General features: G+C 71.8%; 34 protein-coding genes and 1 pseudogene (1 of these 35 running past the window's edge). 18 read left to right on the forward strand and 17 right to left on the reverse strand.

Annotation, left to right across the window (positions count from 1 at the left end; translation table 11 throughout):
- Positions 1 to 12: 12 nt before the first annotated feature.
- Positions 13 to 5787, reverse strand: a pseudogene (locus AB0C36_RS16235) (type I polyketide synthase); the annotation flags it as partial.
- A gap of 318 nt (positions 5788 to 6105) precedes the next feature.
- On the opposite strand from AB0C36_RS16235, the gene AB0C36_RS16240 reads away from it, so the two are divergent.
- The 6 genes from AB0C36_RS16240 to AB0C36_RS16265 all read left to right on the forward strand — a co-directional run bounded on the left by AB0C36_RS16240 (position 6106) and on the right by AB0C36_RS16265 (position 15420).
- The gene (locus AB0C36_RS16240; protein WP_358354294.1) at positions 6106 to 7764 is read left to right on the forward strand and encodes a long-chain-fatty-acid--CoA ligase; all 1659 of its coding nucleotides are present in this window, start codon (positions 6106 to 6108) and stop codon (positions 7762 to 7764) included.
- A gap of 14 nt (positions 7765 to 7778) precedes the next feature.
- A complete protein-coding gene (locus AB0C36_RS16245) occupies positions 7779 to 8918 on the forward strand; it encodes an acyl-CoA dehydrogenase family protein (protein WP_358354297.1) in 1140 nt (379 codons plus the stop codon).
- 67 nt (positions 8919 to 8985) lie between these two features.
- On the forward strand, positions 8986 to 9972 hold the full coding sequence (locus AB0C36_RS16250) for a ferritin family protein (protein WP_358354300.1): 987 nt from the start codon (positions 8986 to 8988) through the stop codon (positions 9970 to 9972).
- Positions 9973 to 10006: 34 nt separating this feature from the next.
- Positions 10007 to 11743 (forward strand): class I adenylate-forming enzyme family protein, encoded by a 1737-nt coding sequence (locus AB0C36_RS16255; protein ID WP_358354302.1) that lies wholly within the window; start codon positions 10007 to 10009, stop codon positions 11741 to 11743.
- A gap of 4 nt (positions 11744 to 11747) precedes the next feature.
- Positions 11748 to 13922 (forward strand): MMPL family transporter, encoded by a 2175-nt coding sequence (locus AB0C36_RS16260; RefSeq protein WP_358354304.1) that lies wholly within the window; start codon positions 11748 to 11750, stop codon positions 13920 to 13922.
- A gap of 70 nt (positions 13923 to 13992) precedes the next feature.
- Entirely contained in the window at positions 13993 to 15420 is a 1428-nt protein-coding gene (locus AB0C36_RS16265) for a nitrosuccinate lyase (protein WP_358354307.1), read from the forward strand.
- Here AB0C36_RS16265 and AB0C36_RS16270 read toward each other — a convergent pair.
- Positions 15354 to 16337: an AfsR/SARP family transcriptional regulator gene (locus AB0C36_RS16270; protein WP_358354310.1), complete on the reverse strand. Its 984-nt coding sequence runs from the start codon at positions 16335 to 16337 to the stop codon at positions 15354 to 15356. The genes AB0C36_RS16265 and AB0C36_RS16270 overlap by 67 nt on opposite strands.
- A 306-nt stretch (positions 16338 to 16643) precedes the next feature.
- Between AB0C36_RS16270 and AB0C36_RS16275 the strand changes: the two genes are divergently transcribed.
- From AB0C36_RS16275 to AB0C36_RS16285, 3 genes are all read left to right on the forward strand, one after another.
- Positions 16644 to 17009, forward strand: coding sequence for a DUF427 domain-containing protein (locus AB0C36_RS16275; protein WP_358354313.1), 366 nt, complete (start codon positions 16644 to 16646; stop codon positions 17007 to 17009).
- A 119-nt stretch (positions 17010 to 17128) separates the two neighbouring features.
- A complete protein-coding gene (locus AB0C36_RS16280) occupies positions 17129 to 18271 on the forward strand; it encodes a hypothetical protein (RefSeq protein WP_358354314.1) in 1143 nt (380 codons plus the stop codon).
- A 93-nt stretch (positions 18272 to 18364) separates the two neighbouring features.
- The gene (locus AB0C36_RS16285) at positions 18365 to 18826 is read left to right on the forward strand and encodes a pyridoxamine 5'-phosphate oxidase family protein (RefSeq protein ID WP_358354317.1); all 462 of its coding nucleotides are present in this window, start codon (positions 18365 to 18367) and stop codon (positions 18824 to 18826) included.
- 113 nt (positions 18827 to 18939) lie between these two features.
- Here AB0C36_RS16285 and AB0C36_RS16290 read toward each other — a convergent pair whose 3' ends face one another.
- From AB0C36_RS16290 to AB0C36_RS16325, 8 genes are all read right to left on the reverse strand, one after another.
- Positions 18940 to 20538: an alkaline phosphatase D family protein gene (locus AB0C36_RS16290; RefSeq protein ID WP_358354320.1), complete on the reverse strand. Its 1599-nt coding sequence runs from the start codon at positions 20536 to 20538 to the stop codon at positions 18940 to 18942.
- A 152-nt stretch (positions 20539 to 20690) separates the two neighbouring features.
- Complete coding sequence (locus AB0C36_RS16295) at positions 20691 to 21758, reverse strand: N-acetylglucosamine kinase (protein ID WP_358354322.1); 1068 nt, start codon at positions 21756 to 21758, stop codon at positions 20691 to 20693.
- Complete coding sequence (locus AB0C36_RS16300; RefSeq protein WP_358354419.1) at positions 21746 to 23056, reverse strand: family 4 glycosyl hydrolase; 1311 nt, start codon at positions 23054 to 23056, stop codon at positions 21746 to 21748. The genes AB0C36_RS16295 and AB0C36_RS16300 overlap by 13 nt, the downstream gene beginning before the upstream one ends.
- Positions 23057 to 23067: 11 nt before the next feature.
- On the reverse strand, positions 23068 to 23910 hold the full coding sequence (locus AB0C36_RS16305; RefSeq protein WP_358354325.1) for a carbohydrate ABC transporter permease: 843 nt from the start codon (positions 23908 to 23910) through the stop codon (positions 23068 to 23070).
- 97 nt (positions 23911 to 24007) lie between these two features.
- Positions 24008 to 24955 carry a carbohydrate ABC transporter permease gene (locus AB0C36_RS16310; RefSeq protein ID WP_358354328.1) on the reverse strand — a complete coding sequence of 316 codons (948 nt, stop codon included), beginning with the start codon at positions 24953 to 24955 and terminating at the stop codon, positions 24008 to 24010.
- Positions 24952 to 26298: an ABC transporter substrate-binding protein gene (locus AB0C36_RS16315; protein WP_358354331.1), complete on the reverse strand. Its 1347-nt coding sequence runs from the start codon at positions 26296 to 26298 to the stop codon at positions 24952 to 24954. Before AB0C36_RS16315 ends, AB0C36_RS16310 begins: the two co-directional genes overlap by 4 nt.
- Before the next feature lie 57 nt (positions 26299 to 26355).
- On the reverse strand, positions 26356 to 27612 hold the full coding sequence (locus AB0C36_RS16320; protein WP_358354334.1) for an ROK family transcriptional regulator: 1257 nt from the start codon (positions 27610 to 27612) through the stop codon (positions 26356 to 26358).
- A gap of 154 nt (positions 27613 to 27766) precedes the next feature.
- Positions 27767 to 28291, reverse strand: coding sequence for a sigma-70 family RNA polymerase sigma factor (locus AB0C36_RS16325; protein ID WP_358354337.1), 525 nt, complete (start codon positions 28289 to 28291; stop codon positions 27767 to 27769).
- A 381-nt stretch (positions 28292 to 28672) separates the two neighbouring features.
- Between AB0C36_RS16325 and AB0C36_RS16330 the strand changes: the two genes are divergently transcribed.
- The 3 genes from AB0C36_RS16330 (at position 28673) to AB0C36_RS16340 (ending at position 35859) form a co-directional block, all read left to right on the forward strand.
- Positions 28673 to 29206, forward strand: a complete 534-nt coding sequence (locus AB0C36_RS16330; protein ID WP_358354340.1) for a sigma-70 family RNA polymerase sigma factor — start codon at positions 28673 to 28675, stop codon at positions 29204 to 29206.
- Positions 29207 to 29435: 229 nt separating this feature from the next.
- Complete coding sequence (locus AB0C36_RS16335) at positions 29436 to 31103, forward strand: hypothetical protein (RefSeq protein WP_358354343.1); 1668 nt, start codon at positions 29436 to 29438, stop codon at positions 31101 to 31103.
- Between the two features lie 112 nt (positions 31104 to 31215).
- Positions 31216 to 35859: an FtsK/SpoIIIE domain-containing protein gene (locus AB0C36_RS16340; protein WP_358354346.1), complete on the forward strand. Its 4644-nt coding sequence runs from the start codon at positions 31216 to 31218 to the stop codon at positions 35857 to 35859.
- Positions 35860 to 36088: 229 nt separating this feature from the next.
- Here the strand turns inward: AB0C36_RS16340 and AB0C36_RS16345 are convergent, their stop codons facing one another.
- The 3 genes from AB0C36_RS16345 to AB0C36_RS16355 all read right to left on the reverse strand — a co-directional run bounded on the left by AB0C36_RS16345 (position 36089) and on the right by AB0C36_RS16355 (position 37824).
- The gene (locus AB0C36_RS16345) at positions 36089 to 36427 is read right to left on the reverse strand and encodes a WXG100 family type VII secretion target (RefSeq protein WP_358354349.1); all 339 of its coding nucleotides are present in this window, start codon (positions 36425 to 36427) and stop codon (positions 36089 to 36091) included.
- Between the two features lie 78 nt (positions 36428 to 36505).
- On the reverse strand, positions 36506 to 36814 hold the full coding sequence (locus tag AB0C36_RS16350) for a hypothetical protein (protein ID WP_358354351.1): 309 nt from the start codon (positions 36812 to 36814) through the stop codon (positions 36506 to 36508).
- A gap of 32 nt (positions 36815 to 36846) precedes the next feature.
- Complete coding sequence (locus AB0C36_RS16355) at positions 36847 to 37824, reverse strand: serine/arginine repetitive matrix protein 2 (protein WP_358354353.1); 978 nt, start codon at positions 37822 to 37824, stop codon at positions 36847 to 36849.
- 170 nt (positions 37825 to 37994) lie between these two features.
- Here AB0C36_RS16355 and AB0C36_RS16360 point away from each other — a divergent pair, with 170 nt between their 5' ends.
- Genes AB0C36_RS16360 through AB0C36_RS16370 form a run of 3 tightly spaced genes read left to right on the forward strand, consistent with a single transcriptional unit; the run spans position 37995 to position 50169 of the window.
- The gene (locus AB0C36_RS16360; protein WP_358354356.1) at positions 37995 to 46493 is read left to right on the forward strand and encodes a hypothetical protein; all 8499 of its coding nucleotides are present in this window, start codon (positions 37995 to 37997) and stop codon (positions 46491 to 46493) included.
- Entirely contained in the window at positions 46493 to 49135 is a 2643-nt protein-coding gene (locus AB0C36_RS16365; RefSeq protein ID WP_358354359.1) for a right-handed parallel beta-helix repeat-containing protein, read from the forward strand. The genes AB0C36_RS16360 and AB0C36_RS16365 overlap by 1 nt, the downstream gene beginning before the upstream one ends.
- 47 nt (positions 49136 to 49182) lie before the next feature.
- A complete protein-coding gene (locus AB0C36_RS16370) occupies positions 49183 to 50169 on the forward strand; it encodes an RICIN domain-containing protein (RefSeq protein WP_358354362.1) in 987 nt (328 codons plus the stop codon).
- Between the two features lie 96 nt (positions 50170 to 50265).
- Here AB0C36_RS16370 and AB0C36_RS16375 read toward each other — a convergent pair whose 3' ends face one another.
- Both AB0C36_RS16375 and AB0C36_RS16380 read right to left on the reverse strand, forming a co-directional pair.
- Entirely contained in the window at positions 50266 to 51588 is a 1323-nt protein-coding gene (locus AB0C36_RS16375; protein WP_358354364.1) for a DUF4437 domain-containing protein, read from the reverse strand.
- Positions 51589 to 51715: 127 nt separating this feature from the next.
- A complete protein-coding gene (locus AB0C36_RS16380; protein ID WP_358354367.1) occupies positions 51716 to 53152 on the reverse strand; it encodes a dihydroorotase in 1437 nt (478 codons plus the stop codon).
- A 44-nt stretch (positions 53153 to 53196) separates the two neighbouring features.
- Between AB0C36_RS16380 and AB0C36_RS16385 the strand changes: the two genes are divergently transcribed.
- The 3 genes from AB0C36_RS16385 to AB0C36_RS16395 all read left to right on the forward strand — a co-directional run bounded on the left by AB0C36_RS16385 (position 53197) and on the right by AB0C36_RS16395 (position 56123).
- Complete coding sequence (locus AB0C36_RS16385; protein ID WP_358354370.1) at positions 53197 to 53328, forward strand: hypothetical protein; 132 nt, start codon at positions 53197 to 53199, stop codon at positions 53326 to 53328.
- A 57-nt stretch (positions 53329 to 53385) separates the two neighbouring features.
- Positions 53386 to 54627, forward strand: coding sequence for a CaiB/BaiF CoA transferase family protein (locus AB0C36_RS16390; protein WP_358354373.1), 1242 nt, complete (start codon positions 53386 to 53388; stop codon positions 54625 to 54627).
- 71 nt (positions 54628 to 54698) lie between these two features.
- Entirely contained in the window at positions 54699 to 56123 is a 1425-nt protein-coding gene (locus AB0C36_RS16395; RefSeq protein ID WP_358354376.1) for an MmgE/PrpD family protein, read from the forward strand.
- A 113-nt stretch (positions 56124 to 56236) separates the two neighbouring features.
- Here the strand turns inward: AB0C36_RS16395 and AB0C36_RS16400 are convergent, their stop codons facing one another.
- Positions 56237 to 57178 (reverse strand): HpcH/HpaI aldolase/citrate lyase family protein, encoded by a 942-nt coding sequence (locus tag AB0C36_RS16400; protein ID WP_358354379.1) that lies wholly within the window; start codon positions 57176 to 57178, stop codon positions 56237 to 56239.
- A 24-nt stretch (positions 57179 to 57202) separates the two neighbouring features.
- On the reverse strand, positions 57203 to 57671 hold the final stretch of the coding sequence (locus AB0C36_RS16405) for a CaiB/BaiF CoA transferase family protein (RefSeq protein ID WP_358354382.1). 824 nt of this gene lie beyond the right edge of the window; the window shows 469 of its 1293 coding nt (coding positions 825-1293); its start codon lies beyond the right edge, outside the window; it ends in the stop codon at positions 57203 to 57205.

Raw genomic sequence — 57671 nt, forward strand, 5'->3', positions numbered from 1 at the left:
GTCGCCGCCGGCTCAGCCGGCGGCGGGGAAGAAGTCGTCGTCCAGGGCGGCGGCGTCGATCTTGTCGGCGGCGACGGTCGGGCCCACGCGGGTGAGGATGCGCTCCAGGCTCGCGGTGAGCCGGATGCGGGCGATGGTGTCGAGGGACAGCTTGCCGAGGGCGGCTTCCAGGCGGTCCAACTCCTCGAGCACCGCGACGGCGGTGCCGGTGGTGCCGGGGGCCAGCTCGGAGCGCAGGTAGGACGCCATGGCGTCGACGGTCGGGTAGTCGAAGACCACGGTGGCCGGCAGGCGCAGGCCGGTGACCGCGGACAGGCGGTTGCGCAGTTCGACCCCGGAGAGGGAGTCGAAGCCCAGGTCGACGAGGTTGCGCGAGACATCGACGGCATCCGGTGAGGCATGCCCCAGCACCGACGCCACGTGCGACCGCACCAGGTCGACGAGCAGGCGCTCGGCGTCCTCCGGAGCGGCCTCGGCCAGCGCCTTCGTGAGATCCGCGGTGCCCTCGCCGCCGGCCCGGCGGCCGGCCGGTGCGCGTACCAGGCCGCGCAGCAGCAGCGGTACGGCCTCCTCGCCTGCGGTCTCGGCCTGGCCGGCGAGCGCGGCGAGGTCGAGCCGCACGGGGACCTGCACGTCGTCCCGTACGCCGAGCGCGGCGTCGAACAACGCGAGGCCCTCCTCCGCGGACAGCAGCGCCATGCCGCTGCGTGCCGCCCGGCGGGCGAGCGTGTCCCCGGTACGGTCGGCCATGCCACCGGACTGCTCCCACGCACCCCAGGCCAGCGACAGCGCGGGCAGTCCCGCCGCGCGGCGCAGCTGCGCCACCGCGTCGGAGAAGGCGTTCGCCGCCGCATAGTTGGCCTGACCGGGGGAGCCGAGGATGCCCGCCGCCGACGAGAACACCACGAAGGCGGCCAAGTCCGCGCGGTCCTGCGTGAGTTCGTGCAGGTGCCAGAGCGCGTCCACCTTGGGGCGCAGCACCGCGTCGAGGCGTTCCCTGGTCAGCGACTGCACCAGGCCGTCGTCGAGGGTGCCGGCGAGATGGAGCACGGCCGTCAGCGGTTGCGTCCCGGGGATGCCGGCGAGCAGGCGCTCACACTCCTCGCGGTCCGCGGTGTCCACGGCGACCGTGCGCACCGATGCGCCCGCGGCGGCCAGTTCGGCGGTGAACGCGGCGACGCCCTCCGCGTCCGGACCGCGCCGGGACGCGAGCACGAGGTTGCGTACCCCGTGCGCGGTGGCCAGGTGCCGCGCGAGCAGCAGGCCCAGCGCTCCGGTGCCGCCGGTGATCAGTACGGTGCCGTTGCCGAACGGAGCCTCGGCGGGCTCCGCCGACGCGCGTTCCACTCGGCCGAGGCGTGGCACGAGCGCGTCGCCCGCCCGGAGCGCCAGTTGCGGTTCGCCGGTGCCCAGCGCCCCGCCGATCGCGCCCGCCGAGCGTTCCGACGCGTCCGTGTCGACCAGGACGAAGCGCCCGGGGTTCTCGGACTGGGCCGAGCGGACGAGGCCCCACGCGGCCGCGGCCGCGGCGTCCGTCACCGGCTCCCCGGGTACCGCGGAGACCGCCCCCGAGGTCAGGAGCACCAGGCGCGATTCCGCGAAGCGCGGGTCGGCGAGCCAGGTGGTCACCAATTCCAGGGTCCGGCCCGCGATTTCGTGTGCCTGCGCGGCGGCGTCGCCGCCCTTGACCAGGACGGGGTCGGCGGCCAGCGGCACGATCACGGTGTCCGGCGCCGGCTCGGGCAGGGCGGCGAGCCCCGCCGCGACCGGCACTCCCAGGCCCGCCCACACCTCGGTGAGCGGCGTCGGGGCGTCCTCGACCACGGCGAACCGGCCCGCCCTGGGCGTGCCGCGGCCCACCGGACCCCACTGCACACGGAACAAGCTCTCGTACGCTCCACCGCCCGAGGCTCGCAGTTGGTCGGCCGCGACCGGCAGGAACGCCAGTTCGCCGACCGAGGCCACGGGCCGGCCCCTGCTGTCCGCCACCGTGAGCGCCATGCGCTCGCCGTCCAGTCGCGTCAGCCGCACCCGCAGCGAGGCGGCCCCGGTTGCGTGCACCTGGACACCGGTCCACGCGAACGGCAGCGCCACCCGGTCGTCGTCGGCGTCCCGGCCGACCCCGACCGCGTGCAAGGCCGCGTCCAGCAGGGCGGGGTGAACGGCGAAGGCGCCGGCCTGCTCGCGCAGTTCCTCGGGCAGCTCCACCTCGGCGAACACCTCGTCGCCGCGTTCCCAGGCGGCCACCAGGCCGCGGAACCCGGGGCCGTAGCGGTATCCGCGCTCGGCGAGCCCGGCGTAGAAGCCCTCCAGCGCCATCGCGACCCCGCCGGGCGGCGGCCACACCGCCAGTCGACCCGGCATCTCGTCGGAGTCGTCGGGACCGAGCCGACCGCTGGCGTGGCAGGTCCACGCCTCGTCGGCGCCCGCGCCTTCCACCCGGCCGTACACCGCGACCGGGCGCAGCCCGTCCGCGTCCGGCGCCCGCACCACGACGCGCAGCTGCACGAAGTGCTCGGCGGGCATCACCAGGGGGGTCTGCACGAGGAGTTCGCGAACCTGTTCGCAGCCGCTCCGGTCGGCGGCCTGCACGGCCAGCTCGACCAGCGCGGTGCCGGGCACCACCACGGAACCGAGCACGGCGTGGTCGGCAAGCCACGGATGGGTGTCGAGTGAGATGCGGCCGGTCAAAACCAGGCCTTCGTCGTCGGGGAGTTCGACCAGCGCGCCGAGCAGCGGGTGGTCGGCCGAGCGCTGACCGGCACCCGTGACGTCGCCGGCACCGGGCCGCACCTTGGTCAGCCAGTACGGCTTGCGCGCGAACGTGTGCGGCGGCAGTTCCGCGGGTCGGGCCCCGTCGAAGACCCCCGCCCAGTCCACGCGGGTGCCTTGGTTGTGCAGCCGCGCCAACGCGCCGGTGAGCGCCACCGGTTCGGGCCGATCGGCGCGCAGGGTCGGGGTGACGAGCGCGGGGTCGCCGTCCAGGCAGTCCTGGATCATCGCGGTCGCCGTGCGGCCCGGACCGAGCTCGACGTACGCCGCCGCGCCCTGGCCGCGCAGCCACGCGACGCCCTCCGCGAAGCGGACCGTCTGCCGGACGTGGCGCACCCAGTGGCTCGGCATGGCGAGTTCGCCGGCCGAGGCCAGGCGACCGGTCACGTTGGACACGATGGGCACCGTCGGCGCGGTGTACGACAACCGCTCTGCGACGCGCTCGAACTCGGCGAGCATGGGGTCCATGAGCGGCGAGTGGAACGCGCGGTTCACCTTCAGGCGCTTGATCAGCCGGCCCTTGGCACGCCACGCGGCGGCCAGTTCCGCCACGGCGTCCGTCTCGCCCGAGAGCACCACGGACGCGGGCCCGTTGACGGCGGCGATGCTGATGTCCGGACCGATGCCGCCTTCCGCACGCACCTCGTCCTCGGTGGCGCGGACGACGAACATCGCGCCCCCCGCGGTCTGTTCCTGCATCAGGCGGCCGCGCGCCGCGACCAGGGCGGCGGCGTCCGGCAGCGACAGCACGCCCGAGACGTGCGCGGCGGTCAGCTCGCCGATCGAGTGCCCGATCAGGTAGTCAGGGCGTACGCCCCGGGCCAGGAGCAGCCGGTACAGCCCCACTTGGAGTGCGAACAGGCCGGTCTGCGTGTACAGGGTCTCGTCGAGCAGCGCGGCGTCGGCCGAACCGGGCTCGGCGTGCACGACGTCGCGCAGCGGACGGTCCAGGTGTCCGTCCAGCGCCTCGCACACCTCGTCCCATGCTTCCGCGAAGTCACGCGACGCCAGACACAGTTCGCGTCCCATCCCGATCCGCTGCGAGCCCTGCCCGGAGAACGCGAACACCACAGGCCCGTCGCCGCTCGGCCCCTCCGCGATCCCCGCGTCGGCCGACGGCACGTCGGAGTCGGCCAGGATGCCGAGAGCGGAAAGCAGTTCGTCCCGGGTGCCGCCGACGACGGCGCCGCGGTACTCCAGCGCCGAGCGCGTGGTGGCGAGCGCCGCCCCGACCTCGATCGTGCCGAGGTCCGGCCGGGCCGAGACGTACTCGTGCAACTGCCGTGCCTGAGTGCGCATGTCGGAGCGGGTGCGGCCGGAAAGCAGCCAGGGGACCGGGAACGCGCCCGAGCGCAGCTCGGCCGGACCGGCCGCGGCGAACGCGGCGGAGTCCGGCGGGGCGGTGGACGCGTCCGCGACGGGGGCGCCCTCCTCCACGATGACGTGCGCGTTCGTGCCGCTGATGCCGAACGACGAGACCGCGGCGCGGCGCGGCCGACCGGACCGCGGCCATGCGCGCTCCTCGGTGAGGAGTTCCACGGCCCCGGCGGACCAGTCGATCATCGGCGACGGCTCGTCGACGTGCAGGGTCCTCGGCAGTACCCCGTGCCGCATCGCGAGCACCGTCTTGATCAGCCCCGCGATGCCCGCCGCGGCCTGCGCATGCCCGATGTTGGACTTCACCGACCCCAGCAGCAAGGGACGTTCCCGATCCTGCCCGTACGCCGCCAGAAGCGCCTGCGCCTCGATCGGGTCGCCGAGCCTGGTGCCCGTGCCGTGCGCCTCCACCGCGTCGACGTCCGCGGGCCCGAGCCCCGCGTCCGCCAGCGCCTGCCCGATCAGCCGCTGCTGACTGGGCCCGTTGGGTGCGGTGAGGCCGTTGGACGCGCCGTCGTGGTTGATCGCGCTGCCGCGTACGACCGCGAGCACGGTGCGGCCCGCCCGCCGCGCGTCGGACAGCCGCTCGCACACGACCACGCCGACGCCCTCGGACCACGCGGTGCCGTCCGCCGCGGCCGCGAAGGACTTGCAGCGTGCGTCCGGCGCCAGGCCCTGCTGGCGGCTGAACTCGGTGAAGACCACGGGCGTCGCCATGACGGTGACGCCGCCGACCAACGCCATGGAGCACTCGCCCTCTCGCAGCGAGCGGCAGGCCAGATGCAGCGCGACGAGCGACGACGAGCACGCCGTGTCGACCGAGAACACCGGGCCCTCCAGCCCCAGCGAGTACGCCACCCGGCCTGAGATGACGCTCGTCGCGTTCCCGGTCATCAGATGGCCCCACAGGTCCTCGGACACCTCGTCCGGGCTCAGGGCGTAGTCGCTCTGCACCACGCCGGCGAAGACGCCGGTACGGCTGCCGCGCAACGCCGTCGGATCGACGCCGGCCCGTTCCAGCGCCTCCCAGGACGTCTCCAGCAGCAGGCGCTGCTGCGGGTCCATGGTGATCGCCTCACGGGGCGAGAGCCGGAAGAACTCGGCGTCGAACTCCGCCGCGTCGTAGAGGAATCCGCCTTCCCGAACGGCCGATTTCGGGATCCGGCCCGGGGCCGCCGCGAACAGGTCGTCCTCGTCCCAGCCGCGGTCTTTGGGGAACGGGCCGATGGCGTCGCGGCCTTCGGCCAGCAGCCGCCAGAAGTCGTCGGGGGAGCGCACCCCGCCCGGGAAACGGCAGGCCATCGCCACGATCGCGATCCGGTCGTCGTCCGTCGGCTCGCCAGTCCGGCCGGCCCCCTGAGCCGGACCGGCGGCCGGATCCGAAACCGCCGCACCGGCATCCGGAGCCGACTCCGCGTCCAGCGCCGCGAGTTCGGCCCGCAGATGCTCGGCCAGCGCGACCGGTGTCGGGTAGTCGAAGACCAGCGTCGCGGCCAGGCGCAGGCCCAGCACACTGCTGAGGGACTCGGCGAATTCGAGCGCGCTGAGCGAGTCGAACCCCTGTTCCTCAAGGCTCCGTTCCGGTGGTATCGAGTCGGCGCCGGGCCGGTCGAGAACCTCGGCTGCCTTCTCGCGCACAAGGCGTACCAGCGCTCGTGCCCGTTCGGCGTCGGAAGCCGCCGCCAGATCACGGCGGAAAGAAGAAGAAAAAGCAGATCCCACGGCAGACCCCACGGAAGATCCCGGCATCGACGACACCACCTCCCGGGGAAGCTACCGAGATTCGCCCGATCGGCACCCATCTGCCGGTAACCGATCGCCCCCCGGGCACCGAGACCGGGCGGTGACCGAAACATGGACGATGGCGTGGATTGGGGCGGTAGCTTCCTGGTCCGACACAGAGTTCGGGCCCAGTTCCGACACCGAGTTCGGGGCATGGTGCGGGGAGGCGTGGCAGTGAGCACGTTCATCGAAACCATCGTCGCCGTGGCGGCCGAAACGCCGAAGGGCATGACGACCGGCGAACCGCACCAGCCCGTCCGGCGCCAGTGGCGGGAGATTGTCGAGAAGGCTCGCGGCGGCGCCGCGGAACTCGTGGCGAGCGGACTGCGCCCCGGGGACGCGGTGGCCATACTCGGCGCCGAACTGTCCCAGGCGGTCCACGCCGCGGTGTCCGTGTGGCTGGCCGGCGGCAGCACCACGATGCTGCACGAACCCGGCCATCGCGCGAACCCCGAGGCCTGGCAGGCGTCGACGCTGCACGCACTGCGGACGGTCGACGCGAGCCTTGTGCTCCTCGGCAGACCCTACGAACCGGTCGCCGAGGTGCTGCGGGCCCGCGGATACGACGCGCGCCTCATCGAGGAACTGGAACGGCCCGACGCGGACACCACGTTCGCTCCCGTCCAGGTGGGCGAGGACGCGCCGATCCTCCTGCAATTGACGAGCGGCTCGACATCCGAGCCCAAGGCCGCGCGCATCACGCACGGCAACCTGATGGCGAATCTCCGGGACTTCACCCGGGCCCGGGATTTCGGACGCCCCGACGACGTCCTGGTGTCGTGGGTTCCGCTGTTCCACGACATGGGCATGGTCGGCTGCTTCATCGGATCGATGGTCTCCGGCATGGAACTCGTCGCGATCACCCCGGTGGAGTTCCTCCGATACCCCGGTCTGTGGCAGGAGCTGATGCACAAGTACCGGGGCACCATCACGGCCGCGCCGAACTTCGCGTACCTGCTCATGGCCCGTCAACTCGCCAACACCGAGCCCGGTTCGCTCGATCTGTCGTGCGTGCGCATCATGGGCAACGGCGGTGAACCCATCGACGCCGACGGCATGCACATGCTGGAGACCGTCGGCGCGCGGTTCGGCCTCGACCCGCGCGTGCTGGCGCCGGTGTACGGCGCGGCCGAGAACGGCGTCCTGATCACGATGGCGTCGGAAGGCGACGGCGTGATCATCGACACCGTCGACGCCGCCGCGCTGGAGAAGGACCGCCGCGCGGTGCCGGCCGACCCGGGCGCCGCACCGTCCGAGGTGCGCCGGTTCCCGCTGCTCGGCTACGTGCTGCCGTCCGTCAGCGCGCGCATCGTCGGCGAGAAGGGCGAGGTGCTGGGCGAGCGGGAGGTCGGCGGGGTGCAGCTGCGCGGGGCCTCGGTGACCGGCTCGTACTGCACCGAGGACGGCGTCGTACCCGCCACGGACGCCGACGGTTGGCTCGACATCGGCGACGACGGCTACTTCGTCGGCGACCGCCTGGTGATCTGCGGACGCCGCAAGGACGTCATCATCATGGGCGGCCGCAACATCTTCCCGACCGACATCGAGCGTGCCGCGACCGCGGTCGAGGGCGTCCGGGCCGGCAACGTGATCGCGGTACGGGTGGCCGAGGACGGCGCCGGCGGCATCCAGAAGGAAGGGTTCGCCGTCCTGGCCGAGTCCCGGCAGCACGCCGACCCCGAAGCCGCCGAGCGGATCCGCGACGCCGTCGCCGCGCGCGTGCTCTCCGACGTCGGGGTGCGCCCGGCCCGTGTGGTGGTGCTCCCGCCCGCCACACTCCCGAAGACGTCGTCGGGCAAACTGCGCCGCTCCGCGGCGCTCAACCTGCTCTGACTGGAGGGCGACGCATGCGATCCCTGGACCACGCGAGAGAGACCTGCGAGGGCTACCTGCCCGGACTGGTCGACGCCCTTGCCCGCGTCCCCCTCGCCGAACGCGAGGCACCGGGCAGCCCCGTCATCGAACTGTTCCGCAAGAGCCGCGGTCCCGCCCTGGTGATCCCCACCGAGTACGGCGGACTGGGCGCGGGGCCTCTGGAGGCCATGCGCGCGCTACGGGCGATCGGCGCGGCGTCGCCGTCCCTGGCGGTCGCCTCGACGATGCACCACTTCTCCGTCGCCACCCTCTTCACCCTCGCCGACAGCCTGCAGAAGTCCGGGCTGGAGTGGGCGCTTCTGGAGGCCGTCGCGCAGGAGAACCTGCTGGTGGCGTCCGGCTTCGCCGAGGGGCGCACCGAGCAGGGCATCCTGTCGCCGACGATGAGCGCGGTGCCGGTCGAGGGCGGCTACCGCGTCAACGGCTCGAAGAAGCCGTGCAGCCTCGCGCACTCCATGGACCTGCTCACCGCGGCCCTGACGGTGCCGGGCCAGGACGGCGAGCCCGAGCTCGCGGTGCTGCTCATCCCGTCGACCGCCGAGGGCATCACCCGCCATCCGTTCTGGGGCAGCCGGGTGCTGGCCGGCGCGGAGAGCGACGAGGTGCGGCTCACCGACGTCCACGTGGAAGAGCAACTGGTCGTCCGCACCGAGGCGCGCGAGGGCGACGGCCTCGACGAACTCCAGACCGTCGGCTTCCTGTGGTTCGAACTCCTCATCTCGGCCGGCTACCTCGGCGCGGTCAGCACCCTGGTCGAGCGCGCGCTGAACGAGAAGCGCGGATCGGCCTCCGAACGGTCGGCGGTCGCCTGCCGGCTGGAGTCCGCGGCGCTCCTCCTCGAGTCGATCGCGCAGCGCATCGCCGACGGGGCGGCCGGCAACAACGCGTTGGCCGAGGTGCTCATCGCCCGGTACGCCGCCCAGGACGCCATCAACGACGCCGGCGCCAAGGCCATCGAACTCCTGGGCGGCATGGCCTTCATCGGCGGGGACGAAGTCGCCTACTACGCCGCCGCGTACCACTGCCTGGGGTTCCATCCGCCGTCCCGGTCGCGGACCGCGCCCTCGCTCCTCGACTACCTGGAAGGCACCGGGCCGGTGCTGGTCGGCTGACCGCGCCCGTGCCCGGCCCGACTCCACGGCACGACCGACGCGCACGACAGACAGACGGGAGCCAGCAATGACCGACCGCACCGGACCCGAAGGCGGTACGCGCAAGTACGCCCCGGAGGCGGACTGGGACACCGCACGCGCCCTGTTCGACGGGGGCGACGAACTCGTGCTCACCGCCGAGCAGTGCGGGCTGCGCTACTGGTTCGACAACGTGCCGTACGGCACGCTGCGCGGGCACGCCGAAGGCCACCTGCCGGACGTGACGACCCCCGAACTCGTCCGTGAGCCGGGGCCGTTGCACGACGTGCTGGTTCGCGAGGTGGCGTTCCGCACGCTCGCCGAGGAGCGCGCCGCCGGGTCGCTGGGGTACCTGGTCCTGGACGCCCCGAACCTGGCGTGCATGGAGTTTTACGCGACGCAGCTCATCGACGAGACCCGCCACGCCATGGTCTTCCGCGAGCACCTGGTGGACCTCGGCGTCCCGCGCGAGGAACGCGACGCCCGCCTCGACGAACTCAACGCCCACGACCGGGCGACCATCATCACCCCGCTGGAGGAGTACGTCCTCCCGGTGATCCGCGACCAGCACGACTTCTACGGCGCCGTGGTGCTGCTCACCACCCTGGTGGAAGGTGTGCTGGCACCGGCGTTCGAGCAGAGCGAGCTCAAGTGGCGGCCGCTCGACCCGGTCATGGCGGACATCCAGAAGGGTGCCGGGATCGACGAGGTCCGGCACCTCGCGGTGGGCAGCTCGATCGTGCGCCGCCACCTGGCGGACAACCCCGCCGAGACCGAGCGCATCGCCGAGATCGTGCGCGGCGGCATGCACCTGTTCTACGAACTCCCCGTGATGCAGCAGCAGCAGTCCTGGGAAGCGCTGTTCCAGGAGGGCATGGAGCAGCACGCCGACCTCCTCGCCGACTACGAACTGTGGCCCGGACGCAAGCTGTTGGACACCACGCCCGACGAACGCATCGGCAAGACGCTGGAGATGACGTTCCGGATCCACGAGAACCGGCTCAAGGACATGGGGCTTGCCTCCGCCCTCGCCTGACCCCACGCCGATCCCCCAAGGAGGGAAGAGCACCGTGACACAGCCCAACGGCTCCACACCGTTCGCGGGGGACGCGGTCGAGGAGACGCGGCCCAAGCCGCGCTTCCTCACCGAGTTCACGCCCACCCGAGCCACCAAGACCCTGCACCCCGGGGCCCGCAAGCCGGCCGTCGCCAAGCTCGGTGAGCTCTGGCACGTGACCGCCCAGCGCAACCCCACCCAGACGATGATCGTCGACCGGCCCCCGGACATCGACCCGGACAACGGCTGCACGCGCACCAACGTGCAGTGGGCCGAGCTCGTCGACAAGATGGCCTCGTGGCTGCACGCCGCCGGGGTGCGGCCGTGGGACCGGGTCGCCGTGATGAAGTCCAACCACTTCGACATCTTCGTCACCGCCAGTGCGGTGGCACGCCTCGGGGCCATCCCGGCCCTGTTGTCGGGGACGTACGGCGGCGACGTCGTGCGGATCCTGCTGGAGCGCCTGGAGAAGCCGTTCCTGCTGACCGACAGTGAGCACATCGAGCGCTGCGAGATCAGCAAGGAGGTCGTCTCGACGTACACCGTCAGGACGATCAGCGTGGACGGCGCACCGGACCGCCCCGACATCGAGGACCTCGCGTCGTTCCACGGCGCCCCGGCCGCCGTACCGCGCCTGCGCGAGTACAAGGAGCCGATGATCATCACCCACACGTCGGGCACGACCGGCTACCCCAAGCTGGTCATGCACTCGGCCGAGTCGGTGTACTCGATGGGCGTCGTGGAGAGCAACCGCTGGCCGCGGTGGCTCGGCAAGAAGGACACGATGCTCTTCTGCGACCCGTTCACGCACGAGCGCCTCACCACGTTCACGCTGGCGGTCGCGACGACCACGCCGCGCATGCTGTGGGTGGGCGACCCGTCCATCGAGACCGCCCGCCGGATGTTGGCGGAGTACCGGCCGAACCTGGTCGAGACGCTCCCCAACATCTACATGTCCTGGGAGCCGCTGGCCCGGGACCCGGCCCGGCTGTTCAAGCAGGTCCGGCTGTTCCTCAACTCGTTCGACGCGATCCACACCCGGACGATCCGGCTGTTCATGAGCGCCACGGACGTCAAGCTGCCGTTCTGGGTGCAGTCGTGGAGCCAGAGCGAGAACGGCGTGCTGTGCATGCGCCCGTACCTGCGCTTCATGGTGCGCAAGCGCGGCCACCTGCCGCCGCCCACGCAGCTGCTGGGCTGGGCGCTCTTCCCGCACTGCCGGCTCCGCGCGGTGGACCCGACGACCGGGCGCAAGCTCAAGCCGAACCAGATCGGCCTGATCGAGATCAGCCAGCCCGGCCGCTGCCTCGCGTACGTGGCCGAGCAGGAGCGGCACGACATCAAGGTCAACGGCCGGTGGTGGCACACCGGCGACCTCGGCCTGATGAACCGGTGGGGCGCGGTCCGCCTGGTGGACCGCGAGGTCGACCGCATCGACAACGAGAACAACGATGCGGTCAGCGGCATCGCCATCGAGGACGTCATCCTCGACCGGCTGCCGCAGACCTCCGAGGTGATCATCCTGCCGCAGGCCGGCGAGCTGCCGGTGCCGGTGGTGAGCACCTACGACGACGTGCCGATCGGCGACCAGGAGTGGGCCGACGCCATCGTCGACCTGCCGAAGCTGGCGGCCCGCCGGCAGATCTCGTTCGACGACTTCCCGAGGACCGGCACCTGGAAGGTCCGCCGGCTCGACCTGCGCGAGCAACTCCTCGGGGCCAAGGGCATCGGTATCGGACGCTGGACCTGACGCGATGCTCGACCTGTTGGGACGCCTCGCCTACCGCCGCCGCCGCGCGATCGTCGTCGGCGCGGTGCTCTTCGCGGCCCTCGCGGGCCTGTGGGGGGCCACCGTCTTCGACCACCTGACCGGGACGGGGTTCACCTACGCCGAGAGCGAGAGCTCGCGGGCCGCGGAACTGCGCCGCGACACCGGCGGGCAGGCGGACGCGGACGTCGTCGTGGTCTTCCGGAGCGACCGGTGGACGGTCGACGACCCCGCGTACGAGCAGGCGGCCCAACGGGTGCTGACCGGACTGCCCGCCGAGCACGTCCAGAAGACGACTTCTTTCTGGACGGCTCGGCGGGACGAACTGGTCAGCCGGGACCGGCACACCACCTTCGCGGCGCTGCAGATGGCCGGCGGCGACGAGGCGGAACGCACCGACAACTACACCGAGATCGCCGACCTCCTCGAGTCGCCCGACCTCGACATCACCGTGGGCGGACCGGCCGCGCTGTTCGACGAGGTCAACACGCAGATCCGCAAGGACCTCAAGAGAGCCGAAAGCCTCGCGCTCCCTGTGCTGTTCCTTCTGTTGATCGTGCTGTTCCGCAACGTGCGCGCCGCGGCGCTGCCGGTCGTCATCGGCATCCTCGCGATCGTCGGCTCGCTCGCGGCGCTGCGGACCCTCACCTACGTCACCGACGTGTCGGTCTTCGCCGTCAACATCGTCACCCTCCTCGGCCTCGGACTGGCCATCGACTACAGCCTGTTCGTGGTCAGCCGGTTCCGCGAGGAGATGGACGCGGGACGCGACGTCCCCGAGGCGCTGCTCGCCACGATGCGCACCGCGGGCCGCACCATCGCGGTCTCTGCCGTCACCGTCGCCGTGGCGTTGTCCAGCCTGTTCGTGTTCCCGCAGACGTTCCTGCGGTCGCTCGGCCTGGGCGGCATCGCCGCGGTGCTGCTCGCGGTGGTCTTCTCGCTCACCGTCATGCCGGCGCTGCTGGCGATGCTCGGCCCGCGCGCGGCCGCCTGGCGTCCGCGGCGGGCGCGCGTCCGGCCCGCCGACAAGCCCGGGAACTGGGAGCGCATCGCCCGCGCGGTGATGCGGCGTCCGATCCAGGTCGCCGTCGCGGTGACCGGGCTGCTGGTGCTGCTCGGGCTGCCGTACCTCCACGTGTCGTACGGCTGGCTCGACTCCCGGATCATGCCGACGAGTTCGCACAGTCGGCAGGCGCAGGAGACGCTCGACACCGAGTTCGGCAAGAACATCACCAACCAGGTCGAGATCGCCGTGGTGCTGGCCTCGCCGGTGCAGTCGCCGGAGGGCCGGGCCGCCCTCGACGACTACCTCGGGCGCGTGCGCGCGATACCCGGCATCGCCGGGGCCGAGGTGACCGGTGCGGTCGGCAGTTCCGCCAAGATCGACGCGAGGTTCGGCATCGAGGCGATCTCCGAGCAGGCCAGGGACCTGGTCCAGGCGGTACGCGCGGTCCCGGCGCCGCCCGGCGGCGAGGCTCATGTCGGCGGCAACACCGCCGTGTTCGCGGACCTGCTCGACATGCTCGGCGAACGGCTGCCCTGGATGCTGGCGATCATGGTCGTCGCCACGTTCGTGCTGCTGTTCTTCGCCTTCGGGTCCGTGGTGCTGCCGATCAAGGCGATCCTGATGAACATCCTGAACCTGCTGGCCGCGTTCGGCGTCGTGGTGTTCGTCTTCCAGGACGGGCACCTGAGCGGACCGTTGGACTTCACATCGGCCGGCAACATCGACGTCGTCCAGTTGATCGTGATCCTGGGCGTCGCGTTCGCGCTCTCCATGGACTACGAGGTGTTCCTGCTCTCCCGGGTGCGGGAGCAGTACGACCTCACCGGCGACAACCGCGAGGCGGTCGCGATCGGGCTGCAGCGCAGCGGCCGCATCATCACCGCGGCCGCGCTGCTCCTGGTGGTGGTGATAGGCGCGTTCACCACCGCGGACCTGCTCATCGTGAAGATCATCGGGGTCGGACTGGCCACCGCGATCATCGTCGACGCCACGGTCGTCAGGGTGCTGCTGGTCCCCGCGACCATGCGGCTGCTCGGCGAGTACAACTGGTGGGCCCCGCGCTTCGCCCGGCCCTGGTACGCCCGTTGGGGCATCCGCGAGACCGGCGGCGAACCCGCTCCCCGGCACGAGCCCCTCCAGGAGGCGCCCAAGTGATGGCACGATGATGGCCGCCGCGTCGTGGCGGACGGCGGCCGAGGCGTCGGGTCGACTTGGGGGTGGTCGCGTGACCTGGGAACTGTCCGACCGCGATGTGCAGGTCGACGCGGGGCTGCTGTCGCCGGTGCGCGCCGGTACGCCGGTCGAGGCCGCGGTGAGCGACCGCGCGTGGCTGGCCGCGATGCTGGCGGCGGAAGCGGCGCTCGCGCGGGCCCAGGCGCGCCTGGGAGTGGTGCCTTCGGCGGCCGCCGAGGTGATCTCCGCGGTCGCCCGCAACGGCGAACTCGACGTGCGGCAACTGGCGTTGGCGGCACGTGAGACGGCGAACCCGATCGTCGGGCTGGTGCGCGCGTTCACCGGCCTGGTCGCCGAGGTCGATCCGGTCGCCGCCGAGTACGTGCACCGGGGATCGACCAGCCAGGACGTCTTCGACACCGGCGCGATGCTGGTCGCGGCCCACGCCCTCGACCTCATGCGCGCCGATCTCCGTTCGGTGTCCGAGGAGTTGGGTCGGCACGCGGCGGCGCACCGGGACACCGTCATGGCCGGGCGTACGCTCGCCCTGCACGCGGTCCCGACCACCTTCGGCCTCAAGGCCGCCGGATGGCGCGAACTGGTGCTCGCCGCCGAGGACCGGCTCGGCCGGGTCCGCCGGGAAGGCCTGCCGATCTCGCTCGGCGGGGCCGCCGGCACCCTCGCCGGATACCTGGAGTTCGCCCGTGTCGACAACCCGGCGGACTCCGAACGCGGTACCTACCACGCGCGACTGGCACGGGAGTTCGCCGCCGAGACCGGCCTGGTGTGCCCGCGCCTGCCGTGGCACACGCTGCGTACGCCGATGGCCGACCTCGCGGCGGCGCTCGCCTTCACCGCGGGCGCGCTCGGCAAGTTCGCCGTCGACGTGCAGATCCTCACCCGGACGGAGGTCGGCGAGGTCACCGAGCCCGCGGTCGCCGGTCGCGGGAGTTCGTCGGCCATGCCGCACAAGCGCAACCCCGTGCTGGCCACGATGATCCGCAGTGCGGCCCTGCAAGTACCGGTGCTTGCCGCCGGGTTGACGCAGTCCCTGGTGTCGGAGGACGAACGTTCGGGCGGCGGCTGGCAGGCCGAATGGCAACTCCTGCGCGAGTGCCTGCGTCTGGCCGGCGGCGCGACGCACACCGCCGTCGAGCTGGCCGCCGGACTGGAGGTCCACGCCGACCGGATGCGCGCGAACGTCGACCTGACGGGCGGGCAGCTCGTCTCGGAGCGCATCGCCGCGGTTCTCGCGCCGCTCCTCGGCAAGGCCGCCGCCAAGCGGCTGCTCTCCGAGGCCTCCGACGAGGCGCGGAAGGCGGGGCTGCCACTCGGCGACGTACTGGCGGACGCGGCGGAGCTCAAGGGGCTGGTCCCGCCGGAAGAACTGCGGGACCTGTGCGATCCGGAGCGCTACACGGGAGCGGCGGGCGCCCTCGTGGACGGGGCGCTGCGCGACGTGCCGGGCGCGGTGGGCTGAGCCGTCGGCACCGCCGGGAACCCCGGTGCGGCGGCCGCGGCGGCCGCCGCGGCACACCGGCCCGGCCCCGGGCAACCGCTCGGCGGCAGGGGCGGGCCTTCGGGCAGCGGGGCCGGGAGAGCCGGGGCAGGCGGTGCGGGACACGTGGCCGGAAACGTTTCGGCGTACGTCTGCTGCCCGGTCAGCACGATGCGCTGGACCCGGCGCAGCCCGGGCCCCGGGTCGACACCCAGTTCGTCGCGGAGCAGGTGCCGGAAGTCTTCGAGAGCGGCGAGCGCGGCTGCCTGCCGGCCCGAACTGTAGAGCGCCAATACGTGCAGTTCACGCAGGCGCTCGCGTAACGGATTCTCGGCCACCAGCGCGGACAGCTCCGCCGCCGCCCGCACGTGGCGTCCCAACTCCAGTTCCAGCGAGAGGAGTTCCTCGGTCAGAGCGAGCCGCAGGTCGGCCAGCGCGGCCCGCCACGACGCCGCGAACTGCCCGGGCACCCCGGCCAGCGGCGTACCCGCCCACAGCGCGAGCGCCTCCCGCAGGCACACCGCCGCGAGCGCCGTGCCGCCCTCCTCGCGCGCGGCCTGCGACCGGGCCAGCCACGCGTGGCAGCGCGCCAGATCGAGGGCATCGGTGCCGAGCCGCAGGGCGTACCCGTCGCTGATCGACGCGATGAGCCGCTCGCCGCCGTCGTCCAACGACTGCCGGAGCCGGTAGATGTACGTGCGCACGGTCGCCGCCGCCGACCGGGGCGGGACCGAACCCCACACCGCGTCGATCAGCCCGGACGTCGACACCTGTGCCCCCTCGCGCAGCAAAAGTGCGGCCAGCACCGCCTGCTGCTGCGGTGCGCCCGTGCGGAGCTCGGAGTTGTCCCGCCAGGCCCGTACCGGACCGAGCACGGCAAAGCGTATTTCCCCGGTCATGCGACGCCCCTCCCGACGGACCACGGACATTCCCCAACCAACCATAGTTAATAGCCAGTAACAAGCGTCCCATCCGTAGTCTGGGGCCGACCCCAATCTTTCGTGCGATCCTCGGGCCCCGCCAACCGGACGTCCGTCGTCCGGACCACCCACAACCCTTACCGTGCAAGGGACTTCGTGACCGACAGGGGCGAGCCGCGGCACTGGTCGGACGGCGGGGAATCGGCCCGGTCGGGCGGGTGTTGGGGAGGGGTACGCGTGCGGCGGCCCGGAGCCGTCGGGACTACTGGAAACGAGGAGTGGCTTGTGGTGCGAGCAGGACACACCGTCAAGGCGGTTGCGGGAACGCAGCATGTGAGGGTCGAGATCGACGGGCGGGTGGTGGCCGAGTCGCGGCGGCCGGTACTGGTGCACGAGACGGGCATGCCCGTCCGCTACTACCTGCCGCCGGAGGACGTGGCGCTGGACGCGTTGCAGCCGGCGGACACGCGGACGCACTGCCCGTTCAAGGGCGACGCCTCGTACTGGTCCTACCGGGACGGTGCCGGGCGGGTGACGGAGGACGTGGCCTGGGCCTATCCGGAGCCGTTGGCGGAGGTGGCCCTGATCAAGGGGCACCTGTGCTTCTACGACACCAAGGCGGCGGTCTCGGTGGACGGGCAAGCGCTGTAGGTCGCCGGGGGCGCCGGGTCGCCTCGTGAGCGGCTCCGAAGGTGGCGATTGCGTGGGACGATTCGCGTTGATCGGCTGCGGGGCGGGCGACGGCGCCCATGCCTGGGAAAGTAGCGGGCATGAGACGAGGGACAACCGCTGTGGTGTCGGCCGTCGGGCTGGCCCTGGCCGCGGCCGTACCCGCTGCCGCGGAGAGCGACGGCAAGGTCGCGACGATCAGCGATGCGCGCATCACCGAGTCCAGCGGTCTCGCGGCGAGTTCCCGACACCCCGGGGTGTTCTGGACCCACAACGACAGCGGCGGAAAGCCGCAGTTGTTCGCGGTCGGCACGGACGGGACCGTCAAGGCGACGGTCACCCTGGCCGACGCGAACGCCGTGGACTGGGAGGCGATCGCCCTCGGCAAGGACGAGAACGGCGAACCCGCCCTGTACGTCGCCGACATCGGCGACAACCGGGGACGGCGTACGGACGTGGCGATCTACCGGGTCCGCGAGCCGGACGTCCTGCGGGACACCCAGCTGACGCCCGGGCGCTACCGCATTGCCTACGAGGACGGGCCTCGCGACGCCGAGGCGCTGATGGTCCATCCGTCCACCAACCGCATCCTGGTCGCGACCAAGGCCCTCACGGGCGGCGGGATCTACACGGCCTCGGGACCGCTGCGCGCGGACGCGGTGAACACCCTTACACGGACGGCAAAGGCGCCGGCCATGGTCACCGACGGCGCCTACTCACCCGACGGTTCGCGGTTCATCCTGCGCGGCTACCTGAGCTCCGACATGTACTCCGCGCCGGGCAAGTGGATCGGCAGTGTCGACAGCCCGGTGCAGAAGCAGGGGGAGTCGGTTACTTTCCGGCCGGACGGCGCCGCGGTGCTGTTCGGCAGCGAGGGCGCCGACAGCGTCATATGGCGCGTGATGCTGCACGGGGAGAACCGGCCGGATTCCGTACGCGCTCCCGCAGCCCCGGCAGCTCCCGCAGCGCCGCCTCGGACCGAGACCGCGGCTCCGCCACCCCCGGCTTCGGCCTCACCCCCGGTTCCGCCCCCGACTGTTGCCCCGCCGCCCACGCCGCCCACGCCGGCTGCCGTCCCGACGGGCGGCACCTCGTCGCTGCCCGGCGGTGCCACGGTGCGGGTCGCCGACGAGCAACCGGACGACGCGAGCTGGCTGTCACCGGGCAACGCCTGGCTGTGGGCCGCCGTCGCGGCCGTGGGCCTACTCGGCGCCGGCGCCGTACGCGCGGTCCGCAGCCGTTAGCGCACGACCTCGCCCGCGCGTCGGACGCGGGCACCAGGGGCGTCGGGGCGGCGCGGGTGTGGCACGACGGTCGGCGAGGGGTAGTGATCGGCCATGAGCCAAACCCTCGCCGATCTCCAGGACCGGACGTTCGCCAAGGCCACGCCCGCGACCGACAGCACCTACCCGCCCGAGCGGCGGCTGACCGCCGGGCAGTTGGCGGCGTACCTCGACCGCCGCACGTACGCCGTCGTCGGCACCGCGCGCCCGGACGGCCGCCCGCACGCCGCGATGTCGATGTACGTCCGACGCGGGACCACGTTCTGGCTGCCGACGGTGTCCGGTTCGGTGCGGGCCCGCAACCTCCGCGAACAGCCCTGGCTGACACTCGTCGTCGCCGAGGCCGACGGCGACGCGCACATCGTGGTGATCCTCGAAGGGCCGACGGAGACGCTGCCGCTGGAGGACGCTCCGGAGGACGTCCGGGCCGTGGTCGAGGGGGACTGGCCCCGAGCGTGGATCCGGCTGCGCGCCGAGCGCCTGCTGTCGTACGCCGCCGAGGACGCCAAGCCGTAGAGAAGCGCCTGTGCCACGACGCCGAGTGCCGAGGGCCCTGTGCCGCGAGCCCTGTGCCGCGAGGTCCGGTGCGCAGGCGCGGCCCGTCCGCGCACCGGACTTCGCGACTGGCTTCAGGCGAGGTGCACGCCCGGTACGCCGTCCTGCACGGCCAAGGTCGCGCGTGTGCGGATCGGTGAGCCGGGGCGCGTGACGTAGTCGAGTACGCGGTAGTCGGTGCGCCACTGGTCGGGCGTCACGGTCACCGAGGCGTAGCCGCGCTGCGCGTTGAAGAACTTCATGTGGGGGTTGGCGTCCAGGAACGCCTGGCCCGCGGTGTCGACGTCGTAGCCGTCGCCGCCGCTGGTGATCGACGTGCCGACGAACTCCGAGCCGACGACGGGTGATTGCGGGTCGGCGTAGTCCAGGTGCAGGTTGGCGGCGTAGTTCTGGTGCCGGTCGCCGGTGATGACCACCAGGTTGCGCACCCCGCACTCGCGCGCGGCGGCGAGGAGCCGGTTGCGCTCCGCGACGTAGCCGTCCCACGGGTCGTACCAGACGTCGGTGACCGCCGGGTCGGGGTTGCGGTCGGTCTGGATCATCGGCGCCTGGTTGCCGAGCACCTGCCAGCGGGCGCGCGACGCGCGGAAGCCGTCCAGCAGCCAGTCGCGCTGCTTGCCGCCGAGCATCGTGCGGTCCGGGTCGAACCGGTCGTCGCAAGTGGTGCCGCCGCCGTCGCCGCACGGCTGGTCGGAGCGGTACTGGCGGGTGTCCAGCATGGTGAAGTCGGCGAGGCGGCCGTACGGCAGCCGCCGGTGCAGGCGCACGCTCGGGCCCTTGGGGAGTTGGCCGGCGCGCAGCGGCATGTTCTCGTACATCGCCTGGAACGCGTCGGTGCGGCGCTTCAGGAACCGCTCGGTGGTGTCGTTGCCCTGTTTGGGGTCCCGGTTCTCCGGGATGTCGGCGGCCCAGTTGTTGTCCACCTCGTGGTCGTCCATCGTCTGGATCCACGCGTGCTGGGCGTGGGCGTTCTGCAGCGGCGCCTCCGACTTGTAGAGCGCGTACTGCAGGCGGTAGCGGGCCAGGTCCACCGTCTCGGTGTGGAAGCGGGGGTCGGTGACCACCCCGCGTTTGTTGGTCCCGACGCCGTATTCGTAGAGGTAGTCGCCGAGGTGGACGACGAGGTCGAGGTCCTCGTTCGCCAGGTGCTCGTACGCGGTGTAGTACCCGTCCTGCCAGGCCTGGCAGGACGCGAAGGCGAACCGCAGGCGTCGCGGCATGGCGAACGGGTGGGGCGCGGTACGGGTGCGGCCGACGCGGCTGATCTCGTTGCCGACCCGGAACCGGTAGAAGTACTCCCGTCCGGGGGCCAGTCCGGACACCTCCGGGTGCACGGAGTGGCCGAGTTCGGGGGTGGCGACCACGCTGCCGCGGCGCACCACGGCACGGAACCGCGGGTCGAAGGCGACCTCGTACGCCACCCGCACCGGGCGGTCCGGCATGCCGCCGCGCCCGTCCACCGCGAACGGGTCGGGCGCCAGCCGGGTCCACAGCACGACGCCGTCGTGGGTGGGATCGCCCGACGCGACGCCGAGGGTGAAGGGGTGGCCCATGCCGCTCGGTGCGGCGTAGGCGGACGAGGCCGACCAGGCGCCGGTGCCGAGCATGACGGCACCGGTGCCGGCCGCCGAGATGCCGAGGAATCCGCGGCGGGAGAGTTGGGGACGTGACATGGAACTCCGCCTCACTGTCCGGAAAACAGGGTTTCGCCGGTGATCACATCGACGCAAGAAGACGGACGTCTGGCGTCGGAGCGAACCTGCCCCTACCTCTCGTCGAACATCCGGAAGCCGGCGGACAGCGATACAGCAGCATTCGACCGGTTTCAGGCGAGGGTTCGGCGACCTCCTTGGCCGCGTTCCGGGGAGTCGGAGAATGCCGCCCGGAGGCGGGGCTCGGCCGCGGCATGCGCCTGCCGCGTGATCGTCCCCGCCTCGGCGGCATGGTCCAGGGCCAGCAGCGCGGCCCCGGCGATCGGGGGAACGGTCGCGACGATCAGCCGGGCCCTGGGCGCGCGTGCGGCCATGCGCGTGCGGACGCCGCGCAGCAGGTGCGGCGGGCGGGCGGCGAGGACGCCGCCGCCGAGGGCGACGTCGGTCGCCCGGTCGAGGCGGCCGAGCCGGGTGAGCGCGGCGGTGGCGAGTACGGCCACCTCCTCGGCCTGCCGGTCCAGGATCCGCAGCGCCACCTCGTCGCCCGCCTCGGCGACCGCGCAGAGCACCGGGACGAGTTCGTGGAGCCGGTGCCAGGGGAGCGTGCCGAGGTGGGCGTCCACCGCGATATCGGTCGCCTGCGCGCGGCCGAAGTGCCCTGCGGCGGCCCGGGCGAGGGCGGTGGCGGGGCCGCGGCCGTCCTCGGCGCGCACGGACCACCACAGCACCTCCTCGAACAACCAGGCCCCGCCGCCCCAGTCGCCGGTCGTGCGGCCGAGGGCGGGGAAGCGGGCGGTGCGTCCGTCCGAGGTACGCCCCACGCAGTTGATCCCGGCGCCGCACACCACCGCGACCGCGTCCGCGGCGGAGGTGCAGGAACGCAGCACGGCGAACGTGTCGTTGGTGACCGCGGCGGTGTGCGCCCAGCCCCGGCCGTCCACCTCGGCCCGGAGCCTGCGCTCCTCGACAGGCAGATCGGCGTTGGCCGCACAGGCGGTCAGGTGGTGGACGGGAAGCCGGACGCCGGCCTTCGCCGCGGCCTTCGCGACGATGCGGCCCAGTCCGTCGACCGCCGCCGGCACGCCGCGGTGCTGCGGTCCGAAGCCGCTGCCCCGGGCGGTGGCCAGGACCGTGCCGTCGGCGCGCAGGACGGCCACGTCGGTCTTGGAGTTCCCGGCGTCGACCGCGAGCATGACCGGCGCCGCGTCCGGGGACTCCCGCGGTGGCGTCACCGCGCCCATGCCAGGTGCTCCCGGCCTGCCGCGACGAGGCGGTCGGCGAGGGCGCCGGCCAGGTCGTACCGGCCGATCGTCGGGTGGGCCAGGAGCGCGTCGTACACGCGGTGGCGTCCACCGCGCAGGGCCGCGTCGAGGGCGAGTTCCTCGTACGCCGCGACGCCCGCCACCAGCCCGGCGAGGAGCGGCGGCAGCGGCGCCACCGGCCGCGGTACGGCACCCTTCGGGCTTATGCCGCACGGGACTTCGACGACGGCGGCGTCCGGGAGGAAGGGCAGGGCGCCGTTGTTGCGGACATCTGCCACGCGCGGCACGGTCCCACTGTCGGCGGCCGGGGCTCCGAGCAGGCCGCGGAGCAGGTCGACTGCGGCCTCCGAGTAGTACGCCCCGCCCCGGCGGGACAGGATCTCCGGCTTGGTGTCGACGGACGGATCGGCGTATGTGTCGAGCAACTGCGCCTCCAATGCCGCGACTTGCGAGGCCCGCGTGCCGGAACCCGCCTCGCGCTGGTCGGCGACGACCACGTCGTGGGCCCAGTAATAGCGCAGGTAGTAGGAGGGCAAGACGCCGTGCCGCCGCATGAGTTCGAGGGGCAGACCGATCTCGGACGCCAGTTCGCCGCCGTACGCTTCCAGGAGCCCGGGCAGGACGTCTCCGCCGCCGGCTCCGCGCCCGCGGGCCGCCTCGGTCCCGCGTACGCGGGCACCGCGAACCCACGTGAGGTGGTTGAGCCCGACGTGGTCGAGTTCGACCTCGTCCGGCGGGACGCCCAGCCACTGTGCGAACCGGCGCTGCACGCCGATCGCGACGTTGCACAGGCCGATGGCCCGATGCCCCGCGTCGAGCAGGGCCCGGGTGACGATGCCGACCGGGTTCGTGAAATCGACCAGCCAGGCGTCCGGGGCCACTTCGCGCACCTGACGGGCCACGTCCAAGACCACCGGCACGGTCCGCAGCGCTTTCGCGAGACCGCCCGCACCCACGGTCTCCTGGCCCACGCAGCCGCATTCCACCGGCCAGGTCTCGTCGCCGTGCCGCGCGGCCTGGCCGCCGACGCGGAGTTGCAGCAGGACGGCGTCCGCGCCTTCCGCGCCGCGCGTGACGGAGTCGGTGACGGTCACCCGCGCCGGGTGGCCCTGCCGTGCCAGGATGCGGCGTACCACCCCGGCCACCAACTCGGTGCGGCCCAGGGCGGGGTCGATCAGCACGACCTCGCCGATGGGCAGGCTGTCGGCGGACCGCCCGAAGCCGTCCGCGAGTTCGGGTGTGTAGGTGGAACCGCCGCCCACCACTGCCAGCTTCATTGCCCTGGCCATCAACCCTTCACCCCTGTCAGCGTGATGCCCTCGACGAAGACCTTCTGCGCGAAGAAGAACACGAGGATGACCGGGGCCATCACGAGCAACGTGGCGGCCATGGTGAGGTTCCAATTGGTGTGGTGGGCGCCCTTGAACGACTCCAGGCCGTAGGACAGGGTCCACGCGCCGGGGTTCTCCGAGGTGTAGACCTGCGGCCCGAAGTAGTCGTTCCAGCAGTAGAAGAACTGGAACAGCGCGACGGCGGCGAGGGCGGGTCGGATCATGGGCACCACGATGCGCAGCAGGATCCGCACCTCGCCGCAGCCGTCCACTCGTGCGGCGTCGAGGTATTCGGACGGGACGGTGAGGAGGAACTGCCGGAGCAGGAAGATGGTGAAGGCGTCGCCGAAGGCCAGCGGGATGATCAGCGGCCACAGGGTCCCGGACAGGCCCAGATCCTCCGACCAGAAGATGTACATCGGGATCACGACGACCTGCGGGGGCAGCATCATCGCCGCGAGGACGAGCATGAGCGCGGCCCCGCGGAACCGGAACCGGAAGCGGGCGAGCGCGTACGCGACCGGGAGGCTGGACACGACGCACAGTACGGTGCCGAGGCCCGCGTACAGCAGGGTGTTGCGCCACCAGGTGCCGAAGCCCGGGGCGTTGAAGACGTCGGCGTAATTGCTCCACCGCCACTCGTGCGGCCACAGGTCCCGGGTCAGTGTCTGACGGTCGGTCATGACCGAGGTCAGGAACAGGAACACGAACGGCAGGACGAAGAACAGCACCGCCGCGACCGCGAGGGCGTGTACGGCCACCCAGTGCAGCGCGGCCTTGGTACGAAGTCGCCCGGTCACCTGCCCACCTCCTCTCGTCGCTGGTCGTGCGCGGATGAGTTGCCGCGATCGCGTCGCGGCGATTGCCGGGTGGCCGGGGTCGCCGGGGGAGCCGGAGTCAGTCGGGGCCGAGGAAGCCCGCACGGCGGCGCAGCAGCAGAGCCGTGGCCGCCATCGCGATGGCGAACAGGATCAGGGACAGGACCGCCGCGACCCCGGTGTCGAAGGTGGAGAACCCCGACTCGTACACCAGTTGGGGCAGCGTCAGCGTCGACCCCTGCGGGTATCCCGGCTCGAAGCTCTGCCCAGGGCCGCCCACGATGCCGCTGGCGACCTTTCCGGCGACCATGGCCTGCGTGTAGTACTGCATCGTCTGGATCACCCCGGTCACCACGGCGAACAGCACGATCGGAGTGATCGCCGGCCACGTGACGTAGCGGAAGCGCTGCCAGGGCCCGGCCCCGTCGAGGGCCGCCGCCTCGTACTGCTCGCGCGGCACGTCGACGAGCGCCGCGACGAAGATGACCATCAGGTCGCCGATGCCCCAGACCGCCAGCAGGGTGAGTCCGGGCTTGGACCAGTCCGGGTCGTTGAACCAGCCGACCGTACCGATGCCGATCCCGTCGAGGAGCTGGTCGACCGGGCCGGTGGCCGGGTTGAGCAGGAAGACGAAGGCGATGGTCGCGGCGACCGGCGGGGCCAGGAACGGCAGGTAGCACAGAGTGCGGAACAGGTTGGCACCGCGCCGCAGCCGGACCGCGACCAGGCCGACCCCGAGGCCGAAGAGCACCCGCAGCGGCACCATGATCGCGACCAGCCACAGCGTGTTGCGCAGCGCCTGCCCCAGATAGGGGTAGTCGCCGAAGACGTAGCGCCAGTTCCGCAAGCCGACCCACACCGGCGGGTTGATGAGGTCGTAGTGGGTGAACGAGTAGTAGGCGGTCGCGCCCAGCGGGTACAGGAAGAAGACCGAGAATCCGATCAGCCACGGTGACAGGAACGCCGCCGTGCGGGCGGCCCGCCGGCGCCGCTGCGCGCGCAGCGCCGGCGGAACCGCGGCTGTCACGGCCGGGCCTGGGCGTTGTCGGCGTCGATCTGCCGGTCGACGCCCTGCAGTCCGCCCTTGAGGTCGGACACCTGCCCGGCCTCCCACTTGTAGCAGAACTCCTGGAAAGTCACCTGGTACTGGCCGCCGTTGACGCTGGCGGGCGTGGTGTTGCTGTGTGGGTTCCGGAAGATGTCCAGGAAGGTCTTGAAGTGCTCGTCACCGGCGAGCGGCGTGGTGTTCAGCGCCGCGAACGTCGACGGCACGTTGTGGATGGTCGCCGCGAAGGTGTTGACCGCGTCGGTGTCGGTGGTCAGATACTTCACGAACTCCCAGGCGGCGGCCTGGTGGTGGCTGGACCTGGCGATGCCGATCACGGTGCCGGCCAGGTAGCCGCGGCCGTACTTGTCCACCTGGTCGTCGGGGACCGGCATCGGCGCGGTGCCGTAGTTGAGGCCGGGCGCCTCGTCCGCGATGCTCGCGGTCCGCCATTCGCCGTCGACCTGCATGGCCACCTGGCCGACCTGGAACGGGTTCTGCGCGGAGAACTCGTCGCCGAAGCCGCTGCGGAACTTCTCCAGCTTCTCGAACCCGCCCAGTGCTTCGACCAGTTCCTTCTGGTACGCGAGGAACTGCGCGGCGGCCGGGTCGGTGGCGAGGTTGGATTTGCCGTCCGCGCCCACGTACGTCGGTCCCCACTGGGCCATGACGTGCGCGGGGGTGAACTCGTAGCCGTGGAAGACCGGCATGGTCCCGGCGACCTTGATGGAGCCGTCCGGGTTGAGCTGCTGCAGTTTGAGCGCGGCGGCCTTGAACTCCGACATGGTCTTCGGCGGCGCCGTGATGCCGGCCGCGGCGAACATGTCCTTGTTGTAGTAGAGCCCGTACGCGTCCGCGAGGAACGGCAGGGCGCAGCGGCGGCCTTCGAACTGCGTGTAGTCGAGGGTGGCCTTGGGGAAGGTCGCCGCGGGGTCGAGGGCGGACTTGGCGAGGAACGGCGCGAGGTCGACCCAGCCGCCGGACGAGCAGAACTGCCCGACGTTGTCGGTGGTGAACGACGACACGACGTCCGGGCCGTTCTTCGAGCGCACGCCCTGGATGAGCTTGTCGTCGGTGACGTTGGACGTCGCCTTCACGGTGATGTTCGGGTGCTTCTCGTTGAACTTCCTGATGAGGCCGTCGAGGGCCGCGACTTCGCGGTCCTGGCTCCACCCGTGCCAGAACTTGATGGTGACCTTCTTGCCGGGGTCCTCGTCCGCGCCCGTTCCGGACGAACCGGAGCCCGCGCACGAGGCGGTGAACAGCAGGGCGGCGGCGACGGGGGCGAGCGCCGCGGCGAACCGGCGGAATAGGGGTCGGTGCACTGGATCCTCCTCGGAGAGGCGGGACGACGTGCGGGGCGGATGGTCCGTTGGCGCCGGTCAGAGTGTGGTGAAGACGCTGTCGCGGGCGACGTCCAGGGCCGCGTGCACGGCCCCGGAGAGCACGGGGTTGCCCGGCACTTCGCCGAGCACGAGGCGCGGGCGCGGGATCGCGAGGCCGTGCAGCTGGTCCGTGACGCGGGAGAGCAGCTGCGGCCCGCCGCGCAGCGGGATCGCCCCGGAGAGCACGACGAGCGCGGGGTCGAGCACCGCCACGATCGAGGCGAGGCCGACCGCGAGCCGGGTCGCCAGTTCGTCGAGGAACGCGCACGCCCGGGCCGACTCTCCGGCCTCGCAGGCCCGTTCCGGCCGTTCCGTGGGATCCGGCAGGTCCGTCCCGTCGGGCCTGTCCGCCTCGACGTGCGCGACGGCCCGGGCGACGGCCGCGTCCGCGCCGCGCCCCTCGATGCCGTGCGCCCGGGCGAGCGCCAGCACCGCGGGCGCGCCCGCGAGTTGTTGGAACCCGCCGGTGTTGCTGCGGCCGATGTTGCGGGTGACCGGCGCGCCGGGCAGGGGCATGTAGCCGACCTCGCCCGCGCCGCCGGTGAACCCGCGGTGCAGGCGGCCGCCCAGCACGATGGCACAGCCGATGCCCTCGTCGACCCACAGCAGCACGAAGTCCTCGGCGTCGAGGGCGGCGCCGGCGCGCTGTTCGGCAAGGGCGGCCAGGTTGACGTCGTTCTCCACGTCGACGGTCGCGCTCAGGGATTCACGGATGGCGTCGAGGACACCGGGGGCGTGCCAGCCGGGCAGATGGCGGGCGTACCGGAAGCGTCCGGTCCCCGGATCGAACGCGCCGGGCAGGCCGAGGACGACGTGGGTCAGGTCCTCCGGAGCCAGGCCGGCCCGGGCGGCGGCGGTGGCCACCGCTTCGCGGACACGCTCCGGGACGCGGGCGGGGGAGCGGCGCGGCGTCGCGAGCCGGTGCTCCGCGATGACGCGGCCGGCCAGGTCGGCGACGGCGACGTCGATGCGGGACGGGGTGATGTCGAGACCGGCGACGTGGGCCGCGGCGGGGTTGATCTCGTACAGCCGCGCCGCGGGCCCGGGCCGGCCGTCGTCGTCGGTGCCGACCGCGATGACGAGGCCCGCCTGTTCGAGGCGGGCGAGCAGCAGTGAGGCGGTCGGCTTGGAGAGCCCGGTCAGGGTACCGATCTGGCCGCGCGAGAGGCGCCCGTGGCGCAGCAGGAGGTCGAGGGCGGCCCGGTCGTTGATCGCGCGCATGAGGCTGGGCCGGCCGGCCTTGCCGGTGTCCATGCGACCTCCCCGTCCGCCCTGTGAAATCTGTCAGTTAGGTTTCCTGACAACCAATGACCAGGAAAATAGGACCGGTCGGGGAGGCGTGTCAACGCTTTGGCGCGCACGGGTTCCTGACGCGGACTTCCGTGCCACGACGACAAGTTCGAGGGGCTCAGCGGATGATGTCGGAGTCGAGGGCGACACGCAGCGCACGAACCGCGTAGTGGACACGTGACTTCACGGTCCCGACCGGCACACCCAGCGATGCCGCGACCTCGCCCACGCTGCGGTCACGGAGCACCGTCTCGACGACCGCGTACCGCTGCGGCGCGGAGAGCCGCGCCAACACCTGCGCCGCGGCCAGGCTGCTCAGCAGGCGATCCACATCGTCGTCCGCGGGCATGAACTCGAGCGGTTCCGGGCTGACTTCCTGCGGTCGCGCGCGACGTGCCCGCTGTTCGTCGATGACGATGCGCCGGGCCACCGTGGCCAGCCACGGCATCAGCGAAGGCGCTCCCGGGTCGAGCCGTTCCGCGTTGCGCCAGGCCCGGAGCATCGTCTCCTGCACGACGTCCTCCGCCCAATGCCGGTCCCCGCCGGTGAGGTTCACGCAGAACGACAACAAGGGTGCCCGGTAGTCGCGGTACAGCCGTGCCACGGCGTCCGCATCCGGCGAGGCCGCGTCGCGAGCGGGCATCTCGTCCAACCCGGCCCCGCCCCGTCTCTTCGCCGATCTTCTCTGGCGCGGGACCTTAGCCACGGGCGAGGAATGCGAGTGTCTGATCTGCGCGTGATTTGAGGTTTCCGCCGAGTGACGCCGACAGGCCGCCCGCTTGACGATCGCGTTGAACTGGTCGGAGAAGCCGTTGATGCCCTCGACGTTCTTCCGGAGCACCGTGTTCGCCTCGCGACCGCCGCGGTGAGTGAGCACCCAACCGCGGTCACGGCTAGAGCGAACCCGGAGTGGGTCGTTGCCAATTCGAGGGAAACCTCAAATCGCGCCCAGATGAAGCGTTTGCGCAACGTCGCGTCGCTACGTTTCGCCCAGAAGTGCCGCCGAGGCGAGGGGACGGGCGACATGACGCAAAGACGGAAGCATGCGCGTCGGCGCGACGCCGCCGCGATCGTGGAGTCGTTGTACAGCGAGTACCGGGCGCCGCTGCTGGCCTTCTGCCTCAACCTGACCGGCGGGGACCGGCATTGGGCCGAGGACGTGATGCAGGAGACCATGGTCCGGGCGTGGCGGCATGCCGACGACCTGGACCCCGAGGCACCGTCGATGATGCCGTGGCTCGCCACGGTGGCCCGCAGGCTGGTGATCGACGATCTTCGGGCCCGCAGCGTACGACCGCAGGAAGTCAGCCAGGACCCACTGGAGTTCCTGCCCGGCCGAGACCACATCGATGCGATGCTCCGCCGCATGGTGGTCACCGACGCGGTCCGAGAACTGCCCCCGCCGCAGCGCGAGGCGGTCGTCGAGACGATGCTGCGCGACCGCAGCGTGGGCGACGCGGCGCTCTACCTGAATGTCCCGGTGGGGACGGTGAAGTCCCGCGTCCACTACGCCTTCCGAACCCTGAGGGTGTCACTCGCCGAGCCGATGGCGAGCTGACACGGACGGCGAAGGAGCGCTGAATCGTGCACGCCAAGATCGACCGCAACGCCGAACACGCCGGTGGGCTGCGTGTTTCCCCCGAGTTGCGGTCCTGCGGGATTGCCGCCGCACAGGGCGCGAAAGACGGTGCATGGGGCATGCTGACTAGCGCCGCGCGCGCCGGTCGCGCCGGTGCGCGGCCAACCTGGGGACCGGAGATTCTCCGAAGAGGGGAGCTACCCGCGGCATGAGGAATACCGACCCGTTCGACTTCTTCCAGAAGCACCGCGACATCATCTTCCGGTGGTCGGCCATCCTGGGCATCGCCCTGGTGGTGTTCCTCATCGTGCGCTTCTTCGCCATGCGCCTCGGCGGCTGGCGGGCCGCGTGGCGTCGGTTGTGCCGCGAAGTAGCGCTCACCGCGTACGCTTTCAGTGCCCCCGTGCGGTCGTGGATCCGCCACCGGCAGTCGGCGCGGCGGCTCGTGCTCGCCCTCGGCGCGCACGCGACCTGGCGCGACGCCGAACAGGCCCTGAAGGACGCCCGGTCGGCCGCCGCACCCGCCCAGCCGTACGCCGTGTACGTCGACGCGGCCTCGGTCACCGTGCTGTTCGCCGCTCGCGACATGCCCCCGGCATCGGGCATATGGCAGACCGACCAGGAGGACCCCGCGGCATGGACCGCGCCGCGGACGGCACTGCCGCCCGTCACCGCGGACGCGGGGGGAGTACGACCGATTGTCGTCGCGCTGGGGGAGGCCGGGCAAAGCTGCGTTTTCCTCGACCTGGCGATCGGCCCACCGACCGTGGCGGTGGAGGGCGAACAGCGCTCCCGCAACGCGCTGTTCCAGGCCGTCGCCGCACAGGTCGACGCCCGCCTGCCCGCTCCGCAGGCCGTCATCGCGGAAGGCGTGCACGCCGACTTCGCCGGTGAGCCGGTGCGGGCCGCGTACCGCACCGCACTTGCGACCCCGCCCCGACTCGGCATACCGGCGTTCCTGATCACCGCCGCCCTGCCCGACCCGCTTCCCCCGGAACTCGCCGAACCGCCCCGCGAGGTACCGGAGATGCGGATCCTGCTGCGCGGTCCGGGGCGCGGGTACGTGCGGACGCTGCTGACCGACAGGCACGGTCGCGCCGCCGTGCCCGGAACTCCGCTGCTGGTCACATGCCATGCGCTCGGCGCCGCACTCGCCAAGGTGCTGCCCCACATCCCGCCGGTGCTCCCTCCCGCGCCGGACCCGAACGCCGACCTGGGGATCGCGGGCGCCGACCTCTTCGAGGAGGCGGTGGCGACGGCACGCACCGAGGCGCCGGACGCGGCGGGTGCGGCACCCGCGGTCGCCGACCTCTTCGAGGAGACGTACGAGATCGGCCAGACCGCAGAAGGCCCGGAGGTCGTGGTCACCGCGACCGCTACCCGGGAACTCTTCGAGGAGGCGGGCGAAGCGGCGGGCACGCGGACCGGGGAAGAGTACGTGCGCCTCGCCGACGTGTGGGAACCCACCGAAGCCGCGGCGCCGGCCCTGACCATGGCAGCGGACTACCCGCCGCCGACCGGGGACCCGGTCGACTTCCTTCCACCGCCCAGCGGAATGCCGTTCGCGTCGTTCCCGCCACCAGGGGAGTACAGCTCCGGACCTGGCCCTGGCCCTGGCCCCGGGGTCGGGGCCGCCGCCGAGTCCGAGTCCGAGTCCGAACCCGAACCCGAACCCGAACCCGAGGCCCGGCCCGAGCCGGAGCGCGCACGGGAGCCCGCGTCCCGCCCCACTCCCCGCGCACCGGACGACGAGGAAGAGGAGTCCCCGCCTCCCGCCGTGTCGGCCGCCGACCTGGCTCCGGAACCGTCGAACGGCTCCTCCGGCGCCCGGTCGCGCTCATCCGCCGGCCCCGGCGCCGGATCCCCGCGACCGTGACCGGCCGCCCGGCACCGCGTACTCCGCGGAGTCCCACGTCCGCCGAGATCCCCCGCCCCGAGCATGCGCGCCCCGAGCACCCCCGCCCCTCCGAGCGACGAGTTGGACGCCCGTGAACCTCGCCGTCACCACCTCCGACCCGCACGGCAAACGCGCCGACCACCTGCTGGACATCCCCGACGGCGCCACCGTGGCCGACCTCGGCGCGGTGCTCGGGTCGTCCGACCTGTTCCTCGGCGCCCGCCCGCTCAACCCGGACCAGCGCGTCGCCGCCAGCGGGATACGCGCCGGCGCCCTCATCGGACTCGGCGGCCCGGTGCCCACTGCTTCCGCGACCCGGGCGTGGCGACCACCCGCCGGGGACCCCGCCCTCGTCTCGGTCCGCCACGTTTCCGGTCCCGATGCCGGCCGAGTGTGGCTGCTCGGCCCGGGCCGCCACGAGGTGGGTACGGACCGGGCGTGCGCGCTGCGGCTGGCGGGCGGCGGCGCCCCCGCCCAAGGCACCTGGATCACCGTCGGGGCGAACGGCGACGTCACCGTGCGCCTGGCCGACGATGCCGACCCCGAGACGTGCGGCCTGCGCAGCCTCACGCCGCCGCCCCCGGTCGACCCGGTGACGGGCACCCCGCTCACCCTGGAGGAACCCGCCGGCCTCACGGACGGCGGCCCCGGCGGCCACTCCGTCGAACCCCCGGAGCCCGGGCCCGACGGGCTGCCGGTCGAACCCCCGCTGCCGCCGGTCGGCCAACTGCCGCCGCCCGACGACGGCTCGCTGGACTGGCCGACGTACGCCGACCTGTCGCTCGGCGACCATCTGCTGCGCATCGGCTCGCCGACCGAGGCCCAGGCCGCGGTACGCCCGTCCGCCGACGGCCTCGGCATCGAGTACAACCGCCCGCCGCGCATCGCCCCGCACCTCGACACCGAGTCCATCCGGATGATGGGGCCGCCCACCGACAACACCAAGCGGCCCTTCCCGTTCCTGATGGTCATATTCCCGATGCTGATGGGCCTCGCCATGATGGCGCTGTTCCGCAGCCTGTTCTTCGTCGTGTTCCTGCTCTTCACACCGATCATGGCGCTCGGCAACTGGATCTCCGGCCGGCGCTCCGGCCGCAAGCAGTACGAGGAGTCCCTGCGCGTCTACCGCGTCCGGCGCAGCATGCTCGAACTGGAGATGCGCCGCGCCACCGTCGACGAACGCGGGCTGCGCAACACCACCTTCCCCGACCCCGCGGCACTCCTGATCACCGCGACCGGGCCCGGACTCGGCCTGTGGCAACGCCGCCGCCGCGACCCCGACCACCTCACGATCCGGCTGGGCACCCTCACCCGGGCGTCCCTCAAGCGCATCGACGACCAGGCCCGCGAGACCCACTACCGGCAGGTCAACTGGCGGCTCGCCGACGTGTCGTTCGGCGTCGAACTCGCCGACTTCGGCCTCGTCGGCATCGCCGGCCCCGGCGGCGTCCCGCGCCGCGTCGCGTGCTGGGCGGTCGCCCAGACCGCCGTCCTGCACAGCCCGCGCGACGTGCGCATCGTGATCCTCACCGAGGACGAGCACGCCGAGGACTGGGCGTGGGTGCGCTGGCTCCCGCACCTGCGGCCCGGCCGCCACGAGGCGGCACTCGTCGCCATCGGCACCGACCCGGAGAGCACCGCGCACCGCGTCAACGAACTCATCGCCGACATCCAGGCGCGCACCGACTCGTCGGCGTCCGCACTCGGCAAAACCTTGCAGCGCGAACCCGACGTCCTGGTGATCCTGGACGGCGCCCGCCGCCTGCGCGACGTGCCCGGCGTCGTCGACGTGCTCACCAACGGGCCCGGCGTACGCGTGTTCAGCCTCTGCCTCGACGAGCGCGAGCACCTGCTGCCCGAGGAGTGCCACGTCGTGGTCACCGCGTCGGGCAACCGCCTCGCCGTCAAGGTCTCGCACGCGCCGGAGGTGCACGACGTACGCGCCGACCTCGTCGACCAGGCCTGGTGCGACGAGATCGCCCGCGCCGTCGCGCCGCTGCGCGACGTGACCGTGGAGTCCGACGCCGGGCTGCCGGCCGAGGTGGCCCTGCTGCCCGCCATCGGCCAGGAACCACCGGACCCCGACGCGCTGGTGCAGCTGTGGCAGCGCCGCCCCGCCTCCACCGCCTTCGTGCTCGGCAGCGGCTACGAGGGCACGCTGCGCCTGGACCTGGTGCGCGACGGCCCGCACGGACTCATCGGCGGTACCACCGGCTCCGGCAAGTCCGAACTGCTCCAGACGATGATCGCCTCCCTCGCCGCGGTCAACCGGCCCGACGAGCTCACCTTCGTCCTGGTCGACTACAAGGGCGGCAGCGCCTTCCGCGAGTGCGCCGAACTGCCGCACACCCTCGGCATGATCACCGACCTCGACGGCCACCTCGTCAAACGGGCGCTCGCCTCACTCGACGCGGAACTGCGGCGCCGCGAGACCGTGTTGAACGAGGTCGAGGCCAAGGACCACACCGAGTACCGCGCCAAGCGCGTACGCGACTCCGCCCTGCCACCGCTGCCGCGACTCATCCTGGTGATCGACGAGTTCGCCACCCTCGTTCGCGAACAACCCGAATTCGTCCCGGGGTTGATCAGCCTCGCACAACGTGGCCGGTCGCTCGGCCTGCACCTGCTGCTGGCCACCCAGCGGCCCGGCGGCTCGGTCAGCAACGAGATCAAGGCCAACACCAACCTGCGCATCGCGCTCCGGGTGACCGACCGCTCGGAGAGCCAGGACATCATCAACAGCGTCGAGGCGGCCGGCATCTCGCCCAACAACCCCGGCCGGGCCCTGGTGCGCCGCGGCGAGGCCCCGCCCACACCGTTCCAGACCGCGTACGTCGGCAGCGAACGCCCCGGCCTGATCCCGGCCGCCCCGCCCGGCGCCGAGACCGTCGCCCAGCCGGTGCGCGGCATCGAGATCGAGTGGCAGCGCCTCGGCAGGCCCCTCGACTTCGCCGAACACGACCTCGACAACCTCGACGCGGACGCGGCCGCCGCGGCGTTCACCACCGAGCAGCCCCCGACCGACCTGCGGGCGCTGGTCGACGCGATCCGCGAGGCTGCTGACCGGCTGCCGGACTACCGCGAACAGCCCAGCCCGTGGCTGCCGCCGCTGGACGGGCGCATGCGCCTCGACGACCTGCCGCCGATCCCGGACCCCGAGCCGGGCGCGTTGCCGATGGTGCCGTACGCGCTGCTCGACGTCCCGCAGTTGCAGAGCCGACGGCTGGCCACCATCGACTTCGCGACGTTCGGCCACCTCTACGTCATCGGCGCGCCGCGCTCCGGCCGCACCCAGACGCTGCGCACCGTCGCCGGTGCCGCGGCCCTCACGATCCCGTGCTCGGACCTGCACATCTACGCGATCGACGCGGCGGGCGGTGGCTTGGCGGTGCTGGAGACGCTGCCGCACTGCGGCGCCGTGGTCTCACGGCACGACGCCGAGCGCATGGAACGCCTCATCAACCGCCTGGTCCGCGAACTCACCGCCCGGCAGCGGCTGATCGCGCATCACGACTGCGCCGACATCACCGAACTGCGGGCCAAGGTGTCCAAGGACCGGCGCCCGGCACACCTGCTGTTCATGATGGACGGCTGGGACGCGCTCAGCACCATGCTCGACGACTACGACGGCGGCCGGCTGTACGCGGACATCGTCCGTCTGCTGCGCGAGGGTCAGGGGGCCGGCATCCACGTGATCGCCACCTCGGAGCGACTGCTCCTGGGCGGGCGCCTGTCGGCGCACAACGACCGCAAGTTGCTGCTGCGGCAGTCGGATCCGAGCGACTTCACCCTCATCGGCATCCCGCGCAACAGCGTCCCGACGAACGTTCCGCCCGGCCGCGGTTGGCTCGCGCCCGGTGCCATCGAGGCGCAGATCGCGTTGCTGCCGTCGGTCACGGACGCGGCGGCGAACCCGGACACCGCCGGGGACCGCTCCGGCGCCGACCAGAGCGACCAGGCCGAGGCGATGCGCGACCTGGCCCGCCGGGCCACCATCCGGGACACCAACGTCCCGGTGGCGCGAAGGCCGTTCCGCGTCAACGAGATGCCGGCGCTCCTCGGCTTCCAGGAGGCGCACGACCGCGTACCGCCGCAGCAGCGCAGGCCGCTGTGGGCGCTGTTGGGCGTCGGCGGCGACGCGGTCGAGCCGATCGGCTGCGACTTCGCCGCGGGCGGCGGTTCGTTCATGGTCGCCGGCCCGCCCCGCAGCGGGCGGACCACCACGCTCGCCGCGATGTCGGTCTCGCTGCTGATGGGCGGCACCCAGTTGATCGTCGTCACACCGCGCGACTCGCAACTGCGCAAGCTCGCGGCACACAACCTCGCCACGGTGCTCGCCGACCCCGATCCGTCCCCGGACCTGCTGATCGCGGCCATGGCGGAGGCGGACGGCAAGCCGCTCGTTATCGTGGTCGACGACGCCGACATGATGCTCAACTGCGCGGCGGACAGCGTGTTGCGGCAGGTCGCGACGTCCGGCCGCGACCACGGCCGAGGACTGCTGCTGGCCGGGCTCGCGGAGTCGATGAGCGCTCTCGGCTGGGTGGGCATGGCCCGTCGGTCGCGGCAGGGTGTCCTGCTGGGGCCGAAGACCATCGCCGAAGGGGACCTCATCGGGGCGCGCCTGTCGGGCGACCAGATGCGTACGCAATTGGCGCCGGGCCGGGCGTGGACCGCGGGCGACGCCGGGGCGGCGATCGCGGTGCAGATCCCGCTCACGGTCCTGGACGGCTGAGCGCCGGTAGGCCGACCGAAACGCCGGAAGTCGCACCGGACGACACGCCGGAACGCGGCCGGAATGGACCCCGGAGATCACGCCGGAAGGTCCGCCGACCCACACGCCGGAGCGGGTGCCGCGCCCGAATCCGAAGGACCTCGCGGGACTTCGGGTTCGGCGCGGCACCCGCTCCGCGGTTCGCCCGCCGTGACCGGGCCGCGTGCCGACGCCACCGGCCGTCGGACTACTAGGAATTGCTGTCCTGGAACTCCGCCTTCATCTTCTCGATGGCGCTGCGGATCTCGTTCATGAGCTTGGTGTCCGATTCGCCGAGCGAGGTGGCGATCTGGTTGAAGTTCTCGGCGTACGAGGCGATGTTCGCGGCCGAGGTCTTCATCTGGCTGCTGAACGTGTCGTACGCCTCCTTGAGCGCGGGGCTGGCCTTCTCGAAGACCAGACCGTCCTGGAGCAGGCCGCTGACCGTGGTCTCCAGCTCACCGAGTTCGTTGGAGATGTCGCTCAGCTTGGTGCCCATGGTCTTGGCGGTGTTGGCGATTTCGTCGAAGTCGATGTTGACGTCGGCCATGAGGCCCTCCTCCGGAGAAGTGACGGTCGGGATCGCGGGAGTTCGAGGTGCCGGCCGGTCCGGTGACCGGCCGGGCCGTCACTGCGCGGAGTTGACCTTGTCGGCGATTTCCTTGTCCATGTCCTGCACGGACTGCATGATCTGGCGGAACTGCGTCGCGTAGCCCTTGATGCTGTCGGTGGCGGCGGTGAGAGCGGTGTTGAACTTCTCGTACTGCGTCATGAGCGCCGGACTGGCCTTCGTCAGCACGAGGTTCGTGGTGAGCAGCGTGTCGACCTCGGCCTTCGCCTCGTTCATCCGCGGCACGAGGGTGTGGTCCACACTGTTGTCCAGAACGTTGGACACCCGGGTGATCTCGGCGTAGGTGAGCTTGATGTTCGCGGGCATGCGCGGGTCCCTTCGTCGTTCGGATTCGTGGTTCAGACGCCGACCGAGGCGGTCCAATCGGGATCGTCGTCCTCTGCGTACGCGGGATCCGGGATCCATTTGTCCTTCGGACCGTTGCGTATGTAGTGCTCGGTCTTGTCGCCGCCGGTGACGGTCATCTTCCCGGTGCCGTCCTGGTTGATCACGACCTCGGACGTGCTCGACGTACCGTCCCCGAATGTGGTGGTGATCGTGTAGTCGCGGACGTCGTACCGGTCCTTGCTTCCCCCGCCGGGCGGGTCGACCCATTCCGGCGCACCCTTGTACGTCGTGGTGGTCTCGAACTTCTGCCCCTGGGGATTGGTGATCGACTGCGTCTCCTTGATGATGTTGTTGTCCTTGTCGAGCTCCACCTTGACGTCGATCGTGCCGTTCTTGTCCTGGTAGTGCCACGAAGTCGGCGGCTTGTCGGGCGGTTTCGGCGGCGCGTCGCCGGGTTTCGGCGGTGCGCTGTCCTCACCCTTCGCCGTCCACGCGGCACACCAGGAGGGGGCGTTGTCCGCATGACAGGTGCCGCGAATCGTCGCGTCGGGGTGGTCGCGGAAGTAGTCGGTGGCACCGATCTCGGCCAAATAGGCGTCCCAGGCGGCCTTGTCCGCGGCCCAGGCGTCGTACGCGGCCTTCTGGTTCTTCCATTGGTCCAGTTTGAGACTGGAGGTCAGCAGCCCAGCGGCGCCGGAGATCTGCGAGTCGGCGTCGAAGAACACGTCGGACACCGCCTTGAAGGTGTCCGCGAGTTCGGTGAGTCCGTCCTTGGCCTGCGAGGTGCGGGTCTTGGAGTGGTGGAAGAAGCTGTTGAACGAGTACGACAGCCCGGCGGTGCCCAGGCAGGCCCGCCGTTCGCTCGCCACGGCGTCGCCCAGTTCCCTGAAGGCGTTCGTCGTGCCGGAGTCGTCGGCCTGCTGGGCGAGCGCCCGCAACTTGCTCTGGATGTCGTACAGGTTGCTGTAGTCGATCGAGAAGTCGGCCACACGGTCCTCCTGATGACTCACCGCGCTCGACGCGAACGGCCTCCGGTTTTGTACGTGGCGGAACGGTCAAAGGTTCAACTGACGCTTCCGGACGATAGATTGAACCTTCTGATCGAACGGTGCGTACAGAAGGTCACGGTAGCCCCGACTGCGACCAAGGGGGACGTTCGATGGCTCGACCGGCGGACTGGAGCGCCCTCGGCCTCTCGAGCGATCCGACCCCCGGCGACCCCGACCGCATCGACCGGGTGATCGCCGCCGAGCTGGTGTACATCAACCTCGCAACGACCATCGACAGCGGCCTGACCGAGGTCAAGAACACCTCCAGCGCCATCTTCGTCGGCAAGACCGCGGACGCCCTGCGCGGCGTCATCGACGGCCGGCTGCGCGACTACATCTCGACCTACAAGAAAGCGCACGAGGACGTACGCGGCGCCCTGGTCACCTACGTCGCGGCCATGCGCGAGCAGCAGGCACGCGCGGACGCCGCGCTCACCGCGGCGCAGGCGCTGGCCGAGGACGACGACACGGGCCGCGAGGCGCAGAAGACCATCGCCGAGAACGCGAAGGAGGCCTTGGAGAACGCCTCCACCGCGGCGGAGGGGGTGATCGACACCGCCGCCGAGTCGATCGCCTCCCCGGTCGACGAGTGCGAGGAGTTCTGGAAGGCGCTCACCTGGATCGCCATCATCCTCATCGTGCCCGCGATCATCTTCGGCGGCCCGATCGCCCTCCTGGCGATCGGGCTGAACGTCGCCCTGCTGATCAAGACGGCGATCGACTTCGCGCACGGCAACGCCGGCGTCACGGAACTGGTCCTGGCGGTGCTGGGCGTGATCGCCCCCACCACCAAGGGACTTCACCTCGGAAACCTGTGGAACGTCATCAAGACCCTCACCGGCCGGGGCATCATCGGTACGAAGAACCTGTTCCTGGGCGGCGCCAACTCGCTCGGCCTGTTCGTCCGCACCGGACTCGGGATCGACAACGTGGTCGGTGCCGCCGGTTCCTGGATCAAGGGCGGGATCCAGGGGCTCAAACTGGGGCCGGTCTTCACCACGATTCCCGAACTCGCCCGCTTCGGCGGCACCTTCAACGGGATCCGCTTCTTCCCGCTCGGCGCCGAGCTGACCGTGATCAACCTGGCCGGTGCCAAGATGTTCTTCGGGCTGCGCAGCATCGCCACCGCCATCAACGCCGTCAAGGGCCTGGGCGGCATGGTCGTCAACGGGCTGAGCGGCGCCAAGAGCCTGCGGCTGTTCCTGCCGGTGGCGGCCGACGAGATGGGGAAGGGCCTCGGGCTCGCCTTCCGGATCGGCTTCATCGACCGCGGCATCTTCGGGATGTACCGCTACGGCGCGTTCGCCAACGGCCAGTTCCTCGGCGCCGGTTCGAAGATCTCCGGCGGCGTCGGAGCCGGCCTGGGCGCCTTCGGCCCGGGCAACGAACTCGCGAACCTGGGCAAGATCAACGTCGAGGGCATGGGCGCGGTCCACCTGGGCTCGTTCAACAGCTCGTTCGGGATCCCACCGATGAACAACCAGTTCACCAACGCCTTCAGCGACTTCAGCACGGTGAACATCCCCAACCTCGGCGCCTTCAACGGCGGGTTCAACCTCGGCAACTTCCCACCGCTGGGCACCCACCTCGGCAACGCGGGCAACCTCGGCGCCGTGGTGCCGTTCAGCTCCTTCGGGGCGAAGTTCGCCGACATGCCGATGCTGAGCCTGAACAACCTCGGCCTGACCAACATCGCGGGCAGTCTCGGCTCGACGCCCTCGGTCAACGGACTCGGCGCCGGGGGACTGGGCGCCCTCCCCGCCACCCTCGGCCACATCAGCATCCCCAACCTGAACACCGTGACGCACGGCGTGAACAAGGTCGACCTCAGCATGCCGGCGTCCCCGCACCTGATCACGGACATGCCGTCGACCGGTGCCATCAGCCCCGCCAACATCGAGGCGCTGCACGGGGTCAACCTGCCGCAGCTCGGCAACATCGGGACGCCGCAGCTGTCCACGACGGCGATGCCGCACATGAACCTGCCCGACGTCCAGGCCACCCCCGTCGCCAACCTGAACGGATCGCTCACCCCGTCACTCGGCCACAACGCGGGCGGCGTCCAGACACCCGCGCTCGGCAGCATCCAACTGCCCGCCGTCGACGCCAGGCTGGTCGACGTACCGTCGCTGACCACCAACAACCTCGGCGGCCCGGCCAATTTGGGACTGGGCGACAACGCGACGGTCAACGTCAACGGCATCACCGCAATGCCGGTCAACTCGCACGTCGCCATGCCGGACGTCGGCGCGCTCCCCGGCGTCGGCCACACCGTCACCCCGAACCTGGGCGCCGTCGGCACCCCGGGGCAGGTCCCCACCCCGGGCATCACCGCGCTGGGCAACGTCGTGCACGTCAACGCCGCGAGCCACAGCGTCGTACCGCACTCCCCGAGCGCGAACATCGAGACCCCGAACGCGGGCGGCATCCACGGCGCCGGCGGCCTGGACACCGCCGACCTCAGCGCGCACACCCCGGCCGCGCACGGGAACGGCGACACGACGGTCGTCGGACTCGGCGGCCGTACCGGCGACGTCGACATCACCGCCAACACGCACATCGACGTGCAGGGCAGCCAGGTGATGTTCGGCAACGTGTCCACCAGCGCGGCGGACCCCGGCGCCCGCAACCTCCAGGTGTTCGCGCTGACCCACATCGAGTACGACCTCGCGCACACCTTCGACAGCATCCCCGGCCTCGCGGGCGTCGAAGTCCGGGTCTTTCCGAGCATGCACAACGGCCAGACCCTGGACGTCGACATCCAGCCGGTGAGCGTCCGCACCGACGTCACCGCGACCCCCATGACCGTCGGGGACCGGCACATCCTGCGCATCGAACAGGCCCTGGGCAACGGTTCCGTGCACCGCTGGGACTTCGAACTCAACGCGCAGAACAACCACCAGCTGCTCAAGGACGAGATCGTCGACGGCCAGGGGACCGGCCCGGTCTCCGGGCCGGACAACGAGTCGGCCCTCACCCACATCCCGGGCCTGGACCGGGACCCGCTGCTCAGCCACTACGACGAGCTGTACGAACTCACCACCCCCGCGCCGGGAAGCACGAACGTCACGGTGCACATGATGGCCGCGGGCAACGTACCCCCACCGCCCCCGCCGCCCACCCCGCACTTCGTCAACCTGCCCAACCTGCCCGGCGGCCGGATGGAGGTCCTGGTCGCGCACGACGGCGGCATCGCGGGCATCCGGTCCGTCGGCGTCTCGGGCGCGCCACCGGCGCCGAACCTCAACACCCGGCACTTCACCGGCCCCGGCGGCAACGTCGTACAGGTCGACCAAACCGTGGTCGCGAACGTCGAGATCCGCCGCTGGAACATCACCATGGGCGCGGCCGGCGGGCAGATCACCGACATCCAGCGGATCTTCCGGCTGAACGGCGGCCCGCACAACGGGTCGATCGTCACCGTGGACGTCAACGCGCACGACGTGCCCACCGGCGTCCGGCACACCGCCGGCGGCACCCCCGTGCCGCACCCCGGCGGGCGGGCGGTCGACTTCGACACGGCCGGCATCGTGGTGCCCAGCCCGACCGGGTTCCACCTGTACGACACGGGGACGGGCCTGCCCTCCGGCACCGGCCTGCAACTGGTCGACAGCGCCGGCCACGGAACGCCGCTGCACATCCTGACCCCGACCGGCGGCGGCGCCTCGACCGTCGTGAGCGCCAACGCGGTGCACAACCTCGGCACGGTCACCACGCCCGCCAGCACCAACGGCCAGTTCCACGTCGTCCCGAACGGCACCGGCCCGACCGTCCGCGTGTTCGACTCGACCGGACACTTCTCGCACAACTCCCTGCCGCTGACGAACCTCGACGGGCTGGGTGTGCCGGGCGGCCACATCCGCGACCCGCACGGGGCCAACCCGCAATTGGCCGGCCGCGACGGCACGCCCGTCCCCGTCACCTCGGTCACGCCGCAGCTCCACAACGACTTCCGGATCCAGCATGCGGGCGGCCAGTTCCACGTCGACGCGGCGGGCAACCGCCTGCACGACGTCGTCCCGCTCAACGGCGGCAACGGCGCCGGCCAATACGTCTTCACACCCGCCGCCGGGGGCGACCCGCTGCCCGCCACGCGCGACTTCCAGGGCAACACGACCGGCCCCACGGTCGCCCGCGTCGACAACACCTTCCACGTCAACACCGGCCAGCCGAACAACGTGCTGGACGTCCACACCCCGAACGGCGCGTTCTCCCACCAGGCCGTGCCGATCACCGGTGGCGGTGGGGCACCCGGCGGCTTCATCCGGCTGCCGGACGCCGCCAACCCGGCACCGCTGCTCACGCGCGGCAACGGCAACGCGATTCCGCACACGACGGTCACGCCGCAGACCGGCGGCGGCTACCTGGTGCAACACCCCGGCGGCAACATCGTGGTGACCAGCGGCGGCGTACGCACCCACGACGTCACGGTGCCGATCGGCCGCAACGGCACACCGGTCGGGTACGTGCACACGCCGGTCGGCCCGGCCGCCGTCCCGAACGCGAACCCGACGGACGTCCGGGGCAACGTCAACGGCAACCTCACCGTCGGCACCGTCACCACAGACATCAGGCTCACCCGCGCCGACGGCTCCTACACGCAACACGCGCCAGGCGGGGGCTTCCGGTTCGAAGCCGTCCGGATCCAGGCCGGCCCCTTCGCCGGGGACTTCATTCGCGTGGACGCCACCTCCGTACGCATGGGCAGCGGCCCCAACCTCACGAACATCCGCAACTCGACGGCCGTCGAACAGATCGGCATGCCGGGCGGCGGTTTCCGCGTCGAACGCGGCGCCGCCGGCCACATGGTCGTCAACCCGAACGGCATGCCCCACTTCGACGTCACCGGACTGCGCGGCGCCGACGGTCGACCGATCAACCAGTTCGTGTTCACCACGTCCGCACACGCCCCCGTCGGCACCGCCGTCCAACCGGCCTCGCTGCACGGACCGAACGGCGCCCCGCTCGGGGCCGTCAACTTCGCCGTGCGGCCGGACGGCTCGTTCCAGCTCACCACCGCGGCACACATATCCGTCCACGCGGCCGACGGGGCGTTCGACTTCCGGGTGCTGCGCCTCACCGACGGCGTCGGCGCGCATCTGGGCCAGAACATCCGCGTCCACCCCGGCGGGCTCCACCAACTGGTGGACGGGAACTTCACCGCGGTGCCGCACACGACCATCAGCTCGCGGCCCGGGGGCGGCCACCACATCCAAGGCCAGAACGGTGAGTTCCGGCTCTTCAACGGGGCCGGGCAACTGGACTTCCAGGCCACGTCCGTCGGGGTTCCGAACACCCACCTCGGCGTCACCAACGGGGCCGGCGTCCACCAGTTCACGATCATCCGGCTGTCCGACGGGCAGATCAACAACCCGGCGCAGATACAGTTCATCGACAACGCCGCCGGCGGGCTGCGGGCCCTCGACGGCAACCTCAACGTGCTGCCGAACCCGGTCACGCTGCGGCCCGGCGGCGGATACCAGATCGACGGCGTCGGCCTCCAGGCAGGCGAGTTCCGCCGGTTCGACGGCGCCGGACGCCTGGAGATGCAGCGCGTGAACATCTTCCGCGGCGACGGGCAGCTCAACCCCAGCCGGTACTTCGAGATCAACCATCCGGCCGGCGGCTCCGCCACCTGGACCATGGTCAAGCTGGACATGATGGGCCAGCCGATCGCCCGGGTCGGGGCGTCCAAGTGGTTCGAGGGCGGCGCGGTGGACATGGCCGGCTCGGGCGCGGGCCGGGTCCACCTGGTCAGCCACACCGGCACCACGGTGTTCGAACGCCGCCTCCTGCCCGGCAACGGCTTCCTCGACGCGCACCACTCCACCGGATCACTGGGCGAGTTCTCGCACGTGAACCAGCGCGGCACGTGGACGCAGTTCGGCGCGAACGGCAACCTCGTGGCGTTCGGCACCCGCCACTGGGGCGAGAGCACCCGCAGCTACTTCGACGTGCGCAGCTTCATGGGGACGCCGATCCGCGTCCGGCACTTCCAGGCGAGCGCCGACGGCGGCCACGTGCTGGCCAACCTGAACCACCACCCCTTCACCCAGAGCCTCGCCGACAGCCAATGGGTGCGGTTCGACGCCGACTTCCAGCCGATCGCCACCGGCAACCGCGCCTGGGGAGGCGGCGGCCCCGGCCGCGGCTTCACCGACACCATGCACCACCCGGTCACCGGCACCATCGTCAAGGTCCAGGAGAAGTTCGGCCGCTTCCAGACGAGCCTGCACGGCTTCCGCCGGTTCGACCAGATCGAGATGGGCGCCGACGGCATACCCAAGCGGTCTTTCGTCTCCCGCCACCCGGACGGCAACGTGAACGGGTTCGGCAAGACGCTGGCGAACGGGGACTTCCTGGTCTTCCAGCGATTCGCCGAGCAGCGCCCACCCGTGGCGTTCCGCAACCTGTTCAGCTCCGACTTGCGCAACACCGACCTGTCCCGGGTGCCGTGGCTCCGGGACAGCACCTTCCGCGTCGGAACCTGGGTCCAGGAGACCGCGGGCGGCGGCAGCCTCAGGGGATCCCACTTCATCGCCAACAACAAGGCGACGTTCGACGTCGCGAGCACCGGCGACATCGTCCGCGAGACCCGCAACCTGTCCATCGGCCGCACGCTCACGGTCGGCGACGTGCTGCCGCCGATCAACACCACCACCGGCGTGCGGGCCAACCCGGTGGCCAACCACCTGCCGTGGTCCGAGGGAGACGGCGGCCTCTCGGGCCACCGCCTCACCGCCGGACCCTTCACCAACGTCCCGGGCATGGGCACCAGGACGATCGCCTGGCAGGACCGGTACACCACCAACCTGGGCGACGGCGACTGGTACACCCCGAACGCCGGCAAGCAGTGGCACGTCATCCGCACCGGCTTCACCGACGGCACGTACCTCGACTTCCGGCCCACCCCCCAGGTCCGTCCGGACGGCACCGCGGGCAACTCCCTTGCGCAGTACCGCGGTACGGTCAACATGAACAGCGGCAACTGGACGATGTACAACCCGCACGGCGTCGTCGTGGCGCGTACCGACCAGTTCCCCAACCCCACCGGCGCCGGAACCATCGACGTGATCGGCCGGATGGGCCCCAACCCGAAGACGTTCACCTGGCATGTCGGCGGCAACAGCGGGGTCCGCACCACCGCGTTCGAACGACAGATCACCCCATGGCACTGGGACCGCGAGTCGTTCCAGGACTTCGACGGCGGACGCCTCATCCGCGACCACCGGCAACTCGGCGGCGGCTCCGTGTTCGCGTGGCGCGGCAACGTCACCCCCGCCGGCGCCGAGACCTGGCACTGGAACAAGGTCGACGCGCACGGCAACATCCTGGACTTCGGCGGCAACGTCAACAACCGGGTGCGGCACTGGTTCGACGCGAACGGCACCCAGCTCACCCGCTGGGAGCCCGGCGCCCGGTGGTCCGACCAACTCGCCAACCTCGGCAACCGGGTCATCCAGGAGATCCCGGCGCCCAAGCCGCCGGCCGGATCGATCCAGGCGTGGTTCACCGACAAGCCGTTCCGCGTCCGCGAGTACGGCGTCGACGTCAACTCCACCAACAGCCCGTTCAACCCGCACGTCTGGCAGGAATCCGACCAGGGCATCATCTCCCGCCAGAAGTTCCAACTCCCGGACGGCACCTTCCTGGAGACGGACGCCTTCAACAAGCAGGCCCGCCGCTACGACGTGAACGGCATCACGCCGATCAACGACCGTCCGATCAGCGGCTACATCTCCGAGTACAACGCGGACGGCTCCTCGTTCCACATCGGCCGCGAGACCCACTTCACCGGCGTCCTGAACGAATACCGCGGCCTCAACCGGACCTTCCGCGAGATCAACCGCTGGGAGTTCGGCCCGTCGATCGGCGGCGAGGCGGTGGACACTCCGTTCGCACTGAGGGCGTTCCAGTCCCTCGGCATCGACATGGCCCACGAGGTCGTACTCGACTTCGTCGTCAACCTCGCCGTCACCGCGGCGGTCAAGGTCATGACCGGCACGGCCTGGGAGGCGACGGACTTCGCACGCGCCGCCTACGGAGCCGTGCTGAGCGCGCTCAACAAGGGCGTGATCAGCGGGGCGCACATGGTCGCGAACCGCGGGGGCTGGAAGGTGTACTTCTCCAACATCGACTACGGCCAGCCCGGCAGCTGGCGGCCCAACGACGACAGCTGGAACACCGAGTGGGGCGCCACCGAACGCCCGACGCGCTGGCGCGGCGGCACCTACGAGTTCGGCCTCGGCCTCGGCACCGGCATGATCGCCAACTTCGTCAGCGGGTCCTCGCAGGCCGCGATCTTCGGCGGACGCGCTCTGGACGGCAGCCTCGTCCGGTTCACCCCCGGCGGCGCCGCGTACCTCGGCCTCAGCTCGACCGCAAGCGGCGTCCTCAACGGCATCTCGATCGGCGCGTTGCGCGCCCTGGTCCAGCACAGCATCGGCAGCCGGGTCGTCCACCGGCAGGGCCTCGGTGACATCTTCGTCGTCGGCGGGATCGGCAAGCTCGCCGAGAAACTCTTCAACCTGCGCCTGATCACACCGGCCGTACGGGACTGGATGAACGCGTCCGACGACGTGTTCATCATCCCGACAGGAGATCTCTGATGGGTATACCGGAGGTAGTCCGTGTCGCCCCCAAAGGCCGGGGCACGCACCGCACCATCGCGGCCGCCCTGGCCGCGGCGCCGGCCGGTGCGGAGATCGCCGTCGCACCCGGCGAGTACACCGAGAACCTGCGCCTGGCACGACGCGTGGTGCTGCGCCCGGAGGAGGGCGCGGGACAGGTCGTCGTACGCGCGTCCTCCGGTGTCACCCTCACCGTCGCCGCCCCGGACTGCCTGGTGCGCGGTCTCCACCTGCGCGGCGCCGAACCGGGGGAGCCGGTCGTCTGCGTCGAGGACGCGGCCGGCCTCACCGTCGGCTCCTGCACGGTCGAGCACGGCCGCGTCGACGTGCTCGGCTCCGGCAACGCGGCCGGCCGCGCCCGCAACGCCGAACTCACCCCGGACGACGACCTGGCCGCCGACCTCGCCGACCCGACCTGCGGCGGCGTCCTGGTGGTCCGTGGCTCGCGGCTGCACGGAGCCCGGCACGCCGCGGTCGTCCTGCACGGCGACGCCCGGGCCCGGCTCGAGGAGACGACCGTCGAGACGGTCGACGGCATCGGCGTGGTCCTGTCCGGCCATGCCGTGCTGCTCGCCGACCACGTGCGGCTGCGCGACGCGTCCGGGTCGGGGCTGCGGGTACGCGGCGACGCCCGGCTGCTGGCGCGCGACACCGTGCTGATCGCGGTCGGGCGCAACGGAGTGCTCGCGGAGGACCGCGCCGACGTGGTGATGGAGGACTGCCGCATCCTGGAACCCGGCCGCAGCGGCGTACAGGCCGGCCACGAGGCCCGCGTCCGTCTCCTGGACTGCCGCATCGCCGGCGCCAAGGGCAGTGCGCTGGCCGCCGACGACACCGCGCAACTGACCGTGCACGGCTGCCGCGTGGTCGCTCCGGCCGGCAACGGCGTCGTGGCCCTGGGCGACGCGAAGGTGACCCTGGCGTCGACGACACTCGCGCGCAGCGGCTTCACCGCGGTCCACGTCGGCGGTCGCGCGGCGGCCGAACTGGCCGGCTGCCGCATCGACGGCAGCGCCGAACACGCGGTCGCCCTTGTGGACAAGGCACACGCCGCGATCCGGGAGACGACGTTGGCCGACGCCCGCATGTGCGGGGTGCACGTCGCCGACGACGCCTCGGTGTCGATGCGCGCCGGACGCGTCCAGGGCGGCGAGACCGGGGTACGCCTGCGCTCCTCCGCGGAGTCCGAACTGCGCGAATGCGTGGTGACCGGGCAGCGCAAGACAGGCGTCGAGGTGGGCGGCAAGGGCCTGGCCACCTTGCACGCCACCCGGGTCGCCGAGACCGGTACCGCGGGCATCGTCGTCGACAACGGCGCACGGATGCACATGGACGGCGGCGGGATCTTCGCGGTGGTCGGCAGCGGGATGGTGGTGGGGCAGGGCGCCGAACCGCTCGTCCGCGGCGCCCGCGTCGAGGGGGCCGGCAAGAACGGCATCCTGCTCGGCCCGGGCGCGAGCGGGGTGTTCGAGCACGTCGACGTCGCCTCCTGCGCGTACCCCGCACTGCACGTGGGACGCGACGCCGCTCCGCGCTTCCACGGCTGCCGGGTCTTCGACTGCGCGCAGGACGTCGGATACGCCGAGGACGCGCAACCCGTCTTCGAGGAGTGCGTCTCCATCCGCGTCGCCTCCGCCTCGCTGCCCACCGCCGCCGACCGCGCGCCGCATGCCCCGCACCCGCCGCCGAAGCAGCCGACCGGGCCCCGCGGCGCCACCCCCGCCCCGGCCGGCACGGCGCCGCCGGCCGCCGCACCCCTCCTGGTCGACCTGTCGGACCTGGGCGAGCCCCCGCCCCAGCCGGAGACGCTGGAGGACCTGCTCGCCGAACTCGGTGAACTCGTCGGACTGGACGGCGTCAAGCGCGACGTCGGCGGCATGGTCAAGCTCATGCAGACGGTCCGCATGCGCCAGGAGGCCGGGCTGCCCGCACCGCCGCTCAGCCGCCACCTGGTCTTCGCGGGCAACCCCGGCACCGGCAAGACCACGGTGGCCCGGCTGTACGGCCGGTTGCTCAAGGCGCTGGGCCTGCTGGAGCGCGGACACCTGGTCGAGGTCGACCGCAGCGCGCTGGTCGGCGAGTACGTCGGCCACACCGGGCCGAAGACGATGGAGTCCTTCAACCGGGCGCGCGGCGGCGTGCTGTTCATCGACGAGGCGTACGCGCTCGTGCCGGCGGGAGTCGCGAACGACTTCGGCGGCGAGGCCATCGCGACCCTGGTCAAGCTCATGGAGGACCACCGCGACGAGGTGGTCGTCATCGCGGCCGGCTACCCCGGCGACATGGAGCGGTTCATCACCTCCAACCCGGGCCTGTCCTCGCGCTTCACCCGGACGCTGCTGTTCGAGGACTACTCCGCCGAGGACCTGGTGCGCATCGTCGAGCACCAGGCGTCGCGCCACCGCTACGACCTGAGCGGACCGGCCCGCAAGGTGCTCGCCGAACTGTTCTCGGCGATGCCGCGCAACGCGCAGTTCGGCAACGGCCGTACCGCCCGGCAGGTGTTCCAGCAGATGACGGAGCGCCAGGCCATGCGTATGGCCGAGATCGACGCTCCGGACGAGCGGCAGCTCGTGGTCCTGGACGAACTGGACATCCCGCGGCTGGTCGGCGCCGACTGACGGCTCCCGCCCACCGGCCGCCGCTTCGTCCCCGAAGGAGAAAACCCGTGTCCGCAGACAACGAACCGAAAGCGCAGGGCAGGCCGGCGCCGAGCACGCTGGCGGAGGCGTTCGCCCGCAGACCGGCGCGGCCGGCGCGTGGTCTGATGCCCGGGAGGCGCGTGTGGACCACGCTCGGGGCCGTGGCGAGCGTGGCCGCGGTGGTCGGGCTCGTCGCGGTGGTGACGCAGGGCGGCTCGGGCGGCGGCGGGGCGAGCACCGTCGCGGCCGCGCCGGAACCGGTCTTCCAGTACCAGGTGCCGACCGACCCGGCGTACGGCAGGCCCGCGACCACCGGGTCCGGCGGTCCGTCCGCGTCCGCGAGCACGCCGGCCGCCACGCCGTCCGGCAACCCGGCGCCCGAGCAGCCCGCGGCACCGGGGGCCCCGGCGCCGCCGGCCGCCGGCCCGCCCGCGCAGGACCCCGCATCCCAGGCGCCCCAGGCACCCGCGGCCCAGGCTCCGGCGGCACAGCCGCCCGCGCGGCAGAACCCGCCGGCGCCCGCCGCGCAGCCGCCCGCGCAGACAACCAGGCCCCCGGCGGCCCCGGCGCCCAAGGCGCCGGCACCGGCCCCGCCTCCGCCACCGGCGCAGCCCGCGCCGCAGCAGCCCACCTTCCCGGGGGTCCCGTTGCAGAACCCGGCCTCGGGGAAGTGCCTCAGCGGCTCGGCGGGTTCGGACGGCACGCACGTGATCCTGTGGGGCTGCAACGGCAACGTGAACCAGAAGTGGGACATCAAGTCCAACGGCACGATCCAGATCAAGGGCGTGCTGTGCCTGGACGCGGCCTGGGGCGGCACGGCGAACGGCACCGTCGTGCAGATCGCCTACTGCAGCGGCAACCCGGCGCAGCAGTTCACGCTCCGCGGCAACGCGCTGTACTCCAGGACCGCCGACAAGTGTGTGGACGTCGCGAACCGGGCGACCAACGACGGTGCGGAGATGGTCCTTTGGGACTGCCACGGCGGCTCGAACCAGATCTGGGTGCGCCGCTGACCGGACGGCCGGGCGGCGCCTGACCGGCACGCGCGCCGAATCCCGGCGGGCAACGGGCCCGGTGCCTGGTGGTCGACGTGTGGGACGGCGACGGCGTCACATGCCGTCCCCGTCCCAGCGGCCGAGGGAGCGGCTGCGGACCGGCAGGGTGGACAGAATCGGCGGGAGCGGCCGATCGACGCCGCGCTTCCACGGGCGGCCCACGCCCCAGTTGTGGGCGTGGTCGTCGATACGTTCGTCGGGGTGCTCCAGAGTTTTGGGCGCGGGCCAGCCGAGGGCGGCGTGGGAGTGCGCAGACGCTTCGGCGGCTCCGGACTCGTGGCTTTGGCCGTGGCCGTGGCCGTGGCGGTGGTGGCCGGGGTCGGATGCGGTCCCGGGTGCGGTCTCGCGGCCGTGGTCAGGGCTGTGGTCGGGGCCGTGGCCCTGGCCCAGGCGGGCGAGGTCGAAGGCCGTCGCCATGGCGACAAGGCTCTGGTCGCTGCCGGTGCCGTGCTGCACGTAGTCGGTGTCCGGCGCGCCCCGCTCCTTTTGGAAGTTGAGGGCGGTGCGCAGCACCCGCAGGTCGCCGTCGGTGCGCCGGCTGCCGCCACCCGCGATGTCGTGGGAGGAGTACGACCAGGTCATGCGTCCGCCGTCCGGCGCGTAGTTGACCGCGTCGCCGCCCCAGCGGACCCATTCGTTCTGGGTGTACCAGTTCTCCAGTTCGCCGTCCGACCGCATGAGCCAGGTGGTGCCACCCTCCATCGCCACGAAGTGGCCGTGCTTGACCCGGGCGGGCCGGAAGAAGTAGGTGCCCGCGTCCAGGTCGCCGAAGTTGTAGGCCATCTTGCCGTCGAGGGTGTACGCCTCCTCGTAGCACGGGTGGTGCGCAAGACGGTGGTCCGCCCAGCCCTCCTGGGCGTACACGAGGCGCGTATAGAACCCCGAGACCGGGTCGACGTGCAGGTACTTCACGAACAGCCCGGGCATGGGACCGGCGTTCGGCACGGCCAGCCAGTCGCTCTCGGCGGAGGCCCGCACGGTGATCTCGCCGCGGGCGTCCGGCCATCCGGGGTCGGAGGCGGAGTCCACGGCGTCGAACCCGGCGTCGCCGTACTCGCGGTAGTGCAGGATCCGGGAGCCCTCCGTGAACCGGAGCGCCTTCGCGGGCACGCCTTTCGGGGCGTGGACGTAGCCGCCCTTCCCCAGGACCTGGTCCCCGTACCGCATTTCGCCCTCGAGGACGTAGTACTCGGTGTCCGCGTGGTGGACGCCCGGGCCGCGCCCCCACTCGGTGTGGAAGTCGACGCGCAGCGACGAGGACCCGTCCTCCTCGTCGACGGACAACCGGCGTTCGCTCGCCCGGCCTTCGCCGCCCGGCAATTCGGCGCGGTGCCAGATGTAGTCCTTCTCCTGGATGGTCTCCACGTGGGGTCGCATGCCACGTCCCTTACAGAGTCGGTGTGTTCTGCGTGTTCCTCGGGTTCCGCTTTGTCTGACAACGCAGGTTGCACGGCCCGAGTCGCAGCCTGCGCCGCCGGTGTTCCGATCCGATGCGCTTCGCCCGTCAACAGCGCCGCAGGTACGCGCCGGTCGGCGTCCCCGCGACCTCGCCGTCCCGGTACGCGACGCTTCCGCGCACGACGGTGTGCACCGGCCAGCCCGTCAACTCGACGCCCTCGAAGGGGCAGTGGTCCTGACCGGAGCGACACAGCGCGGCGGTTACGGTCTGCGTCCTGTCGAGGTCCACGACGGTCAGGTCGGCGTCGAACCCGGGCAGGAGGTTCCCCTTGCCCGCAAGGTTGTACGCCCGGGCCGGGGCGGCCGAGACCGCCTCGACGATCCGCGGCAGCGGGATGCCCCGCTTGAGGTGCCCTTCCGAGAGCATCACCGGATACAGCAGGGCGGTTCCCCCGAAGCCCGGGGCCGCGGGCCAAAGCCGGTCGCCCTTCAACTCCTCGGCACAGCAGGCGTGGTCGGAAGCCACCCAGTCGATGTCCCCGGCCGCGAAGCGTGCCCACAGCGCCTCGTTGTCGGCAGCGGTGCGGATGGGCGGGTTGACTTTGCCGCCGAGACCGCCGCGCGCGTCGAGTGTGTCGTGGTCCAGGCACAGGTGGTGCAGCGTCGTCTCGAAGCGCATGTCCGTATGCGGGTAGGCGAGCCGGGCCTGCACCGCCGCGTCGATCGCGTCGGCGCCGGAGAGATGCAGCAGGTTGATCCGCGTGCCGGTGTGCGACGCGATGGCAGTCGCCTCGCCGATCGCCACCCGCTCGGTCAGCGGCGGGCGTCCCTCGTGGTACGCCCGGAGCGTCTGCGGGTCCCCGGCCGCCTGCACGCGGTCGATGAACACCCGCATCAGTTCGCTCTGTTCGCAGTGCAGCGACAGGGACAGACGCAGTTGCGGGTTCGCGTCCTGGGCCGCGGCAACCTGCTCCATGAGCAGCAGCAGGTGGCCGAGGTCGTACTCGTCGCCCATGGTGAACGCGCGCGCGTCCCGGCTGTTCGAAGCGAGGTCGAACCCCTTGTAGAACATGTAGTACTTGAACGACGTGACGCCGTGTTCGCGGACCAGGTACGGGATTTCCCCGATCTGCCCGACCGTCATCGGGGCGAGGTGGAACCCGTAGTCGGTCCAGGCCTCGCCGGCCACCGCGGCGAGGACCTCGGGAAAAATCTCGCGGTACGGGCCGGTGCGGTTCAGGTAATGCGTGCCGGTGCGGAAGTACGAGACGACGGACGTGGCCCCGCCGACGAGCGACGACCGGGTCTCCTCGTACGCGTCGAGCCCGAGGTCACGGTAGATGCCGATGTGGAAGTGGGCGTCGACGGCGCCCGGGAGCACGACCATGCCGCGGGCGTCCAGCACGTCGTCGGCCCGCGAGACCGGGATGTCCGCGGCCAGTGCCGCGACCTTGCCGCCGCGTACGGCCACGTCGGCGCGCAGTTGCGTGCCGCCGGGGAGCACGACGGTGCCGCCTTTGACCACGAGTTCGTAGTGGGGCATGGCGCGTTGCGTCCCCCTTCGTACCGCAGAAGCAGCAAGAGTCGGTGCTGGTGCTGGTGCTGGTGCTGGTGCTGGTGCTCGTGCCGGTGCCGGTGCCGATGTCGCAGCCGGGGCCGGAGCCGCAGCCGGAGCGCAATTGTGAGACAGCGTTCCGGACAATGGAATGCCCCGGCTAAGATGACGATACGACCGTTGACCGGGTCGGCCAAGGGTGACGGAGGAGAAGCCGTTCCATGACGACCGAATCGCGCACGGCCGACGGACCCCGCGACCCACCGCTCGCCGGGGTGCAAGTACTGGATGCGGCAACGCTGTTCGCGGGGCCGATGGCCGCGACGATTCTGGCGGACTACGGCGCCGACGTGGTCAAGATCGAGCACCCGAGGCGCGGCGACCCCGTCCGCGACCACGGCCCCGGCAAGGACGGCGTGGGCCTGTGGTGGACCGTTCTCGGGCGCAACAAGCACACGGTCGGCCTCGCCCTCAACACGCCGGAAGGCGCCGAGATCATGCGGCGGTTGGCCGCCGGCGCCGACGTACTCGTGGAGAACTTCCGGCCGGGCACCCTGGAGCGCTGGGGGCTCGGCCCGGAGATCCTGATGGCGCTGAACCCGCGGCTGGTCGTCGCGCGCGTGACCGGGTTCGGGCAGTTCGGACCGTACGCCTCCCGACCCGGCTTCGGCACTCTGGCCGAGGCGATGAGCGGGTTCGCGGCGATCACCGGCACGCCCGAAGGCCCGCCCACGCTACCGCCGTTCGGCCTGGCCGACGGAATCGCGGCGCTCGCCGCGGCCCAGGCGGTGATGACCGCGCTCTACGAACGCGACACCCGTAGCGGCCGCGGCCAGATCGTCGACCTGGCCATCATCGAACCCATCCTGTCGATCCTCGGGCCGCAGCCCATCGTGTACGACCAACTCGGCATCGTCCAGGAGCGGACCGGGAACCGCTCGGTGAACAACGCCCCGCGCAACACCTACCGGTGCCGGGACGGAAAGTGGGTCGCCGTCTCCACGTCCGCGCACAGCGTCGCCGAGCGCGTCATGCGCCTGGTCGGGCATCCCGAGGTCGTCGGCCGGCCGTGGTTCACCTTGGGCGTCCGCCGAGCCGCGCACGCGGACGAACTCGACGGGTACGTCGCCGCCTGGATCGCGGAGCGCGATCTCCCCGACGTCATGGCCGCGTTCGAGGCGGCCGAGGCGGCGGCCGCGCCGATCCACGACATCGCCGACGTCTTCGCCGATCCGCAGTACCAGGCGCTCGACACCGTCACCACGGTCGAGGACCCGGTCCTCGGTCCGGTGCGCATGCAGAACCTGCTGTACCGGCTGTCCCGGACTCCCGGCCGCATCGCCTGGACCGGCCGTCCGCACGGCGCGGACACCTATCGCGTGCTCGGCGAACGCGCGGGACTCGGCGCCGCGGAACTGGACCGGCTCGCCGAGGCGGGTGTGATCGCGGGGGAGAAGCCGTGACCCGCGGAGCGTCCGGGGTGCCCGGGGTGCCCGCGGTTTCCAAGGTATCCGGGGTGTCCGAGGTGTCGCGGGTGCGAACCCACGTTCAGGAACTCGCCCGCTTCGCCGTCGCGTGCCGGGACGAGCCGTTGCCCGGGGAAGTGACCGCCGATGTCGTGCACCGGGTCCTCGACGTGCTGGGCAACTGCCTGGCGGGGCGCGCCGAATCCGAGGGAGCAGCCGCCCCCGATGCCGCCGTGCTGCGGCTCGTCGACGGCTGGGCCGGGGTCCGCGAAGCGACGGCCGTCGGGTCCGGCGTGCGCCTGCCGGCGCCGAACGCCGCACTGGCGAACGGGACTTTCGCCCACCTGCTGGACTTCGACGACACCCACCTGCCGAGCGTGTTGCACCCGTCCGCCAACGTCGTGCCCGCGGCCTTGGCTGCCGCAGAAGCCGCGGACGCGCCGACCGCCGTGCTGCTTGCGGCAGTTGCGGCGGGCATCGAGGTCGCCAATCGTCTGGGCATGGCGTCGTACTCCGCCGAACTGGGCAACTCGGTGTTCTTCGACAAAGGCCTGCACGCGACGTCGATTTGCGGTGCGCTCGGGGCGGCGACCGCGGCGGGCCTGGCGTACGGTCTGGACGCCGAAGCGCTGGCGTCCGCCGTGGGCATAGCCGCCAGCATGGGTGCCGGTCTCTTGGAGGCGAACCGGACCGGGGGCACGGTCAAGCGGGTGCACTGCGGCTGGGCGGCCCACGGCGGAGTCGTGGCCGCGGCACTCGCCCGCGAGGGCGTCACCGGGCCACCCACGGTGTTGGAGGGCCGGTTCGGCTTCTTCAACGCCTACCTGGACGGCAAGTACGACGCTGCCGCCCTCACCGGCGACCTGGGAACGCGGTGGGAGTTGCTGCGCACCTTCTACAAGCCCTATCCCAGCAACCACTTCACCCACCCCGGGATCGACTGCGCGCTGGCCCTCCGGGCCCGCGGTCTCTCCGCGGACGAGGTCCAGCACGCCGAACTCGGCGTCGCCGAACCCGTATTGCGTACCATCGCCGAACCCCGTGCGCTGAAGATCCGGCCGACCACCGGGTACCACGCGAAATTCAGCGGACCGTACACCGTGGCTCGTGCGCTGCTCGGGGGCGGCGGACTCGGACTCCACCTGGACGACTTCTCCGAGGATGCGCTTGCCGACCCGCGCCTGCCGGACCTCGCGCAGCGCGTGACGATGGTCGCGGACGAGTCGGCGACAGCCCGATTCCCGGACTCCTTCGCCGCGGTGCTGCGGGTCACGACGTGCGCGGGCAGGGTTCTGGAGCACCGGGTCGACTGTTCGCGGGGTGGGCCGGAGCATCCGTTGTCGCGCACGGAACTCCTGGCGAAATTCCGCCTCAACGCCGTACGCGCGCTGCCTCCGAACCGGACGGAACGCCTCTTGGCCGCCGTGGTCGCGATGGCCGAGGGCAACGTGGACTACCGGCACGTGCTCGACCTGACGATGCCCGCCGATTGACGTCGGGGCGGAGCCCGCACGGCCGACGCCGTGCCGGACGTTCTGGGGGCGGGACCCGGGGCGGGACCCCGCGGGGCGGGTCGCATCGGCGGGATCCCGCACGATCCGGCGGATCAGTCGGTCCGGTCGGTCGGCTGGGTCAGGTCGGGCGGCTCGGGCCGGGGGCGGAGACCCGCCAGGCGGGCTGCCGCCAGCGTACGCCGGGCGCCCCGTACGACGGCCAGGTCCACCATGCGTCCGCGCCCGTCGACGAACACCCCGTTCCCGGAGGCAATCGCCGCCTCATGGCCCGCGACCACCGCGTACGCACGCTCGACTTCCCCGGGCGTCGGGGTGAATACCTCGTTGACCGTGGCGAGTTGCGCCGGATGGATGCACGCCCGGCCGGCGAATCCCAGGCGCCGCAGCGCGACTGTGGACTCCCGCAACGCGCCGAGGTCGGTGTAGTCCGTGCTGACCGGGCCGACCGGCGGATCGATCCGGGCGGCTGCCGACGCCAGCACGACCTGGCTGCGGACCCACAGCAGTTCGCGCTCGTCCGGGCCCGGCTCGACGCCGATGTCCGCACACAGGTCCGCTTCGCCTATCTGAAGGCGCAGCACGCGGGGCGTCGCGGCAATCTCCCGTGCCGCGAAGACGGCCGCCGCGGACTCCAGCAGCGGAGACAGCGCGATCCGGCCGTCCTGGAGTCCGCGTTCGGACTCCAGAGCGCCGATCAGCCAGGAGACCTCAGCCACTTCGGCAACCGATTCCGTCTTGGCCAGACACACTCCGGCCAATGCGGGGCCGACCACGGCCGCCAGGTCGGCGCGACCGACGGCGCCGGGGTTCACACGCACCCACAGGGCGGGTTCAGCTGCCACGGGGGCCGGGCGTTCGGCGAGGAAGGCCGCCACGGCGGCGCGCGCCCTCTCCTTCGCGGCGGCCGCGACGGAGTCCTCCAGGTCCAGGATGAGCGCGTCCGCCGCGCGCGCGACGGCCCTGCGCAGGACCTCGGGCCGGTCGCCGGGCACGTACAGATGGGAGCGTGGCGCGGCGCCCGCTGGGGTGGTCATCCGGTCCCCTCCTCGACGGACGTACTACGCGCCCGTGCCAGTCCTGGGCGTTGTGGGAGGCGGAGGGGGCACGGTCGCGGAATCGGGAGCCGAAGGGGAACCAGTGCGGAAGCGGTCAGGGATGCCGGGCACGGCGCCCGCGCGCCCGAACGCGCCCGCGCGCACGAGGTCCGCGATTCGTTCGTCGGAGCATTCGGCGACCTGCGTCAGGACGTACTCGAAGTCCTCGTTACGGCGCGGCGCACGGCCGTCGGGCCGCGGATCCGGGCCGACCCGGACAGCCGTGCCGGGAAGGCGCATTCGCCCGTAGCGCGGATGCTCCGTCGTCACGACCATGTCGCGGGCGGCGGTGTGCGGGTCGGTGAGCGCGTCCGGGACGGTGTTGACCGGGCCGCAGGGGACGCCGACCGCGGACAGGGCGTCCAGCCACGCCGCCGCCGGTCGTGTGCGGAACAACGGCTCCAGCAGCGCCAGGAGTTCGCCGCGGTTGCGC

Origin of the sequence: Streptodolium elevatio (assembly GCF_040649515.1) — a bacterium.
GTDB lineage: Bacteria > Actinomycetota > Actinomycetes > Streptomycetales > Streptomycetaceae > Yinghuangia > Yinghuangia elevatio.

Bases quoted from the DNA above. Each gene is read 5' to 3' on its own strand.
- AB0C36_RS16250 (WP_358354300.1), top strand. From the start codon at position 8,986: ATGACCGACCGCACCGGACCCGAAGGCGGTACGCGCAAGTACGCCCCG.
- AB0C36_RS16360 (WP_358354356.1), top strand. From the start codon at position 37,995: ATGGCTCGACCGGCGGACTGGAGCGCCCTCGGCCTCTCGAGCGATCCG.
- AB0C36_RS16320 (WP_358354334.1), bottom strand. From the start codon at position 27,612: ATGGACACCGGCAAGGCCGGCCGGCCCAGCCTCATGCGCGCGATCAAC.
- AB0C36_RS16285 (WP_358354317.1), top strand. From the start codon at position 18,365: ATGAGCCAAACCCTCGCCGATCTCCAGGACCGGACGTTCGCCAAGGCC.
- AB0C36_RS16380 (WP_358354367.1), bottom strand. From the start codon at position 53,152: ATGCCCCACTACGAACTCGTGGTCAAAGGCGGCACCGTCGTGCTCCCC.
- AB0C36_RS16300 (WP_358354419.1), bottom strand. From the start codon at position 23,056: ATGAAGCTGGCAGTGGTGGGCGGCGGTTCCACCTACACACCCGAACTC.
- AB0C36_RS16290 (WP_358354320.1), bottom strand. From the start codon at position 20,538: ATGTCACGTCCCCAACTCTCCCGCCGCGGATTCCTCGGCATCTCGGCG.
- AB0C36_RS16325 (WP_358354337.1), bottom strand. From the start codon at position 28,291: ATGCCCGCTCGCGACGCGGCCTCGCCGGATGCGGACGCCGTGGCACGG.
- AB0C36_RS16335 (WP_358354343.1), top strand. From the start codon at position 29,436: ATGAGGAATACCGACCCGTTCGACTTCTTCCAGAAGCACCGCGACATC.
- AB0C36_RS16245 (WP_358354297.1), top strand. From the start codon at position 7,779: ATGCGATCCCTGGACCACGCGAGAGAGACCTGCGAGGGCTACCTGCCC.
- AB0C36_RS16295 (WP_358354322.1), bottom strand. From the start codon at position 21,758: ATGGGCGCGGTGACGCCACCGCGGGAGTCCCCGGACGCGGCGCCGGTC.
- AB0C36_RS16345 (WP_358354349.1), bottom strand. From the start codon at position 36,427: ATGGCCGACGTCAACATCGACTTCGACGAAATCGCCAACACCGCCAAG.
- AB0C36_RS16365 (WP_358354359.1), top strand. From the start codon at position 46,493: ATGGGTATACCGGAGGTAGTCCGTGTCGCCCCCAAAGGCCGGGGCACG.
- AB0C36_RS16260 (WP_358354304.1), top strand. From the start codon at position 11,748: ATGCTCGACCTGTTGGGACGCCTCGCCTACCGCCGCCGCCGCGCGATC.
- AB0C36_RS16400 (WP_358354379.1), bottom strand. From the start codon at position 57,178: ATGACCACCCCAGCGGGCGCCGCGCCACGCTCCCATCTGTACGTGCCC.
- AB0C36_RS16330 (WP_358354340.1), top strand. From the start codon at position 28,673: ATGACGCAAAGACGGAAGCATGCGCGTCGGCGCGACGCCGCCGCGATC.
- AB0C36_RS16280 (WP_358354314.1), top strand. From the start codon at position 17,129: ATGAGACGAGGGACAACCGCTGTGGTGTCGGCCGTCGGGCTGGCCCTG.
- AB0C36_RS16390 (WP_358354373.1), top strand. From the start codon at position 53,386: ATGACGACCGAATCGCGCACGGCCGACGGACCCCGCGACCCACCGCTC.
- AB0C36_RS16375 (WP_358354364.1), bottom strand. From the start codon at position 51,588: ATGCGACCCCACGTGGAGACCATCCAGGAGAAGGACTACATCTGGCAC.
- AB0C36_RS16350 (WP_358354351.1), bottom strand. From the start codon at position 36,814: ATGCCCGCGAACATCAAGCTCACCTACGCCGAGATCACCCGGGTGTCC.
- AB0C36_RS16270 (WP_358354310.1), bottom strand. From the start codon at position 16,337: ATGACCGGGGAAATACGCTTTGCCGTGCTCGGTCCGGTACGGGCCTGG.